Raw genomic sequence first — 57,671 nt, forward strand, 5'->3', positions numbered from 1 at the left:
CGGTCCAGGCTCTGCCGCAGCAGTTCCGCCGAGGGGGCCTCCCCCGTCGGTGACTCGACCCACCAGGAGTCGACGGCCACGCCGTCCAGGGTGCGCACGAGCGCGGAGCGCACGAGGAACCGGTGGCCGGCGAGCAGGCCGGCGAGGTCGGCGAAGACCCCGGTGCGGTCGGGCGCGACGACGGTGACGACGAAGAAGCCGTCGACCTCGCGCACGTCCACGCGGGTCTGCCCGTCCGCGGCCGTGGCGGCGGCGAGCGCCTGCTCGGCCGCGTCGAAGGGCGCCGGGCCGGGCGCCTCCTCCCCGGCGAGGGACTTGCGGGCGCGCGCGACGAGGCCGTCGACGAGCCGGGCCCGCCACGGCGACCACGCCGCCGGGCCCGCGGCGCGGGCGTCGGCCTCGGTGAGGGCGCGCAGCAGGTTCAGCGTCTCCAGCCGACCGTCGACGGCCTCGACGAGGGCGGCCACGGTCTGCGGGTCGTCGGGGTCGCGGCGGGTCGCGAGGTCGACGAGCGTGAGGTGCTCGGCGACGAGCCGGCCGACGACCTCCACGTCCGCCGGGGCGAACCCCGCGCGCTCGGCGACGGCGCGGGCCAGCGGCGCACCGGTGCGGGAGTGGTCCTGCGCCCCGGGCAGCTTGCCGAGGTCGTGCGTCAGCGCCGCCAGCAGCAGCACGTCCGGTCGCTCCACCTCGCGCAGGAACGGGCCGGCGGCGACGGCGGTCTCGATGAGGTGCCGGTCGACGGTCCAGCGGTGGACGGCGTTGCGCTGCGGGCGGTTGCGGATGCCCGTCCACTCCGGGACCCAGCGCTCGACGAGGCCGACCATGTCGAGGGACTCCCACACGGGCACCTGGGCCGGGCCGGCGGCGAGCAGTTCCAGGAGGGCCTCGCGGGCGGCGACCGGCCACGGTTCGGGCAGCGGCGGGCAGGTGGTGACGAGGTGCTCCAGGGTCACCGGGGACAACGGCAGACCGGCGCGGACGGCGGTGGCGGCGGCGCGCAGCGGCAGGACCGGGTCCTCGGCGGGGCTGACCCCGGCGCCGAGGACGACCTCGCCGTCGTGCTCGACGAGGCCGTGCCCCAGCGAGCGCAGGCGCGGGCGCTTGCCCTGGGCGCGGAAGCGCCGGGTCGGCACGGACTGGCGCGCCCGGCGGGTGGTGAGGTCGACCGCGGCGGAGATCGTGCGGGCCGCCTGGGCGACCGCGGCGAGCAGCAGGTCGGCGTCGGCGAACCCGCAGACGACGGCGGTGGCGTCCTGCTCGGCGAGCACGAGGCGGTCCCCGGGTCGGCCGGAGGAGGCCTGCAGGCCGTCGCGGACGTCGAGCAGGAGCGTGTGGGCCTCGTCGACGGCGCCGTGGGGGCGGTCGGTGAGCCAGCTCGCGGCGAGCGCGCGCAGGGTGATGGCGTCGCGCAGCCCGCCGCGGGCCTCCTTGAGGTCGGGCTCGAGCAGGTAGGCGACCTCGCCGAAGCGCATGGCGCGCTCGGCCAGGGAGTCCAGGACCTGGGGCAGCCGCCGTCGGGCTCCGGCGCGCCAGTCGTCGAGCAGGTGTCCCCGGGTGCGGGCGACGAGACCGCCGTCACCGGCCACGACCCGCAGGTCGAGCAGCCCGGTCGCGGCGGCGAGGTCGGCGGCGGCCACCTCGCGGCACTCCTTCGTCGTGCGGACCGAGTGGTCCAGGCGCAAGCCGTTGTCCCACAGGGGGTACCAGATCCGGTCGGCCAGGGCCGCGACGTCGTCGCGGCCCAGGGCCCGGCCGTCGTGCAGCAGGACGAGGTCCACGTCGCTGGCCGGGCCGGCGTCGCGGCGGGCCAGGGACCCGACGCACGCGAGCGCGACGCCGGACCCCTCCCCCAGCGGTCCGACCGTGCCGTCGAGGGGTTCGACGGCCAGGTCCCACACGTCGCGCAACCGGGACTCCACGAGCTGGACCAGCTCGGCGCGGGGGGGGGGGGGGGGGGGGGCGGGCCCGCCCCCCCCCCCCGCGGGGGCCGGGCGTGCCGGCCCGCACCGCCAGCGCGAGTCGCTCGGTGCGCAGGTCCGCGCTCAGCGCGGACCTGCCACGGGAGCGTCCATGGGGGTGACCTCCAGGAGGGTCGGTGCGGGTGGGTCAGAGCGCGTCGGGGCCGTGCTCGCCGGTCCGGACCCGGACGACGTCGTCGACCGGCTGCGTCCAGACCTTGCCGTCCCCGATCCGCCCGGTCTGGGCGCTCTTGACGACGACCTCGACGACGTCGTGGGCGTCCACGTCGTCGACGAGGACCTCCACGCGCACCTTCGGGACGAGGTCGACGGTGTACTCCGCACCCCGGTAGACCTCGGTGTGTCCGCGCTGGCGGCCGTAGCCGGAGGACTCCGAGATGGTGATCCCCTGGATGCCGTAGGCCTCGAGCGCCGACTTCACGTCGTCGAGCTTGTGCGGCTTGATGATCGCGGTGATGAGCTTCATGCGGAGACCTCCGAGGTTCCGGACGCGTGACGGGCCTGGCCGAGCGGAGAGCCTGCCGTGCGGCCCGAGCCGCCCCCGAGGGTGCCCCAGTCGTAGGCGGACTCGGCGTGCTCGACCTGGTCGATGCCGGCCACCTCGTCCTCCTCCTCGATGCGGAAGCCCATGGTCTTCTGGATCACGAAACCGATGAGCAGCGTGACGAGGAACGAGAAGACCATGACCGCCACGGCGGCGTAGAACTGGATCCACAGCTGGCCGAACCCGCCGCCGTAGAAGAGGCCGTCGACACCGGCGGGGGCGTCGGCCGTGGCGAAGAACCCGATGGACAGCGTGCCCCAGAGGCCGCCGACGAGGTGGACGCCGACGACGTCGAGGGAGTCGTCGTAGCCGAACTTGTACTTCAGGCCCACGGCCAGGGCGCAGAACACACCGGCCAGGACGCCGACGACGATCGAGGTCATCGGGTTCAGGGCCGAGCAGGCGGGGGTGATGGCCACCAGGCCGGCCACCGCGCCGGAGGCGCCGCCGAGGGAGGTGGCGTGCCCGTCCCGGACCTTCTCGGTCAGGAGCCAGCCGAGGATCGCGGCCGAGGTGGCGGCGAGGGTGTTGATCCACGCGACCGCGGCGGTGCCGTTGGCGGCCGTCGCCGAGCCGGCGTTGAAGCCGAACCAGCCGAACCACAGGATCCCGGCGCCGAGCATGACCAGCGGCAGGTTGTGCGGGCGCATGGGGTCGCGGCCGAAACCGCGGCGCTTGCCGAGGACGAGCGCCAGGGCGAGACCGGCGGCGCCGGCGTTGATGTGGATGGCGGTGCCGCCGGCGAAGTCGATGGCGCCCGCCTTCGCGATCCAGCCGCCCACCTCGGAGACGACGCCGTCGAAGGAGAACACCCAGTGCGCGACGGGGAAGTAGACGATGGTCGCCCACACGCCGGCGAAGACCATCCAGGCGCCGAACTTGGCCCGGTCGGCGATCGCGCCGGAGATCAGGGCGACGGCGATGATGGCGAAGGCGGACTGGAAGCCGACGAAGGCCATGGCCGGCAGCGTGCCGACGAGGTGGCTCTCGCCCAGCAGGCCCTTGAGGCCGAAGAACTCGCCCGGGTTGCCGAGCAGGCCGCCCCCGACGTCGTTGCCGAACGCGACCGAGAAGCCGTAGAGGACCCACAGGACCCCGATGAGGGCCATCGCGCCGAAGCTCATCATCATCATGTTCAGGACGCTCTTGGCGCGGACCATGCCGCCGTAGAAGAGCGCGAGTCCGGGGGTCATCAGCAGCACGAGCGAGGCGCTGGCGAGCACCCAGGCGGTGTCACCGGTATCCATGGGCAACGGGCCTTCCGCAGGGCCGGCGGTGCCGGCGGGGAGGAGAGGGAGTGGGTCGAACGGGGTCCACCGTGGACCGAGCGCGTTACAACCCCTCGTTCGCCGTGTTTCGCCCGTGTGACGGCACCGCTGCCCGTGTGAACTTCACGTAACGCGCGGACCGGCCCGTCAGGACAGGAGCGCGTCCACGAACGCCTCCGGCTCGAAGGGCGCGAGGTCGTCGGCCCCCTCACCGAGCCCGATGAGCTTCACGGGGACGCCGAGGGACTGCTGGACGGCCACGACGATGCCGCCCTTGGCGGTCCCGTCGAGCTTGGTCAGCACGATGCCGGTGACGTCGACGACCTCGGAGAACACGGCCGCCTGGCGCAGACCGTTCTGGCCCGTCGTCGCGTCCAGGACGAGCAGGACCTCGTCGACGGGGCCGTGCCGCTCCACGACGCGCTTGACCTTGCCGAGCTCGTCCATGAGGCCGACCTTGTTCTGCAGCCGGCCGGCGGTGTCGATGAGGACGACGTCCACCTCGGCCTCGGTGCCCTGCTTCACGGCGTCGAAGGCGACGGCCGCCGGGTCGGCACCGTCACGGTCGCTGCGGACGGTGGGCACGCCGACGCGGTCGCCCCAGGTGGCGAGCTGCTCGGCGGCCGCGGCGCGGAACGTGTCGGCCGCGCCGAGGACGACGTCCTTGTCCTGGGCGACGAGCAGGCGGGCGAGCTTGCCGACGGTCGTGGTCTTCCCCGTGCCGTTGACGCCGACGACCATGACGACGGCGGGACGCTCCCCCTGCCGCTGCGTCGCCAGCGTGCGGTCCATGCCGGGTCCGACGGCGGTGAGCAGCTCCTCGCGCAGGAGTTCGCGCAGGTGGGCGGGGTCGCGGGTGCCGAGCACCTTCACGCGCTCGCGCAGGGCGTCGACGATGCGCGTCGTGGGGTCGACGCCGAGGTCGGCGAGCAGGAGGGTGTCCTCGACCTCCTCCCACGTGGCCTCGTCGAGCGTGTCGCGCGACAGCAGGGCCAGCAGCCCCTGGCCGAGGGCGGAGTTGGAGCGGGCGAGGCGTTCGCGCAACCGGACGAGGCGCCCGAGGACGGGGGCGGGACGCTCGACGACGGGGCCGTCGGGCAGGCCGACGTCCTCGACAGTGCGGGTGGCGCTGTCGCGCGGGACCTCCGCGTCGTCACCGACCCCCGGCAGGTGCTCCTCACCGTCGCGCCGGTCCCCCGGCAGGCCGGCCTGCTGCCCGGGGCGGGGCGGGAGGTTCCGGCGCCGGCGGCGCGGCCGGACGAAGCCCACCAGCGCGCCCACGCCCGCGAGGGCGATGACCGCGATGAGGCCGATGACGTACTCGACTGTCTCCACGAGCCCCGATCTTCCCAGACGGGGAGGGGACCGCCCGCCCGCCGACACCCGTCAGCGGACGCGGACCGTCCGGTGCTCCTCGCGGGTGCCGCGGCGCTGGGCCTCGAGGCGGTCGGCCACGCGCGTGCGGGCCTGCTCGGCGAGGCGGTCGCGGTGGTGGCGCAGGACGGGCAGGAGCCGTTCGGCCGCCGCGTCGATCCGCGCCATCGTCCGGCTGCCCCGTCGGCGCAGGCTGGGCGCTGCGACGGTCAGCAGGACGACGACGGCCAGGCCCACCGTCACCACGAACGTCACCAGCAGAGTCGTCACCATCACCGGACCACCACCCACGACGTCGGCACCGGGGCCGGGTTCGGGACCGGGACCCGGTGGAAGCTCATCACGCGACCACCTTGCCCCGCAGGTCCCGGCCGCACCACCCGGCACGCGGCGTCGTCATCGCTCCGTGACCGGATGCTCATCAGGGCGTCACCGAGGCGACGGGCGTCACACCGCCGCGGGCTCGGAGGCCTGCGCTGGGACGGGTTCGGGAGCCTTCGCCGAGACCGCCCGCTCCTCCTCGCGCAGCCGCTGGCTGACGACGGTGCTGATCCCGTCCCCGCGCATCGTCACGCCGTACAGGGCGTCGGCGATCTGCATCGTGCGCTTCTGGTGGGTGATGATGATCAGCTGGCTCGTGGCGCGCAGCTCCTCGAACAGGGTGATGAGGCGCGACAGGTTGGAGTCGTCGAGCGCGGCCTCCACCTCGTCCATGACGTAGAAGGGGCTGGGGCGGGCCCGGAAGATCGAGACGAGCATCGCCACCGCGGCCAGCGACCGCTCGCCGCCGGACAGCAGCGAGAGCCGCTTGACCTTCTTGCCCGCGGGCCGGGCCTCGACCTCGATGCCCGTGGTGAGCATGTCGGACGGGTTCGTCAGGACCAGGCGCCCCTCCCCGCCAGGGAACAGGCGCGGGAAGACCTCCTCGTACTGCTGCGCCACCTCCGCGAACGCCTCGGAGAACACGCGCTCGACGCGCTCGTCGACCTCCTTGACGATGTCCAGCAGGTCCTTGCGCGAGTTCTTGAGGTCGTCCGACTGCGTCACGAGGAACTGGTGACGCTCCTCCATCGCCGCGTACTCCTCCAGCGCCAGCGGGTTCACCTGCCCCAGCTGCGCGAGGGCGCGTTCGGCCGAGCGGCGCCGCTTGTCCTGCTCGGTGCGGACGTACGGGCGCGGCTCCGGCGCCTCCTGCGGCTCGGGGTCGCCGGGCGCGGGCGGGGACGGCGGGACGAGCTGGTGCGGGCCGTACTCCTCGACGAGGACGTCGGGGTCGGTCCCGAGCTCCTCGAGGGCGCGTTGGCGCAGCTGGTCGATCTTCCACCGCTGCTGGGCACGGGCCACCTCGTCGGCGTGCCGGGTGTCGCCCAGGCGCTGCTGCTCGGTCTTGAGGGACTCCACGGCGCGCCGCGCGGCCCCGACCTGCTCGTCGAACGTCGCCCTCGCGGCCTCGGCGGCCTCCCGCAGCCGGGCGGCCTGGGCGTGCGAGGACTCCCACGCGGCCAACGCCTTCGCGGCGCCCTCACGGACGGTCGCGGCGACGCGCAGCTGCTCGGCGCGTCGGGCGCGACGGGCGGCGGCGCGTTCCCGGGCGGCGAGCTCCTCGGCGGCCTGCCGTTCCAGCGCGTCGGCGCGACCGGCGAGAGCGCGGGACCGCTCCTCGGTGGTCCGCAGGGCGAGCCGGGCCTCGGTCTCGGTGCCGCCGAACCCCCGGGCGACCTCGGCGAGGCGGTCCCGCTCGTCGGTGGAGACCTCCTCCTCCCCGTCGCCCTCGACACCGCTGGCGGCCTCGAAGCGTTCGGACAGCTCGACGAGCTCGACGCGGTCGGCCTCCAGGCGCGTGCTGACCTGCTCGCGCGTCGCGCGCAGCCGGTCGGCCTCCGCAGCCGCCGCCCGGACGGCGGAGCCGAGCTGCCCGAGCTGCTCGGCGACGGCGTTCATGCGCGCGTCGGAGTCGTGGAGCCGGTCCAGGGCCGCCTCGACGCGCTCGGTCGCCGCGGACCGCTCGGTCTGCGCCTGCTGCAGCGCGAACTGGGCCCGCTGCGCGCGGTGCTCGGCGGCCGACAGGGCGTCGGTCGCCTCGTCGACGGCGGCCTGCACCTGCAGCAGGCTCGGCGCCGACGACGACCCGCCCGCGGCGACGTGCGCGCCCACGACGTCGCCGTCGTGCGTGACCGCGACGAGGTCGGGGTCGGACTCGGCGACGCGCTGGGCGGCCGGGAGGTCCTCGACGACGACGACGTGGCCCAGGAGCCGGACCAGGGCGGGCTGCAGGTCCTCGGGCGCGGTGACGAGCGACAGGGCGGCGCGCGCGCCGGTGGGCACGACCGTCCCGGTCTCGCCGGAACCGGCCGTGGCGACGAGCATCCCGGCCCGGCCGGCGTCCTCGCCCTTGAGGTGCTCGATGGCGCGGACGGCGTCGGCGGGGCTCGCGACGGCGACGGCGTCGGCGGTGGACCCGAGCGCGGCGGCGATCGCCTGCTCGTAGCCGGACTCCACGCTCAGCAGGGCCGCGACCGAGCCCAGGACCCCGGAGACGGCCGTGCCGGCGGCGAGCAGGGCCCCCGTGCCGTCCTTGCGGGCCAGACCGATCTCGAGGGCCTCCTTGCGGGCGGCCCACGTCGCGCGGTCGCGTTCGGCGGCCTGCACCTCGGTGCGGGCCTGCTCGTGCGCGGCCTCGGCGGCCTCGAGCGCCTCGGCCGCCGCCTCGTGCTCGGCGTCCAGACCCTCCTCGCCCTCCTCGACGCCGGCGACCTGCGTCTCCAGCGCGGTGAAGGCCGTCTGCGCCTCCTCCCGCCGGCGCTCGGCGTCGGCCAGGGAGCCGGACAGTCGCTCGCGCTCGGCCTCGGCGGCCTCGACGCGGCTGGTGCGCGCGGCGACCTGGCCGCCGAGGCGGGCCAGCCCCTCGCGGCGGTCGGCGGCGGCACGCAGCGCGGCGGAGACCCGCTGGTCCTCGGCCCGCGCCGCCTGGTCGGCCTCCGCGCGGGCGGCGAGCACCTCGTCGAGCGCGGCACGGCGCGTGGCGACCTGCTCGGCCAGCGCGGCCTCCTCGGCGCGGACGCGGTCGGCCTGGGCCTGCAGCTCCTCGGGGTCGCGGCGGCCGGTCTGCTCCTCGGGCTCGTTCGCCAGCAGCCGGGAGCGCTCCGCGGCGAGGGCCTGCACGCCGCGCAGCCGCTCGGCGAGGGCGTCGAGGCGGTGGTGGGTCTCGACGGCGCGCGCGAGGTCGGGGGCCGCGGCGGCGGCGGCCTGCTCGGCGGCCTGCAGCCGGGCCGACGCCTCGGCGAGGTCGGCCTCGACCTGCGTCTGGCGGGTCTTCAGCGCCGCCTCGTCCGCCTCGTCGCGCTGCAGGGAGCTGCTGGCCTGCACCAGGTCGTCGGCCAGGAGCCGCAACCGCGCGTCGCGCAGGTCCGCCTGGACGACCTGGGCCCGGCGCGCCGCCTCGGCCTGGCGCCCCAGCGGCTTGAGCTGGCGCCGGATCTCGGTGACGAGGTCGGCCACCCGCGTGAGGTTGGCCTCCATCGCGTCGAGCTTGCGCAGCGCCTTCTCCTTGCGGCGCCGGTGCTTCAGGACCCCCGCGGCCTCCTCGATGAACGCGCGGCGCTCCTCGGGCGAGGCGTGCAGGACGGCGTCGATCTGGCCCTGGCCGACGATGACGTGCATCTCGCGGCCGATGCCGGAGTCGGACAGGAGCTCCTGGACGTCGAGCAGGCGGCACGTCTGACCGTTGATGGCGTACTCGGAACCGCCCGTGCGGAACATCGTCCGGGTGATCGTCACCTCGGCGAACTCGATGGGCAGCGCCCCGTCGGCGTTGTCGATCGTGAGGCTGACCTCGGCGCGACCGAGGGCGGAGCGTCCCTCCGGGCCGGTGGTGCCGGCGAAGATGACGTCCTCCATCTTCCCGCCGCGCAGGCTCTTCGCGCTGCTCTCCCCCATCACCCAGGTCAGGGCGTCCAGGACGTTCGACTTGCCCGAGCCGTTGGGGCCGACCACGCACGTGATCCCCGGCTGCAGCCGCAGCGTCGTCGCGGAGGCGAACGACTTGAACCCCTTGAGGGTGAGGGTCTTCAGGTGCACGGGGCGAGAGCCTAACGACGACGGGCCCGTGATCGTCCGAGGCGAGCCGTGCCGCGCCGCCGGTGGCGCCTCCCGGCACCGGGACCCGCCCACGTGCTCATCACGGTCTGGAATGACCGTTGGCACGACACGCGATGCAGTCGATGGGTGACGGTCCGAGGTTGTACAACGGTGGAACACCCCGACGAATCCCGGAAGGACCCCTGTGCCGACCCGCCCCGCCGGTCGTACCCGCCCCACCCGCTCCGAAGGCCCCACCCGCGCGCGCCGCTCGCCGTTCCGGGCGCTCCCGCGGCCCCGCACCGCCCCGGGCGGCCTCGTGGCCCAGGACGCCACCGGGCGCCCCCTCGACGAGGTCCCGCTGCGCCTGCTGGTGACGCTGGCCCTGCTCTGCGCGATCGGCCCCTTCGCCGTCGACATGTACCTGCCGACGTTCCCGGACCTCGCCTCGGACCTGTCGACGAGCGCCGCCCGCGTACAGCTGACGCTGACGACGTTCATGCTCGGGATGGCCGCCGGCCAGCTCGTCCTGGGACCCCTGTCCGACCGGCTCGGCCGCCGTCGACTGCTGCTGGCCGGCACGCTCGTCACGTTCCTCGCCGGGGTCGTCTGCGCCCTCACGCCCTCGATCGGCGTGCTCGTCGTGGCGCGCCTCGTGCAGGGCGTCGCCGGGGCCGCCGGCGTGGTCATCGGCCGCGCGGTCGTCGCCGACCTGGCCCACGGCCGGGCCGCCGCTCGCGCCTTCTCCACGCTCGGCGTCATCGGTGGGGTGGCCCCGGTGGTCGCACCCCTGCTCGGCGGTCTCGTCGCGGGGCACGGCGGCTGGCGCGGCATCTTCGGCGTCACCGCCGTCGCGGCGCTCGTCATGGTCGTGGCCGCGTGGTTCGTCGTCCCCGAGACGCTGCCGGCCGAGCGCCGGCACGCCGGCGGGGTCCGCGACGTCGCCGTCACCGCCCGGGCCGTCCTGTCGCGCCGCGGCTACGTCGGGTACGTCGGCACGCTCGTCCTCGTCTTCGGGACCGTCTTCTCCTACGTGTCGGCCTCGCCCTTCGTGCTGCAGAACGTCGTGGGCCTCTCGACCGGGACCTACTCCCTCGTCTTCGCGACCAACGCCCTCGGGATCGCCGCCGGCGGTGCCGTCTCGACGAAGGCGCTGCGCCGGTTCAGCCCGTCGCAGGTGCTGACCACCGGCGTGCTCCTGCAGCTCGCCTGCGCCGCGGGGTTGTTCACGACGGTCTTCGCCCTCGGCGCCTGGACCCCGGCCGTGCTCGTCCTGCTGTGGTTCACGGTCTTCAGCTGCGGTCTCATCTTCGGGAACGCGACGGCGCTGGCGGCCGACGAGGTGCGGTTCGCCTCGGGCACCGGCTCCGCACTGCAGGGCGCGCTGCAGTTCACGATCGGCGCGCTGGTCTCCCCGCTCGTGGGGCTCGCCGGTGAGCACTCCGCCGTCCCCATGGTGACGATGATGCTGACGTGCACGGGTCTGGCCGCGGCGATGCTGTTCCTCGTCGCCCGCCCCGCGCACCGCGCGCACCCCCGCGTCGACACCGCGGTCTGACGCTCAGCGCGCCGCGAAGCCCTCGACGCCCTCGGCGGGTCCCCAGTGGTCGGTGACCCGGGTGACCCGCCCGGGGCGTCCGTGCTGGGAGGGGTCGGAGCGCAGGCGGGACAGCAACTGCCGCAACGCGTCCCGCTCCCCCTCGGCGACCACCTCGACGTGGCCGTCGGAGGTGTTGGTGGCGCTGCCGACCAGGCCCAGCTCCTCGGCCTGCCGCTGGGTCCACCAGCGGAAGCCGACGCCCTGGACGCGTCCGGTGACGAGAGCGGTGAGGCGTTCCACGGACCGAACCCTAGGACGCTCAGGCGTACGCCGCGCCGCCGCTGATCCCGAAGAACTCCTCCAGCGTCGCGGTCCCCCGCTCGGCCACCCGCTGGACGAGGTCGGTCCCCACCCAGCGCCAGTGCCAGGGTTCGGGGTCGTAACCGGTGGTCGCGGTGGCCCCCTCGGGGTAGCGCAGCAGGAACCCGTAGCGGCCGGCGTGGGCGCGCAGCCACTCCGACTCCGGCGTCTGGCCGAAGCAGTTCTTCAGCAGGCACCCGGGTTGGGTCCGGCCGCCGAAGTCGACGGCGAGCCCCGTCTGGTGCTCGCTGTACCCCGGGCGCGCCGACACGCTCTCGGCGGACTCCAGGCCGTCGCGGGCGACGGCGCTGTCGTGGACCGACGTCTGGCGCTGGAACGACCGGTACCCGCTCGTGACGCTCAGGTCCACCCCGTCGCGACGCGCGTCCTGCAGCAGGGACCGCAGGTCGGGGGCGATGACGGCCGCGACCTCCTTGCCGTCCACGACGGCCAGGGGCGGCGCGTAGTCGCGCGGGTCGAGGGGGTGCTGCTTGTTGACCACCACCCACGGGCTGTCGGCGGCCGTGCGCGACGGTCCGTCCACGGCGACGGGAGCGGCCGACGGCGCGGGCTCGGGGGCCGGGGCCGCCGCGCCCGCCGCGGGAACCACCTCCGCGTCGTCCCCCGACAGCCGCGAGACGACAACCCCGCCGCCGACCCCGGCGGCCAGGACGCCGGCGAGCAGCACCCGGCGCGCGACGACGGCCTCGTGGCTGAACCGCCGGCGCCCGTCGGGCAGCACCTCCGGCGCGAAGCGCGAGCGTCGCGGCCGGGTGCCCAGCTGGGTCATGCGGCGATCCTCCCAGCGCGGCGCGCGGACGTCGCGCGCCGCGCCGGGAGGACTGCCGGCCCGGTCAGCCCGGTCAGGCGGTGACGCTGTGCTCGCCGGCGGCGAGTTCGCGCTCGCTGCCGTCGGGCAGCCGCAGGACGGCCGACGTCCCCGCCGGGACCGTCACGTCGACGCTGAGGGCGTCGCCGTCCTGCCGCCAGCTCACCGCCAGCCGGCCGTGCGGCGTCTCGAGGGCACCCTTCGCCCAGGTCAGGCCCCCGCCCGGCCGCGGCGCGACGAGCGAGCGCGCGTACCCCGGCTCCAGCGGCGAGAGCCCGGCGACGACGCGGTGCATCCAGTCCGCGACGGCCCCCAGGGCGTAGTGGTTGAAGCTCGTCATCTGCCCGGGGTTGATCGTCCCGTCCGGCAGCATCGAGTCCCACCGCTCCCAGATCGTGGTCGCCCCCATCGTCACGGGGTACAGCCACGACGGGCAGCCCTCCTCCAGCAGCAGCCGGTAGGCCTCCTCGAGGTGGCCGGTGGAGGTGAGGGCGTCGGTGACGTACGGCGTCCCGGCGAAACCCGTCGACACCCGGTACCCGGCCTTCGCGACCACCTCCGCGAGCCGGTCACCGGCCTTGGCCTTCAGCTCCCCGTCCAGCAGTCCGAACTCGATGGCGAGGGCGTAGACCGTGGCGCAGTCCGAGAGCACCGTGCCGTCCTGCGACACGTAGTGCTGCAGGAACGCCGTGCGCAGCCGGACGGCGAGGGCCTCGAACGCGGCGGCGTCCTCCTCGTGACCCAGGACCCGCGCCATGTCCGCCGCCGTGCGGGCCGAGCGGTGGATCGCCGCCGTCGACACGACGCCCTTGTCGGCCTTGGCCGCCGCCGGGTCGTCCGGCGGGGCGTCCGGGTCCAGCCAGTCGGCGAACTGGAACCCCTCGTCCCACAGGTCCGTCGCGGACAGCAGACCCTCCACGTGCCGGACGTGCGCGACGGCGGCCGGGTAGGCCTCCGCCAGCGCCTCGCGGTCGCCGTAGGCCTGCCACAGCGTCCACGGCAGCCAGACGGCGACGTCGGACCAGAAGCACGTGGAGTCGGCCTTGCCGCGCAGCTCCTTCGGCGGCGAGAACTTCAGGACGTCCGGGACGACGTAGGGCGTGATGCCGTCGTCGTGGGCCTGTTCGGCGTCGAGGTCGCGCAGCCAGTCGCGCAGGAACGCCGAGACGTCGAACAGGTAGGCGGCGCTGGGGCCGAAGACGGCGAGGTCACCCGTCCAGCCGAGGCGCTCGTCGCGCTGCGGGCAGTCGGTGGGCACGTCGAGGAAGTTGCCCTTCTGACCCCAGACCACGTTGCGGTGCAGCTGGTTGACGAGCTCGTGCGAACACTCGAACTCCCCCGTCCGCCGCAGCTGGGAGTGCACGACGACGGCCTCGAGGTCGTCGACGGTGAGCTCGCCGGGCCAGCCCTCGACCTCGGCGTAGCGGAACCCGTGGAACGTGAACGTCGGTTCGAACGTGTCTGCACCGCCGGACAGGACGAGGTGGTCGGTCGCCTTCGCCGTCCGCAGCGGACGCACCCCCAGCTCGCCGTGCTCGAGCACCTCGGCGTGCCGCAGGGTGATGGTGCTGCCCTCCGGTCCGGTGACCGTGAACCGCAGCCACCCGACGAGGTTCTGCCCGAAGTCGACGAGCGTCTTCCCGCTCGGCGACGTCGTCACGGCGACGGGCTTGACGACCTCCTGGCGCCGGACCGGGGGCCCGACGAACTCGGTGAGCCGGTCGGTGTCGAACTCCAGCACGCTGACCCCGCTCCAGCCGTCGGCGGGCCCGTCGAGCGCGGCCCAGCGCGGTTCGAGGCGGCGGAAGTCGACGTCCTGGCCGTCGTAGATCTCGTCGGCCGTCACGGCCGACGGGCGCGCCTGCCAGTCCGGGCCCGTCGCCACCACCTGTTCGTGGCCGTCGGCGAACCGCAGTTCGAGCTGGGCGAAGGCGCCGATCCGGTCGGAGTACAGGCCGCTCTTCCCGCTCCAGGCCAGCCGGCCCACGGCCCAGCCGTTGCCGAGCGCGAGCCCGAGGACGTGGTCGGCCGACCCTCCGGCGAACCGTTCCGTGAGGTCGTGGGTGGCGTGGCGCAGCCGCCACTCGTAGCTGCTCCAGCCGGGCGTGAGGACGTCCTGCGACACGGGTTCGCCGTCGAGGTGGGGTTCGACGACCCCGAGCGCCGTGACGTGCAGGACGGCGGAGGCCACCTCCCCGTGGCCCTCGTCGAGGGTGAACCGTGTGCGCAGCAACGGCGCCTGCGGCACGTCGTCGGCCGTGATCATCGCTGCGTGCCAGCGTGGGGACATGCGGGGGTTCCTCCGGGGAGTCGGTGCTGGGGTGGATCGGACGGACGCCGGTCGTCAGCCCTTGACGGCGCCGGACGTCATGCCGGCGACGATCTGGCGGTTGAAGAACAGGTACATGACCAGCGGCGGGATCGTGATGAGCAGGATGTCCATGAAGAGCAGGTTGTAGGACGTCAGGTTCTGGCTCTGGAAGTTGAACAACGTCAGCTGGACCGTCGCGTTGGCGTCGCCGGGGGCGAAGTACAGCGGGTTGGTGAAGTCGTTGAAGATGTTGACCGACTGCACGACGATGATCGTCACGGTGACGGGCCGCAGGAGCGGCAGGACCACCTGGAAGAACAACCGGAACGGGCCGGCCCCGTCGATGATGGCGGCCTCGTCCAGCTCACGCGGGATGGTCCCGAGGAAAGCGCGGAACAGCAGGACGGTGAAGGACAGGCCGTAGGCGATCTCGACGAGGATCAGCCCCGGCATCCCGCCGAACAACCCGAGCTTCTGCAGCACCCAGATCGTCGGCACGACCGCCGGCGGCATGATGAGCCCGGCCAGGACGAGGAAGTTCACCAGGGGCGTGATGCGGCTGCGGCGGCGCTGCAGCACGAACGCCACCATCGCCCCGAGCACCACGAGCGCGGTGACCGAGACCACCGTGAGGATCGTCGAGTTGATGAAGGCGATGACGAGGATGTAGTCGCGGGTCTGCAGGACCGTGACGAGGTTCTCGACGAACTGCAGGTTCCGCGGCCAGGCCAGGGCGAACTCCCCCGCCTGCTGGGAGTCCATGAGCGCCGTGGTGACGATGAAGGCGAACGGCACGAGGAAGACGACGACGCTGGCCAGGACCGCCAGGCCGCCCACGCCCCAGCGGTACAGGGCCGAGGCGGTGCGGATGTTGCCGCGCGGTCCGCGCGGCGCCTTGAGGGTCTCGGCCGCCGTGGTGCCGGTCAGGGTGCTCACATCTCCACCTCCTTCTTCGACAGGAACCGCGTCAGCGGGATGACGATGGCGGTGACGGCGATGAACAGGATGACGTTCCCCGCCGTCGACAGGCCGTAGAACCCCGCCTGGTACTGCTTGTAGATGACCGAGGCGATGACGTCGGAGGTGAACCCCGGCCCGCCCTTGGTCATGGCCCAGATGAGGTCGAAGGACCGCAGGCCGCCGATGAGCGAGAGCGTGACGACCGTCGAGGTCGCGGGCCACGACAACGGCAGGACGATGTTGCGGAACGTCGTCCAGGCCCCGGCACCGTCGACCTTGGCGGCCTCCCGGTACTCGTTCGGGATGGACACGATCCCCGCCATGTAGATGACGGTGGCCAGGCCCACACCCTTCCAGATGTCCACCAGGGCCACCGAGAACAGCGCGAGCGAGGGGTTGGTGAGCCAGCCGACCTGGTCGATCCCGAAGACGCCCAGGGCCTGGTTGATGACGCCCTTCTCGGGGTTCATCAGCACCTGGAACGTGATGCCGACCCCGACGGTCGACACCAGCACCGGGAAGAAGACCACGGAGCGCAGGTACCCGCGCCCCACGATCTGCGACGTCAGGAGCAGGCCGAGGGCCATGCCCAGGACGACCTTCGCCCCGGACGTGACGACGGCGTAGACGAACGTGTTGACGAAGCCCTTGGTGAGGGCGGGCTCGGAGAAGAACTGGGCGAAGTTGTCCAGGCCGATGAACTCGCTGGAGAAGATCGTCCACCGCGTCAGGCTGAAGTAGAACGACAGCAGCGTGGGGACGAGGAAGAGCACGGCGTAGACGACCGCCGCGGGCAGGAAGAACCAGTGCGGGTACGGACTGCGCCGGCGACCGTCGCGCCGGCGCGAACCCCCGGCGCCTGCGCGCACGGTCCCCGGCGGGGAGCTGGTGGTCGCCGACACGTCCGTCACCAACCTTCGAGGCCGAGCTGCTGGGCCTGCTTCTGGACGTCCTGGTCGTAGAGCTTGGCCGCGTCGGTGGCCGGGGTGATGCCCGAGCCCACCTCGACGCAGATCTGCTCCAGGTTCGGCCCCTTGACCGGGGAGAGGAACTCCAGCGCCGGGGACTGCTTGTCCGCGTCGAAGTAGGCCTGCACGTCCTTGGTCACCTGCGGCACGTCCGAGGGCAGCGTGCAGCCCTCGACGAGGTAAGGGCCGGTGGGCGGGCTGGCCTGGCTCTGCGCGTCGCAGCCGGCCGGGCTGGCGATGAAGGCCAGCAGCTTCTTGGAGGCCTCGAGCTTGGCGTCCTTGGTGGTGTTGGGGATGTAGACCCCGTTGGGGAACCACGCCGTCAGGCCGTTGGTGGCGGCGTCGGTGCCGGGCAGGGCGAAGAACCCGACGTCGTTCACCTTGTCGGGGGCGGCCTGGGCCAGCGTGGTGATGTTGCCGGACAGGATCGGGTACATGGCGCCCTTGCCGTCGGCGAGCAGGCGCATGCCGTCCGGCACCTTGGCCGAGGCGAAGTCGGCGTTCGCCCAGCCCTTGTCGTGGATCTCCTGCAGGTGCTGGAACCCCGCGAGGGCGACCGGGTCGGTGGCGTCCTTGGCCTTGTTGGCCGTGTAGTCCTCCGCCCAGTCCGGCTCGGCCGCCGCGATGTTGTGGAAGTCGCCCAGGATGGGCAGCTGGGCGGTCCACGTCTCGCCGTAGGTCTGGATGACGGGGGCGATGCCCGCTGCCTTGATCTTGTCGGCCGCGGCGGTGAACTCCGCCCACGTCTGCGGGACCTGGATCCCGAGCTGTTCGAAGACCTTCTTGTTGTACATGACGCCGCCACCGAACGCGGTGCCGTAGGGCACCCCGTACATGTCCTGACCGACGGACACCTGGGCGTCGTAGCTGTCGTCGACCTTCGCGACGGCGTCGTCGCCCGTGAGCTTGGTGAGGTTCTTCTCCGGGGCGATCTGCTGGAACAGCGACCCGGAGTTGTAGTCGAAGACGTCGGCCATGCTGCCGGTCTGCAGGCGGGTCTTGACGAGGTTGTCACCGTCGCCGCCGGCCGGCTTGCCGTCGAGCTTGACGGTGATGCCGGGGTTGGCCTTCTCGAAGGCCGCGACGATCGACTTCGCCGTGGCCTGCGCCGTCTCGTCGGCGCCGGTGAGCCAGGTGATCGTCGTCCCGTCGCCGGAGGAGTCCGAGGACGAGCCGAGGCTGCCGGCGCTGCAGGCCGTCAGCGGGGTGAGGGCCAGCGCGACCGCGAAGGCGAGGACGCGCCGCGCGGGCCGGCGTGGGGTGGAGGTGCGTGTCACGAGTTCGTCTCCTCTTCGAGACCACGGACCGGCGTCGGCGCCGGCTCTTGCTCCGCCTGACACGATTCAAAGCGGCAAGCCCGAGTGTGGGGACGACGCCGCACGGAGTCAAGGGTTCCGCGCGACCTTCGCCGGATCGTTGTCGTCCGCCGCTCCCCCACGGGGGCCGCACGACACGTTCGGACCCGCGCGACGACGTGCGGGACAACGCCTTCCCGACCACGCCCACCCCGCATCGAGCACGCCGTGGCCCCCGACGCCTCCCCTCCGGCGCCAGGGTCCCGTCACCCGGCTCTTGTGAAACGTGTCAATGGCGGTCTACCGTGACGGCGTCCCCGACGGAGTGGACCCTGGCACGTGCGAGGTCCCAGCGAGCAGGAGCGAACGAGCATGACGACTGCCGAGACGAGCCCGACCTCGAGCACCCCCGGAACCCGCCGCGAGCGCGCCCTGGCCGCGCTGCGGCAGCAGGCGATCGAGCTGCCCTCGTGGGCGTTCGGCAACTCCGGCACGCGGTTCAAGGTCTTCGGCACCCCGGGCACCCCCCGCGACCCGTTCGAGAAGGTGAGCGACGCCGCCCAGGTGCACCAGTACACCGGCGTGGCCCCCCGCGTGTCCCTCCACATCCCCTGGGACCTCGTCGACGACTACGGCAAGCTCGCCGCCCACGCCGCGGACCTGGGCGTGAGCATCGGGATGGTCAACGCCAACCTGTTCCAGCACGACGACTACAAGCTCGGTTCCCTCACCCACGCCGACCCGCGGGTGCGCGCCAAGGCCGTGGCCCACCACGCCGAGTGCGTCGAGGTCATGCGCGCCACGGGGTCGAAGGAGCTCAAGCTCTGGCTGCCGGACGGCACCAACTACCCCGGCCAGGACGACCTGCGCGAACGGCAGGACCGTCTCGCCGAGTCCCTGCAGCAGGTCTACGCGCTGCTCGACGAGGACATGCGCCTGGTGCTGGAGTACAAGTTCTTCGAGCCGGCGTTCTACTCCACCGACGTCCCGGACTGGGGCACCTCCCTGCTGCACTGCCTGGCCCTGGGCGAGCGGGCCAAGGTCGTCCTCGACACCGGCCACCACGCCCCCGGGACGAACATCGAGTTCATCGTCGTGCAGCTCCTGCGCGCCGGCCGGCTGGGGGCCTTCGACTTCAACTCCCGGTTCTACGCCGACGACGACCTCATGGCCGGGGCCGCGGACCCGTTCCAGCTGTTCCGGATCATGCACGAGATCGTCGGTGCGGGGGCCCTGGCGCCGGGGACTCCGTCCGACCCCGGCTGGGACCCGGCCGGGCCGGGCGTCAACTTCATGCTCGACCAGTGCCACAACGTCGAGGACAAGATCCCCGGCCAGATCCGCTCGGTGACCAACGTGCAGCAGGCGACCGCGAAGGCGCTGCTCGTCGACCGCGACGCCCTGCGCGCGGCGCAGCACGCCGGCGACGTCCTCGGCGCCCACGACGTCCTCATGGACGCCTACCACACCGACGTTCGCCCGCTCCTGGCCGAACTGCGCGAGAGCAGCGGACTGGACCCGGACCCGATGGCGGCGTTCAAGGCCTCGGGCTACCTGCAGCGGACCGCGGGCGAGCGGATCGGCGGGACGCAGGCGGGGTGGGGCGCGTGAGCACTCCCGACCAGACCCCCGCCCCGGTCCGCGAGCTGCTCGAGCGCTCGCACGCCCTGGGCGCGGACCCGCGGTTCACCAACTACGCCGGGGGGAACACCTCCGCTCAGGGCACCGCGACCGACCCGGTGACCGGGACCGCCGTGGACCTGCTGTGGGTCAAGGGGTCCGGGGGCGACCTCGGCACCCTGACGGCCGACGGGCTGGCGGTGCTGCGCCTGGACCGCGTCCGCGCCCTGCGCACGGTGTACCCGGGGGTGGAGCGCGAGGACGAGATGGTCGCCGCCTTCGACCACTGCCTGTTCGGCAAGGGCGGCGCCGCCCCCTCGATCGACACGGCCATGCACGCCCTCGTCGACGCCGCCCACGTCGACCACCTGCACCCCGACGCCGGCATCGCCCTGGCCTGCGCCGCCGACGGCGAGAAGCTCACCGAGCAGGCGTTCGGTGACAAGGTCGTCTGGGTCCCCTGGCGCCGACCCGGGTTCCAGCTCGGGCTCGACATCGCCGCGGTGAAGGCGCAGAACCCCCAGGCCGTCGGCACCGTCCTGGGTGGCCACGGGATCACCGCCTGGGGCGACACCTCCGCTGACGCCGAGGCGAACTCCCGGTGGATCATCGAGACCGCGGAACGCTTCCTCGCCGAGAACTCCGCGCCCGAACCGTTCGGTCCGGTCCTGCCCGGGTACGAACCCCTGCCCGTCGAGCAGCGTCGCGCCCGCGCCGCCGCCCTGGCTCCCGTGCTGCGCGGCCTCGCCAGCCGCGACGCGCCGCAGGTGGGGCACTTCACCGACTCGGGCGTCGTGCTCGACTTCCTCGCGCGCGCCGAGCACCCGCGGCTCGCGGCGCTGGGCACCTCCTGCCCCGACCACTTCCTGCGCACGAAGGTGAAACCCCTCGTCCTCGACCTGCCCCCCACCGCCTCCCTGGAGGAGGTGCACGCGCGGTTGGCCGAGCTGCACGAGGCCTACCGCGCCGACTACCGCGCGTACTACGAACGGCACGCGACCCAGGACTCCCCCGCGATGCGCGGCGCCGACCCCGCCATCGTCCTCGTCCCCGGGGTCGGGATGTTCTCCTACGGCCGCAACGCCCAGACCGCCCGCGTCGCCGGGGAGTTCTACGTCAACGCGGTCAACGTGATGCGCGGTGCCGAGGGAGTCTCCACCTACTCCCCCATCGAGGAGAGCGAGAAGTTCCGCATCGAGTACTGGGCCCTGGAGGAGGCCAAGCTGGCGCGGATGCCGAAGCCGAGGCCCCTGGCCACCCGCATCGCCCTCGTCACCGGGGCGGCGTCGGGGATCGGCAAGGCCATCGCCACCCGCCTCGCCGCGGAGGGCGCCTGCGTCGTCGTCGCCGACCTGGACCTGGAGAAGGCGCAGGCCGCCGCCCGAGAGATCGCCGGGGACCTCGGATCGAGCGACGTGGCCGTGGGCGTGGCCGCCGACGTGTCGGACCCCGACGCCGTCCGCGCCGCCGTCGACGAGGCCGTCCTGGCCTTCGGTGGGCTGGACCTCGTGGTGAACAACGCCGGCCTGTCGATCTCCAAACCCCTGATGGAGACGACCGAACGCGACTGGGACCTGCAGCACGACGTCATGGCCAAGGGGTCGTTCCTCGTCTCCCAGGCCGCCGCGCGGGTCCTGATCGCGCAGGGCCTGGGCGGGGACATCGTCTACATCGCCTCGAAGAACTCCGTGTTCGCGGGCCCGAACAACATCGCGTACTCGGCGGTCAAGGCCGACCAGGCCCACCAGGTGCGGCTGCTGGCGGCCGAGCTCGGCGAGCACGGCATCAAGGTCAACGGCGTCAACCCCGACGGCGTCGTCCGCGGGTCGGGGATCTTCGCCGGCGGCTGGGGCGCCCAGCGCGCCGCCACCTACGGGATCGCCGAGGAGGACCTGGGGAACTTCTACGCCCAGCGCACCCTGCTCAAGCGGGAGGTCCTGCCCGAGCACGTCGCGAACGCCGTCTTCGTGCTCACCGCCGGCGAACTGTCCCACACCACCGGTCTGCACGTCCCCGTCGACGCCGGCGTCGCCGCCGCGTTCCTGCGCTAGGAGGAGGCTCGATGTCCGTCCACGTCGCCGTGGACCTCGGGGCCTCCAGCGGCCGCGTCATGGTCGGCTCGGCCGGTCCCGGGGTCCTCGGTCTGGAGCAGGTCCACCGCTTCGCCAACGGCCCGGTGCCCGTGGCCGGGTCGTGGTTCACCGACGCCGTCGGCCTCTGGCAGCAGGTCCGGACGGGCCTGCGCGCCGTCGCCCGGCACACCGCGGACGCGTCCTCGGTCGCCGTCGACACCTGGGCCGTCGACTACGGGCTGCTCGCAGCCGACGGGACGCTGTTGGGCACACCCCGGCACTACCGCGACGGCCGCACGGACGGCGTGGCCGACCGGGTCCACGCCCGGGTCCCCGCGGCGGACCTGTACCGCCGCAACGGTCTGCAGCACCTGCCCTTCACGACGCTGTACCAGCTCGTGGCCGAGGGCCGGCTGCTGGAAGTGGCCGACCGGCTGCTGCTCCTGCCGGACCTCTTCGGGCACTGGCTGGCCGACGTGCAGGGGGCCGAGGCGACCAACGCGTCCACGACGGGGTTGGCGGACGTCCGCACCGGCCGCTGGGCGCCCGACCTCGTCGACCTCGCCGGCATCCGTCCCGGGTTGCTGCCCGCGGTCCACGACCCCGGCACGGTCCTGGGCGGGCTGCGACGCGAGGTCCTGGCCGACTCCGGGCTCGGTGCGGGGACGCGGCTCGTGGCGGTCGGCTCCCACGACACCGCCTCGGCCGTCGTCGCCGTCCCCGCCCAGGACGAGGCCTTCGCCTACATCGCCTGCGGCACGTGGGGCCTGGTCGGGGTCGAGCTGGAGGAACCGGTCCTGACGGCGGACTCCGCCGCCGCGAACTTCACCAACGAGCGCGGCGTCGACGACCGGATCCGCTACCTGCGCAACGTCATGGGCCTGTGGGTCCTGCAGCAGTGCGTCGCGGAGTGGGAGGCCGAACCCGGTCAGCGCGGTCCGGTCGACCTCACCGCGCTGCTCGCCGCGGCCGCCGACGTCGCCCCCGGCGGGCCGCTCGTCGACGTCGACGACCCGCGGCTGCTGCCGCCCGGCCCGATGGTCGCTCGGGTGCGCACCCTCGTCGAGGAGGCGGGCGGACGTGCCCCCGCCGCCCGCGCGGAGGTCGTGCGCTGCGTGCTGGAGAGCCTGGCCGCCGCCTTCGCCCGGTCGGTCGCCGACGCCGTCCGGCTGTCCGGCCGGGACGTCCGCGTCGTCCACCTCGTCGGTGGCGGGGCCAGGAACGGCCTGCTGTGCCGGCTCACGGCCGACGCCTGCGGGCTGCCGGTGGTCGCCGGCCCGGTGGAGGCGACGGCCCTGGGGAACGTCCTCGTCCAGGCGCGCGCCGCCGGCGACCTGCCGGGGTCGCTGGAGACCCTGCGCGCCCTGGTGCGGCAGACTGCCGACCTGGTGACGGTCCCACCCCGCACCGGTACCGCACTGCAGCACACCAACGGAGGAGTGTCGTGAAGCGCCAGGCCCCGAACCCCCGCGAACTGCTGGACCTCGTCGGGTTCAAGAAGCCGCAGCTCGACGGCCGCAAGCGCCGCCTGGACGCCGCACTGACCATCGAGGACCTGCGGCTCATCGCCAAGCGCCGGACGCCGCGGGCCGCCTTCGACTACACCGACGGCTCCGCCGAGGGCGAGATCTCGCTCGCCCGGGCCCGGCAGGCCTTCAGCGACGTGGAGTTCCACCCCTCGATCCTGCGCGACGTCTCGAAGGTCGACACGTCCACGACGATCTGGGGCGGGCCGGCCGCCCTGCCGTTCGGCATCGCGCCCACCGGGTTCACCCGCCTCATGCAGACCGAGGGCGAGGAGGCCGGCGCGGGCGCCGCCGGGGCCGCGGGCATCCCCTTCACCCTCTCGACCCTGGGCACCACGACCATCGAGGGCGTCAAGGCCGCCAACCCGACGGGCCGGAACTGGTTCCAGCTCTACGTCATGCGCAAGCGGGAGATCTCCTACGGCCTCGTCGAGCGCGCCGCGGCCGCCGGGTTCGACACCCTGATGTTCACGGTCGACACCCCGATCGCCGGGGCCCGCCTGCGCGACAAGCGCAACGGGTTCTCCATCCCCCCGCAGCTGACGGTCTCCACCGTCCTGGACACCGCCACCCGTCCGGGCTGGTGGTTCGACTTCCTCACCACCCGCAAGCTCGAGTTCGCCTCCCTCACCGAGACCGGCGGCACGGTCGGGGAACTGCTCGACTACGCGATGGACCCCTCGATCGACTACGACGACCTCGCCGAGATCCGCGGCATGTGGCCCGGCAAGCTCGTCGTCAAGGGCGTCCAGAACGTCGAGGACTCCCGCCGCCTGGCCGACCTCGGCGTCGACGGGATCGTCCTGTCCAACCACGGCGGGCGGCAGCTGGACCGCGCGCCCATCCCGTTCCACCTCCTGCCGCAGGTGGTGCGCGAGGTCGGCCGCGACACCGAGGTCGCCGTGGACACGGGGATCATGAACGGGGCCGACGTCGTCGCCTCGATCGCGATGGGCGCGCGCTTCACGCTCGTCGGCCGTGCCTACCTCTACGGTCTGATGGCCGGGGGCCGGGCCGGGGTGGACCGCGCCATCGCGATCCTGTCCGACCAGGTCGTCCGCACCATGAAGCTGCTGCAGGTGACGAGCGTGGAGGAGCTGACCCCCGCCCACGTCACTCAGCTGCAGCGGCTGGCCCCCCGCCCGCTCGGGAGCTGAACGCCGCCTCGGCGTCGCCGGCCCGCGGGTCAGGCGACGCCGAGGACCTGCTTGATCGGGTCGATCGCGAAGTAGACGACGAACAGCGCCGCCACGACCCACATGACCGGGTGCACCGCGCGGGCGCGGCCGCGGGCGACCTTCAGCAGGACGAAGGCGACGAACCCCGCCCCGATGCCCGCGCTGATCGAGTACGTGAACGGCATGAGGACGATCGTCAGGAACGCCGGGACGGCGATCTCGAAGTCGGCCCAGTCGATGCCCTTGACCTGGGTCATCATGAGGAACCCGACGACGACGAGCGCGGGGGTCGCGGCCTCGTAGGGGACGATCGAGACGATCGGCGCCAGGAACGTCGTCAGCAGGAACGCGATGCCGGTGACGACGCTGGCCAGGCCTGTGCGGGCCCCCTCGCCGACGCCGGTGGCCGACTCGATGAAGCTGGTGTTGCTCGAGACGCCGCCCGCACCGCCGGCCGCCGCGGCCAGGGAGTCGACGACGAGGATGCGCTTCATGCGCGGGGGGTTGCCGTTCTCGTCGAGCAGGTCGCCCTCGGCGCCGATGGCGACGACGGTGCCCATGGTGTCGAAGAAGTCGGCCAGCATGAGGGTGAAGACGAGCAGCACGACGGTCACCCAGCCGATGCGCTCGAAGGACCCCAGGAGCGAGAAGTGCCCCAGCGTCGCGAAGTCCGGGGTGTCGATCCAGGAGTCCGGCAGCGCGGGGACGTTGAGGCCCCAGGCGCGCGGGTTGGCGACCGAGCCGTCCGCACCCGTGCGCGGACCCAGGTGCGCGACGGCCTCGACGACGAGGGCGAGCGCGGTCGCGACCACGATCCCGCCGAGGATCGCCCCGCGGACGCCGCGGGCCATGAGCACGAGGATGAGGACGAGCCCGACGACGAAGACGAGGGTGGGCCAGCCGGCGAGGAACCCGCCGATGCCCAGCTCGAGCGGTGTGCCGCTCCCGGCACGGACGAACCCGGCGTCGACGAGGCCGACGATCGTGATGAACAGCCCGATGCCCACGCTGATGGCCGTCTTGAGCGGGGCCGGCACGGCGCGGAACACGGCCTGGCGCAGCCCGGTGAGGACCAGCACGAGGATCAGCAGGCCCTCGATGACGACGAGGCCCATCGCGTCGGGCCACGTCATGCCCGGCAGCTTGGCCACGCCGAAGGCCAGGAAGGCGTTGAGCCCCAGCCCCGTCGCGAGGGCGAGCGGGTAGTTCGCGACGGCCCCCATGAGCAGGGTGACCACGCCCGCGACGAGGGCGGTCCCGGCGGCGACGGCCGCGAGGTTCGGGGAGGTGCCCCCACCGAGGTAGTGCCCCGTGCTGTCCGGCTGGGTGCCGATGATGAGCGGGTTCAGCACGACGATGTAGGCCATCGTGAAGAACGTCGCCAGCCCCCCGCGGACCTCGCGGCCGACGGTGGAGCCGCGGGCACTGATCTCGAACCAGCGGTCGAGCGCGGACGGGGCGGCGGTGACGGCCATCGGAACCTTCGGGTCGGACTGCGCGAGCGGAGTGGACGGGGCGGACGGGCCCGCTGACGGGCGGGGTCCTCGGGCCCCGGCGCATCCTGCCAGATCCGGCACCGGTCCCCCGCTCAGTGCACGGGCGCCACCGGGGAGATGACGATCTCCCGGTCGGGGACGTGGACGCCGGTCCACGTCGAGGACAGCGCCTCGTGCAGGACGGCGCTCGCCGCGCCGAGGGCCCCGGCGAGCTCACCGGCCTCCCCGGAGCGGACCGTCACGGGGTGGACCTCGCGCGTCATCGCCACCCCGAGCCCGCGGCGCACCGCCTCCCGCACGCGCTCCCCCGTCCGCCGCAGGCCTCCGCCGCCGAGGACGACCTCGCTGACGTCGACGACGTTCACGACCCCGAGCACGGCCCGGGCGACGGCGCCCGCGGCGCGCGCCAGCTCCTCGTCGGCCACCGCGTCGCCGCCCCGGGCCAGCAGTTCCAGCCGGTCGTGGTCGTCGAGGACGGTGTGCTCGGCCAGGCGCAGTCCCGCGGCCCGGGCCGCGGCCGCCCCCACGCGCTCGCCGTACCGGCGGACGACGGCGACCGGTGCGGCCACCGCCTCCAGGCAGCCCCGGGCTCCGCAGGAGCAGGCCGGCCCGTCGGGCTCGACGACGACGTGCCCGACCTCGCCGGCGTTGCCCGACTCCCCCCGCAGCACCTCGTCGCGCACGACGACGCCGCCGCCGATGCCGGCCCCGACGTGGAGGTAGAGGAAGCTGCGGCCCACCCGCGGGGACCGCCACAGGTCCCCGACGGCGGCCGCGGTGGCGTCGTTCTCGACGAGGACCGGCAGGCCGGTCGAGGCCGCGAGCAGGTCGGCGATCGCGACCCCGCGCCAGCCGGGCAGGTTGATGGCCGAGCTGCGGACGGGGCCGGTGAAGTCGATCGGGCCGGGGGCGGCGACGCCGACCCCCAGGACGGCGTCCGCGCACCCGCTGCCGTCGACGAGCCGGCGGACGGCATGCGTGGCGTGCCCCACGGCCGGGCGCACCGAGGCGGCCGGGCCCGTCGGGTCGGGCAGCTGCTCGCGCACGCTCGCCAGCAGCTCCCCCGACAGGTCCAGCAGCACCGCGTCGACGTGCTCGCGCTCGAACTGCACCCCGACGGCCAGGGCCTGGCCGGGCCGCACGGACAGCGCGGTGCGCGGCTTGCCCCCGGCGCGGGTGCGCGCGGGAGCCAGGCTCCCCCGGGCCCCCGCGGGCACCCCCTCCTGGACCAGTCCGCGGTCCAGCAGCCGGCGCACGATGTTGGACACCGTCTGCAGCGTCAGCCCGGTGGCGGCCGCGAGCTCGGTCCGGGACGTCCCCGGGTGACGCCGGATGCCGTCCAGCACCACGGCCTGGTTGTAGTCCCCCACCCACGGCAGGTTCGTGCCTCGTCGCACCGCGCCTCCTCGCGCTCGGCGACCCCGTTGGGATCGTTCTCAGAATGATGCGCCGGATCCGTTGACACGGTCAATCCACTGGATTTAGTTTCCTCGCACGGCCCGACGAGAGGGCCGTGCAGGACTCCGGACACGGAACACCGCCACGAGGGAGTGGGTTGTGCGTCGTCGCAGCTTCTTGTCGATCGCCGGCCTGGGTGCCGGCACAGCGCTCGCCACCGCCGCCTGCGGCGGTGGCTCGGACAGCGGCGGGGGGTCCGCCGGTGGGACGACGAAGGTCGCCTACCAGCAGTGGGGCTCCGGCACCGTCATGAAGGACTACCTCGGCACGGTGAAGACCGCGTACGAGAAGGCCAACTCGGGCAAGACGATGGAGCTCGTCCCGATCGTCGCCTCCGAGAACGACTACTACACCAAGCTCCAGCTGATGATGCGCTCGCCGCGCACCTCGCCGGACGTCGTGTACGAGGACACGTTCCTCATCAACTCCGACATCACCGCCGGGTACCTGCAGCCGCTGGACACCTGGCTGGGCAAGTGGGACCAGTGGGACCAGTTCCAGGACGTCGCCAAGGGCGCCGCCAAGGCGCAGGACGGCAAGACGTACGGCATCCCCGACGGCACCGACACCCGCGCCCTGTGGTTCAACAAGGACCTGCTGAGCCAGGCCGGGCTGCCCGAGGCGTGGGCGCCGAAGAGCTGGGACGACATCCTCACCGCCTGCCGCGAGATCAAGGGCAAGCTGCCGAACGTCACCCCGATCAACGTCTACGCAGGCAAGGCGGCCGGCGAGGCCGCCTCGATGCAGGGCTTCGAGATGCTGTTCTACGGCACCGGTTCGACGCTCTACGACCCGAGCAAGGACAAGTGGAACGTCGGCAGCCCCGAGTTCGTCGACGCGCTGCAGTTCATCAAGACGATCTTCGACGAGAAGCTCGCCCCGGACCCCTCGGTCGCCCTCGACGCCCAGATCGGCAACCGCGTCTCGGAGGAGTTCCTCCCCAAGGGCCAGCTCGCCATCGCCCTCGACGGGTCGTGGCAGTCCAGCAACTGGCTCACGACCGGCGGCGCGCCCTGGGAGCAGTGGAACGACGTCATGGCCCAGGCGCCGATGCCGACGAAGGACGGCTCGGGCGACGGCAAGATCTCGATGTCCGGTGGCTGGACGTGGGCCATGACGAAGAACGCGTCCAACGCGGACAACGCGTGGAACGTCATCTCCACCCTGACCTCGTTCGACAACAACCTCCGCTACAACATCAACTCCGCCGCCGTCGCCGTCCGCAAGGACGTCGCCGCCGACGCGAGCTACACCGGCTCCAACCCGACGCTGGAGTTCTTCTCCAGCCTCGTCCCGGTCACCCAGTACCGGCCGCAGAACACCGACTACCCGCGCGTCTCCAACGAGATCCAGGTCGCGATGGAGGCCGTCGTCACCGGCCAGGCCAGCCCCGCGGACGCCGCCAAGGCCTACGACGAGGCCGTCAAGGGCATCGTCGGCGAGGACAAGACCGCGACGCTCTGAGTCGCAGGAAGGAGGACCCATGGCCACGGTGACACGACCGGGAGCTCCGGCAGGACCGGACCTGCGGCGCAGGACGCACCCGGTCAAGGTCGACATCGCCCGGGCACTCCCCCTCACACCGGCGATCGTGCTGCTGCTGGTGTTCCTGGCGGGCCCGATCCTGTGGTGCGTCTACGCGGCGTTCACGAACATCGCGTTGACCGGCGCAGGATCGGGCGAGACCAAGTTCGTCGGCCTGGACAACTTCCGGGCCGCCTTCAGCAGCGACGCGTTCGCCAACTCGGTCGTCCTGACGCTCGTCTTCACGTTCCTCTCGGCCGTCGTCGGGCAGAACCTGCTCGGCCTGGCCCTGGCGCTGCTGCAGAAGCGGTCCGTGAAGGTCGTCCGGACGCTCGTGGGCATCACCGTCATCGGTGCCTGGGTCATCCCCGAGGTCGTCGCCGGCTACGTCTGGTACGCCTTCCTCGCCCAGGACGGGACGTTCAACGAGATCCTCGGGCGGTTCGGTCTCGGGCAGAACTGGCTCTACACGCTGCCGATCATCGCGGTCTCCCTCGCCAACGTCTGGCGCGGGACGGCCTTCTCGATGCTCGTCTACAACGCGGCGCTCTCGGAGATCCCGGCCGAGATCGAGGAGGCCGCCGAGATGGACGGGGCCACCGGGTGGCGACGGCTGCGGTACGTCACGGTGCCGATGATCAAGCGCACCGTCACGACGAACCTCATGCTCATCACGCTGCAGACGCTGTCGGTCTTCGGCCTCATCTACACGATGACCAAGGGTGGCCCGGGGACGAAGAGCCAGACCCTCCCGCTCTACATGTACGAACAGGCGTTCTCGTTCAGCCAGATCGGGTACGGGACGGCCATCGCGCTCGTCCTGCTCGCGGTCGGCGCCGTGTTCTCCATCCTCTACATGCGCCTGCTGCGCGAGGACTGAGGCCCTCATGACCACACAGACCCCCGCCCCCCTGGTGGCCTCCGGCACGTCGTCCTCGGCGTCCGGTCACGGCCGCGGCCCCCGCACCTGGGTCGCCACGGTCCTCGCGAACGTCGTGACGTCGGTCATCGGGCTGATGTTCCTCGTCCCGCTGCTGTGGGTCCTCTTCGCGGCCTTCAACTCCGACGCCGGACTCAAGCTGGAACTGCCCAGCGGGTCGACCTTCGGCCTGGACAACTTCCGCGCCGTCATGACGCCGGAGACGACCTACCGGCCGATGTGGAACGGGCTCGTCCTGTGCGTCGGCTCGGCCGCCATCGCGATCGTCGTCGCGACGCTCGCGGCCTACCCGCTGTCCCGGTTCGAGACGCGGTACAAGCGGCCGTTCCTGTTGACGATCCTGTTCAGCACGGGTCTGCCGATCACGGCCATCATGGTCCCCGTGTACGGCCTGTTCGTGCAGCTCAACCTCATCGACACCCTCGGCGGCACGATCGCCTTCATGGCGACGACGGCCCTGCCGTTCTCCATCTTCCTCACGAAGAACTTCATGGACGGGGTGCCGATCACGCTGGAGGAGGCGGCCTGGACCGACGGCGCCAGTTCGATGCAGACGCTGCGGTACATCGTCCTGCCGCTCATGTGGCCGGGGTTGTCCGTCGTCCTCATCTTCACGTTCATCGGGATGTGGGGGAACTTCTTCGTCCCCTTCGTCCTGCTCCTGTCCCCCGACCGCCTGCCGGCCTCGGTGAGCATCTTCACCTTCTTCGGCCAGTACGGCTCCGTCCAGTGGGGACAGCTGGCGGCGTACTCGGTGCTCTACACGCTCCCCGTCGTCGTCCTGTACGTCGTCCTCTCCCGCCGCCTCGGCGGGGCGTTCAACTTCGGTGGCGCGCTCAAGGGGTGAGGTGCCCGGAGTGGAACGGGGGCTCCCCGGTGACGATGACCGTCACCGGGGAGCCCCCGTTCCGTCGGGGCGGGCTCGCCACGACGCCGAGGACACACCCACGCGTGGTCCCACGCCCGACCCCGTGCCCGGTCCCCGTGTGTGCAGCCGTGGGACCGGCGCGGCGGTCGTAGGAGCGACGTCCCGGCCGATTCCACGCCGGTCCGACGGCGTGGGAACACCTCCGCGGGCCGCCGACAGCTCCCGACCGAGGAGGAAGCGTGAGCCGCCACCGCACCGGTGCGCCCGTCGCGGCAGGCCGCCCCGACGACGGGCCCGGGCAGACCCCCGCCGGGTTCCGCGTGAGCGTCGTCGAGGCCGACCCCTCGTGGCCGGCGCAGTTCTCCCTCCTCCGGGGACGCCCTGCCGCCGGTCGTCGGCGACCTGGCGGTGACCGTCGAGCACGTCGGGTCGACCGCGGTGCCGGGCCTGGCCGCGAAACCCGTCCTGGACGTCGACGTGGTGGTCCCGGACGCGACCGCACGCCGCGCCGCCGGGCAGGCGTTGGCCGGCGCCGGCTGGCGACCCGAGGGCGACCTCGGGATCGAGGGCCGGGACGCCTTCGCGGCGCGGCCCGGTCTCCCGCCCCACCACCTGTACGTCGTCGTGGACGGCAGCCCGGCGCACCGCGACCACGTCGACCTGCGGGACCACCTCCGGTCCCACCCCGCCGACGCCCTGGTCTACGCGGCGGTGAAGAGGGCTGCGGCGCACCTGCTCCCCCACGACCGGGCCGGGTGCCAGGCGGCGAAGGCCCACGCCGTCGAAGCCCTGCTCGCCCGCGCCCGAGGAGCCCCGTGAACCCCCTTCCGGCCGACGACCACGTCCACAGCCGCTTCTCCTACGACGCCTTCGACGGCGACATGGAGGGCACGTGCCGCCGCGCGGTGGAGCTCGGCCTGCCCGCCGTCTCCTTCACCGAGCACGTCGACCTCGAACCCTGGTCGCTTCCGCCCGGCGGGTGGGACCGCCCCGAGGGGGTCCGCGCCACACTGGACGCGCACGGAAGGTTCCTCGCCGCCCCCCTGGAGGTGGAGGCGTACGTCGCCGAGGTCGAGCGGTGCCGCCACCTCTTCGGCGAACTGACGATCCGCCTCGGCATCGAACTGGACGCGGGTCACCGGCGCCCGGACGAGGTCGCGGACCTGCTGCGGCGCCAGGGGTTCGAGCGGATCGTCGGATCGATCCACGCCCTGCCCGACCTCGCGGCGCCCGGGGAGTTCTGCGAGGTCGACCCCGCGTACGCCCAGCGCTCGGCGCTGGACGTCGTCCTCTCCTACTGGGCCGAGGTCCGCGACATGGTCGCGGCCGACGTGCCGTTCCACGTCCTCGGCCACGTCGACCACCCGCTGCGGCACTGGCCAGCGGACCTCCCCCTTCCCTGGGACGAGTTCGAGGAACCGTTGCGGCACACGCTGTCCGCGCTGGCCGCCAGCGGGCGGGCCCTGGAGGTGAACACGTCCCTGCCGCTGGACCTGCGGGTCGTGCGGTGGTGGCGCGAGGAGGGTGGCCGGGACCTGGCGTTCGGGTCCGACGCGCACAGCCCGGGCGAGCTCGCCGCCGGTTCGGCGAGGTCGCCCCGGCCGTGGAGGCGCTGGGGTTCAGGCCGGCCGCCGACCCCACGCAGCTGTGGCGGGCGTGATCCTCACCAGTGCGCGGTGCGCGGCACCGGCTGGCACCCGGGGCAGGAGTAGGACGACCGGTTCATGAACGGGTCGCGGCGCACGAGGGACCCGCACCGCGGGCACGGCCGCCCTTCCTGCCCGTACACGGCGAGGGACCGGTCGAAGTACCCCGACGCCCCGTTGACGTTGACGTAGAGGGAGTCGAAGCTCGTGCCGCCCGCGGCGAGCGCGGCGGTCATGACCTCGCGCAGCCCGGTGAGCAGCGCGTCGGCCTGGGCACGGGTCGTCGACCGCGTCGGGCGGGCGTAGTGCAGCTTCGCCCGCCACAGCGCCTCGTCGGCGTAGATGTTGCCGACCCCGGACACGAGCGTCTGGTCCAGGAGCGCCCGCTTGACGCCGGTCGTCTTGTCCCGCAGCCGCTTCGCGAACAGCGCGTCGTCGAAGGCCGGGTCGAGGGGGTCACGGGCGATGTGCGCGACCGGGGCGGGCACGAACCGCGACCAGGGCGCGTCCACGGACTCCCCCCGGCCGCCGAGCCCTCCGTCGGCCACGCCGACGAGCGGGACGACGGCGACGCCGCCGAACGTGCGCTGGTCGACGAAGCGCAGGTCCTCGCGGTCGTCGTCGAACTCCCACACGGCCCGCAGGTGCTTCTCGGCCGGGGCGTCCGCCGCCTCGACGAGCAGCTGCCCGCTCATGCCGAGGTGGACGACCATCGCGTCCACCGCGTCACCGGAGGGGGTGGCCAGCGGCAGCCAGAGGTACTTCCCGCGGCGCACGGCGTCGGCGACGACGAGGCCCTCGGTGCGGGCGACGGCGTCCTCGGGGCCCGCGACGTGGCGGCGCGTCACCCGGGGGTGCAGGAACCGCGCCGAGCGCACCGTGCGGCCGACGACCCACCGGGCGACCCCACGGCGGACGACCTCGACCTCGGGCAGTTCGGGCACGTCAGGACCTGCGGCTCAGGAGGAGGCGCGCACGGCGGCCGCGGCGGTGGCGGCGCGCAGGGCCTCGACGGCCGCGCTGGCGGCCTTCTGCTCGGCTTCCTTCTTGCTGCGCCCCTCGCCGTTTCCGAGGGCGGTGCCCCCCACGACGGCGTCGGCCGTGAAGTTCTTGGCGTGGTCCGGTCCGGACTCGGAGATCGCGTACGAGGGGACGCCGAGCCCCTCCGCCGCGGTCAGCTCCTGCAGCGCCGTCTTCCAGTCGGTCCCGGCGCCGAGCCGCTCGGAGGAGTCCATGAGCGGGGAGGTCAGGCGCAGCACGAACTCGCGCGCGCCCTCCATGCCGACGGACAGGTAGGTCGCCCCGATGACGGCCTCCATGGTGTCGGCCAGGATCGAGTTCTTGTCCCGGCCACCGGTGCCGAGCTCACCCTTGCCGAGGCGCACGTGCGCGCCGAGGTCCAGGCCCCGGGCGATGTCCGCGAGGGCGCGGGAGTTCACGACAGCGGCCCGCAGCTTGGCGAGCCGGCCCTCGGAAACGTCCGCGAACCGCGCGTAGAGCTCGTGCGTGACGACCAGGCCGAGCACGGCGTCCCCGAGGAACTCGAGGCGTTCGTTGGTCGGCAGCCCGCCGTGCTCGTAGGCGTAGGAGCGGTGGGTCATCGCGAGCAGCAGGAGCTCGGCGTCCACCTCCACGCCCAGGGCAGCAGTCAGCCGGGCGACGTCGCGGACGTCGCCCGGCGTGACGGCGGGGGCCTGCTGAGCGGTCAGCTCAGAGGTCCTTGACCTTGCGGCCCTTGTACTCGAGGTACAGCGGGGTGCCGGCGGAGTCGGTGACCACGCGGGCGGTGTGGGGGCGCGAGTAGGCGACCTGGCCACGGACGGTGCTGCGGACCAGCGTCTCCTCCTGCGCCTTCCACTGCGAACGGCGGGCGCGGGTGTTGCTGCGGGACATCTTCCGCTTCGGGACGGCCACGATCAGCTCTTCTCTCTGGTTCCGGACGGGGAGTCGTCACTGCTGTGGAGCAGGGACTGCAAGGCGGACCACCGCGGGTCCGCCGGTTCTTCGGAGACGGGCGCCGGTTCGGACACCCCGATCTCGTAGTCCTGCTGGCAGGGGCCGTCGCACTCGGGCTGGAACGGAAGGTCCAGCACGATCGCGTCCCGCACGGCGGGTTCGAGGTCGACGAGCTCGCCGGGGGCGACCTCACGGATCTCGTCCTCGTCGTCGGCCACCTCCACCGGCGTCTTGCCGGGGTAGGCGAACAGCTCCTGCAGCGTGACCTCGACGGGTTCGGTGACCTCGGTGAGGCACCGGACGCACTCGCCGACGGCGGTGCCGCGGACGGTGCCCGAGACGAGCACACCCTCCATGACGGCTTCCATCCGCAGGTCGAGCTCGAGGTCGCTGCCCTCGGGCACACCGATGACGGCGATGCCGAGGTCGGCGGGGGCGGGAACGGTGCGCTGCAGGGTGCGCATCGTCCCCGGCCGGCGTCCGAGGTCGTGCGTGGACAGCACGAGCGGCGCGTTCGGGTCCAGGTGACCCTCCGGCAGCTGCCTCTTGCTCACGTCCACACCTCGTCGCTCGACCGTTCCGACACACCACACGGCCCCGTCGCTGAGTGGGAGCACCACACGCGCCGAGGCCGTCCCCAAGGGTAACCGAGGCTGACGCCACGACCCAATCGCACGCGGGGGCAGCGCGTCAGGAGCTGCTCCCGGGCGCCGCGGGCGCCGCGTCCGCGTCCGTCCCGGCGTCCGCGGGGGACTCGACGCCCGTGTCGCGCACCTTCAGCCGGTCGCGTCCCCGCGCCGCCTGCTGCTTGAGGCGGTCCAGCTCGTCCTCGAAGTCGGCGAGCTTGCGGTCCACCCAGGCGTCGGCGTCCAGGCGCAGGCGCTTGGCCTCGTCCCGGGCCGTCTGCACGATGTGGTCGGCGCGTTCGCGCGAGGCCTTCGTCACGGCCTGCGCGTCGACGAGCTCCTCGGCGCGGGACCGGGCCTGCTCGACCAGCTCGGAGGCGTCGAGGCGGGCGGCCTCGAGGACCTCGTCGCGCTGGGCGAGCACGTCCCCGGCCTGCTGCACCTCGGCCGGCAGCAGCCGCCGGACGTCGGCGACGAGCGCGAGCCGCTGCTCGCGGTCGACCACGACGGACGACGACAGCGGGACTCCCCGCGCACCCGACACGAGCGCGGCGAGCTCGCCGAGCTTCTCGTGCACCTCCACAGCAACTGCCTCCCCAGATCACCGCCCGGCGGTCAGTCCGGGTCGGGGGCATCCTCCCCCATCCGGGTGGCCAGAGCCGCACGCACCGCCGCGGGCACGAGACCGGAGACGTCGCCGCCGTACCGGGCGACCTCCTTGACGAGCGAAGAGGAGACGTGGCCGAAGGCGGGGTCGCCCACGAGGAACACCGTCTCGACGTCGGCGAGGTGGCGGTTCATCAGGGCCATCGGCAGCTCGTAGGCGTAGTCCGTGCCGCTGCGCAGGCCCTTGACGACCACGGGGGCCCCGAGGCGCCGGCAGTGGTCCACGAGCAGGCCGTCGCCGAACTCCGCCACGACCACGCGCCCGGCCCGCGGGTCCCCGGACTCCGCCAGGGACCGGCGGACGAGCTCGGCGCGCTCGGGGCCGGTGAACAGACCCCGCTTCCCCGGGTTCACCGCGACCCCGGCGTGCACGACGTCGAACAGGTCCGCGGCGCGCAGCAGCACGTCGAGGTGGCCGAGGGTCAGGGGGTCGAAGCTGCCGGGGCACACGCACGCCCGCACCGCTGAGGTCACGACCGCACCGTAGCGACCCAGACCGTCGTCTCCCCGTAGCGCCGTTCGCGGACGCGGTCGACGACGTCCGGCCAGCCCGGTTCGGGGGTCCGGGAGGAGCGTTCGACGACGACGGTGGCGCCGGGGGCCAGCAGCGGCGCGAGGACGCCCAGCAGCGCCGTCACGTCCTCGGTCGCGACCGCGTAGGGCGGGTCGACCAGGACGAGGTCCCAGCCGCCGTCGACGACGGCGATGGGCGAGGCGGCGAAGCGTTCGGCGCGGTCGGTGACGACGCGGACGCCGGGCAGCCCGAGCGCGGCGACGTTGGCCCGGGCCGTCGCGGCCGCGGGCTTGGCGGCCTCGACGAGCACGACCTGCTGCGCACCGCGGCTGGCCGCCTCCAGGCCCAGGGCGCCGGAGCCGGCGTAGAGGTCCAGCACCCGCGCCCCCTCGACCGCCCCGGCGGCGTCGAGCGCGCTGAACAGCGCCTCCCGGACGCGGTCGCTCGTGGGGCGCGTGGTCTCCCCCGGCGGCACCTTCAGCCGTCGCCCGCCGGCCACGCCGGCCACGATGCGCGTCACGAGACCTTCCTCGCCCGGTGCGCCGCGTAGGCCCAGCCGATGCCGACGGCCGCCGCCGAGGCCGCGAGCTGCCCGAGCAGCAGCCAGTCGAAGGCGCCGCGGGCCAGGGTGGCGAGCAGGACCGGCACGCTGACCAGGACGGCGAGGTCGGGGCCCGTGGTCACGGCCGCGGCGGCCCCCGGTGGGACCGCCCCCATGGCTGTCGAGACGGCGGGACCGGACAGGTCGGGGTCGGGACGGACGGCCCCGCGCAGGGCGGCGGCGGCGAACCCGGGCCCCGCCAGGGCCCCCAGCAGCGCCCACGACCACCACGCCGCGCCGAGCGACTCCCCGTGCAGCAGACCGGAGGCCGTGACGGCGAGCGGGTAGGCCAGGGCCCCCCACACCGCCGCTAGGGCGGCCACCGGGATCCACCGGACGGCGACGACCGTCGAGGCGGCGATGGGCAGCGCCCGGGCGGCCGCCGGGACGAGCGCGAGGCTGCGGGCCGGTTCCGACAGCGTCGTGGCCGCGGCGTAGCCGGCCAGCCACAGGAACAGCGCGGCGACGGCCCGGTGCGCCGAGGTGCCGGCGGCGAGCACGAAGGGGACGAGGACGAGGACCCCGACGGTCACCAGCCGGCGCGGCTGCCGGCGCAGGAGGAGCAGGTCCGCCGCGACGACGGCCGAGACCGGGCCGCTGACGCGCGGGAACCGCCGCCGGCGCCGGACCCTCCCACCGGAGTCGGCCGCGATCGCGCGCCCCATCTCGCGGATGTCGACCTGCAGCACCGAGGACGTGAGCCGCTCGAGGCGGGACGCCCCGCGCCGCAGGGAGGGCGACGGCACGTCCCCGGCCTGCGCCAGGGCGGGCCGACCCGCCAGGACGGCCACGACGACCGCGCCGGCCGCGACGACGGCGGCGGGCACGAGGACGGCCTCGGGCTGCACCGCGTCGACGGCGATGCCGACCGCGGCGCTCGCCGCGAGCGCGACGACGACGGCCACCCCCACGGCGTCCAGGACGCGACCGGCGCGCAGCAGCGCGGGCACGCCCGACCGGATCGCGGGCCGGACGACGAGCAGGTACCCGGCCCCCGCGAGCCCGGCCCCCACGGCGAACCCGCCGCCGAGCCCGGCCGCCGCGAGCGGCCCCGTGAGCTCGGCCGTGACGCCGAAGGCCACCGACGTGGCCCAGGCCGTGAACAGCCCGCCCGCGAGCGCCGATCCCAGGGCGCGGTGGCGCACGACGGGCCGCAGCAGCTCCCCGCGGTCGACGGGCAGCGGCGTCCACCACGTCGTCGGCGCGGTGCCGAGGGAGACCGGCCCGAGCCGGCACCACACGGCCAGCCCGAAGGCCACGAAGCTCACCGACAGGCCCACGGCGGTCAGGACGGCCGAGGTCTGCGCGGTCCAGCCCGGTCCCCCACCGGAGGCGGACAGCCCGGCCCGCAACGCGTTGCGCAGCGAACCGCTGCCGCCGAGGAGCAGCAGGAAGGCGATGCCGACCTGCAGGAGCGTCGTGTAGGTGTCGACGACGGTGGCCCGCAGACCGCGGGCGGCGCGGGAGGGCGCGGCCTCGTCGACCAGCTCGCGCCGCGTCGGGTAGGGCTGGTCGGCGAGGGGACCGACGAGGGCACCCCCGGGGTCGAGGTCGGACACGCTCACCGGACGGGGTCGCTGACGATGCGGGCGGCCTCGTCGGCGTCGACGACGCGGCAGGTCCCGCCGGCGCGCCCCTCGCCCCCGTCCCCTCCGTCGTCGATGACGACCGCGCGCGTGGCGAGCCGGCGCAGCAGGACGACGTCGTGGGTGGCCAGGACGAGGGCCGTCCCGGCGTCGCGCTCGGCGAGCAGCCGGTCGGCCAGGGCCTCCCGGCCCGTCGGGTCCAGCCGCTGCTCGGGTTCGTCGAGCAGCAGGACCGAGCGCGGGCGCACGAGCGCGGCGGCCAGCAGGAGCCGCCGCTTCTGCCCGCTGGACAGGGACGTCGGCAGCTGGTCGGCGGCGTCGGTGAGCCGCTGGGACTCCAGCTCGGCGTCGACGACGTCGACGACGTCGCGCACGCCGTGCCCACGGGCGACGAGCTCGAGGTGCTCGGCGACGGACAGCTCCGCGAACCAGGCGTCCTCGTCGAAGACGCAGGCGACCTCGCGGCGGAACCGCACCGACCGCTCGTCGACGGGTTCGCCGTGCAGGCGCACGGTGCCGTCGAGGGGTTCCAGGAGACCGGCCACGGCCCGCAGGACCGTGGACTTCCCCGCGCCGTTGGCCCCGACCAGGCACAGCGCCTCGCCACGGGCGACGTCGACGGTCACGGGGGCGCAGACGGGTTCTCCGTAGCCGACGAGGAGGCGCTCCAGGCCGAGCACGACGTCCCGGGCGGGGCCGCGGGCCCCCGTGCGCTTGCTCTTGCTCATGTGCGCGTCCTCACGTGCGGCCCAGGAAGGCCGCGGTGTCGCCGGTGACGCGGGAGGCGACGGCCGCCGCGAGCCCGGGGTGCCGGGCGAGGCCGGGGTCGACCTCGACGAGGGTGCGGGCCCGGGAACGGGCCCGCTCGATGACGTCGGCGTGCTGCAGGACGCCGAGGAGCTGCAGGGAGGACCGCTCGCCGGACTGCGCGGCGCCGAGGACGTCGCCCTCGCGCCGTTCGGCGAGGTCGAGCCGCGCGAGCTCGAACCCGTCGCGGGTGCGGGCCAGGGCCTTGAGGCGGCGGCCGGCGCGGGAGTCCGGGCTCGTGCCCGACAGCAGCAGGCACGTCCCGGGCAGGCCGCCGCGGCCGATGCGCCCGCGCAGCTGGTGCAGCTGGGAGATGCCGAACCGGTCGGCGTCGACGACGACCATGACGCTGGCGTTCGGCACGTCCACGCCGACCTCGACGACCGTGGTGGCCACGACGACGTCCAGCTCGCCGGCGGCGAACCGGCCCATGACGTCCTCCTTCTCGGCCGGCAGGAGCCGGCCGTGCAGGACCTCGGTGCGCAGGGCCGCGGTCGCGGGGTGGGCGCGGACGACCTCGACGACCTGCGAGACGGCGGCCGCCGGACGCGGTGCCGGACGCCCCCCGCCGCTCCCCTTGGCGGGCGGCGGTGGCGGCTCCTCGTCGTCGGGTTCCTCGGCCCCGTCGGCGAGGTCGTCGTCGTCGGCGTCGATGCGCGCGCAGACGACGTAGGCCTGCCGTCCCAGGGCCGCCTCCTCGGCGATGCGCTGCCAGGTGCGGTCGACCCAGGCGGGCTTGTCCTGCGGCACGACGACGGTCTGGACGTCGGCGCGGCCGGGGGGCAGTTCGTCGAGGACGGACGTCTCGAGGTCGCCGAACAACGTCATGGCGACGGTCCGCGGGATGGGGGTGGCGGTCATGGCCAGCAGGTGGGGAACTCCACGTCCGGTCTCGGTCCCCTTGCGCCGCAGCACGTCCCGCTGCTCGACACCGAACCGGTGCTGCTCGTCGACGACGACCAGGCCGAGGTCGGCGAACTGCACGCCCTCCTGCAGCAGCGCGTGCGTGCCGACGACGATGCCGGCCTCCCCGCTCGCCGCGGCCAGCAGCGACTCCCGTCGCGCCGCCGCCCCCATCGAGCCCGTCAGCAGGACGACGCGGGTGCCGCGCGGGTCCCCGCCGAGGAAACCGCCGGCGGCCAGGTCGCCGAGCGCACCCGTGATGGACCGCAGGTGCTGGGCGGCGAGGACCTCGGTCGGCGCGAGCAGCGCGGCCTGCCCCCCGCCGTCGACGACGGCGAGCATGGCGCGCAGCGCCACCAGCGTCTTGCCGGACCCGACGTCACCCTGCAGGAGGCGCTGCATGGGGTGCGGGCGCGCGAGTTCCGCCGCGACCTCCTCCCCGACGCGGCGCTGGGCCCCGGTGAGGGGGAACGGCAACCGCTCGTCGAAGGCCGCCGCGATGCCGTCGGGTGAGGGGACGCGGGGCACGGCGGTCTGGGTGGCCGTCGAGGCGCGCCGCAGGGCGAGTGCCGTCTGCAGGACGAACGCCTCCTCGAACCGCAACCGGTCCTGCCCCCGGGCGAGGTGGGCGCGGTCGCGCGGTCGGTGCACCGCCTCCAGCGCGGCCAGCGGCGGCAGGAGGCCCTCGGCCGCCGCGACGTCGGGGGGCAGGAACTCCTCGACCCCGGAGCCCTGGCCGTCGACGGCCAGCGCGTCGAGCAACGTCGCCACGCTCGCCCGGACGACGAAGTTCGGGCAGTCCCGCGTCGCGGGGTAGAGGGGGATGGGCTTCTCGGCGAGCGCCTCGGCGTCCTCGCCCTCCTCGAGGGGTTCGAAGACGGGTTTGTCCAGCTGCCAGGTCTCGCGGAACTTCCCGGCCCGGCCCGTGGCCAGGACGAGCGAACCCACCGGGTACTTGCCCAGGAGGGGACCGAACTGGTGCGGGTTCGCCATGAAGAACGTCGCCGTGATGCGGTCCCGGCCGTCCGAGAGGGTCACCACCGTCCGCCAGCCCGTCTTGCGCTGCAGCGGTTGCGCCTTCCCGACGTCCTGCACCTGCGCGAGGATCGACACGTCCTCGCCGACGACCAGCTCGCGGATCGGGGTGAGGTCACCGCGGTCCTGGTACTTGCGCGGCAGGTGCCACAGCAGGTCCCGGCCCGTCTCGAGCCCGAGGTGGCTCAACCACTTGGCGGGGTTGGCGTTCTTGCTGGTCCCGTCGCCGGCGCGGGGCACCAGGCTGGACAGCGGGGCGTCCAGGTCGAGCACGCGGGCAGGCTACCGCTGCTCACCCCCGGGCCTGGACGACCCGGTCCCGCCCGGCGCGCTTGGCCTCGTAGAGCGCGGCGTCGGCGCGGTCCACCAGCGCGGCCACGGACTCCTCCGCCACGACGCGGGCGCCGCCGACGCTCACGGAGAGCCGGTGCTCCCTGCGGCCCGGGACGGTGCAGCGCGCGACCGCGGCCCGCACGCGGTGGGCGACCTCGGCCAGGTCCCCGGCACCGGCCGCACCCCCGCGCACGTCCGGGCACACCAGCACGACGGCGAACTCGTCGCCCCCGAGGCGTCCGACGACGTCACCGGCGCGGCACGCGGCGCGCAGCTCGGCGGCGACGGTGCACAGGACGGCGTCGCCCACGGGGTGGCCGTAGCTGTCGTTGACGGACTTGAAGCGGTCGAGGTCGACGAGGAGCAGTCCCTGCGCGGTCCCGTCGGCCACCCGGGCGGCCAGTGCCGCGTCGAACGCCCGGCGCGTCAGCAGGCCGGTGAGGGCGTCTTCGGCCGCCTCGCTGCGCAGGCGCGCCAGCAGCCGCTCCTGGGACTCACCGGACCGGGTCAGCAGGAGCGTCACCAGACCGAAGGTGGCGAGGTGGGCGGGGGTGTCCCGCAGGACGCCGACTGGGCCTTCGAGCAGCCCGAGGAGGACGGCGTCGGCCAGCACGGCCTGGGCGGTCAGCAGCCACGCCGCCCGGGGCCGCAGGTGGAAGGCGGCGAACAGCGCCGGCCAGCCGAGGTAGATCTGGGCACCGAAGGACGCGTCGTCGGTCCACAGGCACAGCAGCAGCACGACGCCGCCGGCGAGCGCGGCCAGCGCCGCCGGGCCCACCGCCGGGGCCCGTCGCGGGCGCAGCGCCATCGCGACCGCCAGCAGCCCGACGAGTGCGGCGCTGATCCCGGTGACGAGCCACCCGCCGGGGCGGGTGCCCATGGTCTCGGGCGAGACGACGCCGTTGCCGAGGGCGTAGAGGCAGCCGATGGCCGTCATGGCGCCGACCGCGCGGGACGCGGCGACGTGGTCGCGGGCCACCCACCACCGGCCGCGTCGCGGCTGCTGGGGGTCGGTCGGCACACCGGACCATCGGTTCCGCGCGGCCCGGGCTGGAGGCGGCGGCGTCCCGCGGGCGCCGGTTTCACCCGGGCGGCGGTCCTCGGCTATGGTGTTCGAGGTGTCCGGACGGCCGGGCACCTGCGCCTCCCGTCCGGGGGGCCGCACTTCTCGTTCGACTTCAGGAGTTCCCCGTGGCTGCCACCTGTGACGTCTGCGCCAAGGGCCCTGGCTTCGGCAAGAGCGTCTCGCACTCGCACCGCCGGACCAACCGCATGTGGCTCCCGAACATCCAGCGGATCAAGGCCACCGTGAACGGTTCCCCCAAGCGCCTCAACGTGTGCACCTCCTGCCTGAAGGCGGGCAAGGTCACGCGCTGACCCCCTTCCAGACGACGGAGGGCCGGATCCTGCGGGATCCGGCCCTTCGTCGTTCTCCGGGCCCTGCCGCCCCTCCCCTCACCGCGCGAAGTGGTCCCACCCCGTCGAGCCGGTCCAGGGACGCCCGTCGACGAGGACGGGGTGCGGGCCCGCCACGCCCACACGCCCCACGGGCGCGAACGGTGTCGGCAGGACCGCCTCGGGCGGGAAGCAGCCCAGGAGGGCGTGGTCCTCGCCGCCGGTGAGGACGTGCTCCAGGCCCCGCTCCGGGCCGAGCGCGCGCGACCACTCCCCCAGCGCCCCGGTCGTCGTCAGCTCGACGGTGACGGCGCTGGCCGCCGCGATGCGCCCCGCGTCCCGCAGCAACCCGTCGCTGACGTCCATGAGCGCCGTGGCGCCTGCGAGCGCCGCAGCGGGGCCGGCGGCGACCGGTGGCTGCGGACGCCGGTGCACGGTCACCAGTTCCTCCTCGCGGGGCGCCGCGGACCCATTGCGCTGCAGCACCTCCAGCCCGGCCCCGGAGCGGCCGAGCACCCCGGCGACGGCGACGACGTCGCCGGGACGGGCGCCCGAGCGCAGCACGGGGGGACGGCCCTGGAGGTCGCCGAGGGCCGTGACGGAGACGACGACCTCGCTCGCGGCGGACAGGTCGCCGCCGACGACCACGGCGCCGAAGCACGCGCACGCGGCCGCGACCCCGCGGGCGAAGTCCTCCACCCACGCGACCTCGAGGTCGGTCGGCACGGACAGGCCGATGAGCAGGCCCGTGCAGCGGCCGCCCATCGCGGCGACGTCGGCGACGTTCTGCGCCACGGCCTTCCAGCCGACGTCGGCGCCGCTGGACCAGTCGCGGCGGAAGTCGCGGAACTCCACGAGGACGTCGGTCGTCGCCACGACGCGCCCGTCCGGCGCGGCCACGAGGGCCGCGTCGTCCCCGGGGCCGAGCAGCGCCTCGGTCGGCATGAGCGGGACCACGCGGGCCAGCAGCGCCGTCTCGTCGAGGTCCCCGACACGCACGTCCCCCGTCCCGTCCGCTCCCACGGGCGGGCACACTACGGGGCGATGTCCAGCACCCCCGCGAGCACCCCGTCCAGCGGCTCCGGCCACCCGTCCCGGCCCGGGCGGCTCGCCGTCGGGCTCGTCGTGGTCGTCGTGGCCGCGGTGGCCGCGTGGGTCTACCTGCGCGGTTCGGACGGGGTGGAGGCCGCCCCGCAGGCCGGGGACCCCGCGTGCGCGCCCCTGCTGCGGGCGTTGCCGCAGAGCCTCGACGGGCTCGGGCGGACGCCCCAGGGCGCCGAGGGCGTCGCCGTGTGGGGCGACGAGCAGGTCGTGCTGCGCTGCGGCGGCCTCGTGCTCGGGCCCACGACGAAGGCGTGCATCCCCGTGGGGCCGGACTCCGGGCCCACGGTGGACTGGGTCGAGGACGCGAGCAACGACCGCGCGGTGCGGTTCCTCACCTACGGCCGCACCCCCGCGGTCGAGGTGACCGTCCGCTTCGGGACGGGCCTGACACGCGACCAGGCGACGTCGCAGCTCATCGACCTCGCCGGGCCGGTCTCGCGCATCCCGCAGACGCGCACCTGCCTCTGAACGCTCAGCGCAGCCCGGTGGGCCGCTGCAGCGCGAGCGTGAGCAGGTGGTCGACGAGCTGCGGGTAGTCCACGCCGGTCGCCGCCCACATCCGCGGGTACATCGAGAACGGCGTGAACCCGGGCATCGTGTTGATCTCGTTGACGACGATCCCCTCCGCGCCGTCGGTCGCCCGGAAGCGCTCGACGTCGACGAACAGGTCCACGCGCGCCAGCCCCTCGGCCTCCATGGCCTCGAAGACGCGCACCGCCGTGCGCCGCACGGCGGCGGTGACGTCGTCGGGCAGGTCGGCCGGGCACGAGAGCCGCACGTTGCCCGCGTCGAGGTACTTGGCCTCGAAGTCGTAGAAGTCGTGGCCGCCGACGACCTCGACCTCCCCGGGCAGGCTCGTGCGGGGTTCGCCGCCGGCGAGGTCCTCCAGGACGCCGCACTCGACCTCGCGGCCGCTCAGGGCGGCCTCCACGACGACCTTGGGGTCGTGCGCGACGGCCTCGGCGACGGCGGCCTCGAGCCCGGCGCGGTCGGTGACGCGCGTGATCCCGATGCTCGACCCGGCGCGGGCGGGTTTGACGAAGACGGGGTAGCCGAGCGCCTCGACCTCGGCGACGACGGCGTCCCGGTCGCGCTCCCAGCGCTTGGCGCGGAACGACGTCCAGGGCCCGACGGGCAGCCCGTGACCGGCCAGCAGCAGCTTCATGACCTGCTTGTCCATGCCCGCGGCCGAGGCGAGCACGCCGGACCCCACGTACCGGGTGTCGGACAGCTCGAACAGGCCCTGCAGCGTGCCGTCCTCGCCGAACGGGCCGTGCAGCAACGGCAGCACCACGTCGACGGGCCCACCCAGCGCCTCGCCCGAGACCGTCTGCAGCGCACGGGACTCCACGTCCTGCGACAGGGCGACGGAGGGTCCGGCGGCCGGCACCTCGGGCAGCTTGCCGTCGGTGAGCTTGAACTGCGCCGGGTCGTCGTCGACGAGGACCCAGCGGCCGCTGGTGGTGATGCCGACGGGGACGACGTCCCACACCGACCGGTCGAGGGCGGCCAGGACCCCCGCGGCGGTCACGCAGCTGATGGCGTGCTCGGAGGAACGGCCACCGAAGACGACGGCGACGCGCGGGCGGGGGGTGGGCTGGCTGCTCATCGGCGCCGACCCTACCGGCGGTGTGGTTGGGTTCCCCCGTGCCGCAGAACGACGCCCCGTCCGTGTCCTCAGCCGTGTCCCCCACCGACCACCGGGACCTCGCCCTCGCCCCCGCCACCGTCGCCGTCGTGGCGGGCCGGCCCCGAAGGGCCCTCGACAGCGAGCTCAACACCCCAGTGTCCCTGTCGGCGACGTTCGTCGGCGGCGGGTCCCTGGGCACCGCCGCCCTCGGCTACGGCCGCTTCGCCAACCCGACGTGGGAGGCGCTCGAGAGCGCCGTCGGCGAGCTCGAGGGCGGCCGGGCGCTGGCCTTCGCCTCCGGGATGGCGGCCGTGGCCGCCGCGCTGCACCTCGTGCCGGCCGACGGCACGGTGCTGGTCCCCCACGGCGCCTACAACGGCACGCACTCCCTGACGGGGCTCCTCGCCGCGCAGGGCCGGCTCAAGGTGCTGCCGACGGACATCACCGACGTCGAGGGCGTGCGCGCGGCGCTCGCGGGCGTGCAGGGCCCGGTCGTGCTGTGGCTGGAGTCCCCGACGAACCCGCTGCTGGAGGTCGCCGACCTCGCCGCGCTGGCCGCCGCCGGGCACGAGCACGACGCGGTCGTCGTGGTGGACAACACCTTCGCGACGCCGCTGCTGCAGCGACCGCTGGACCTGGGCGCCGACGTCGTCGTGCACTCGGTGACGAAGTTCCTCTCCGGCCACTCCGACGTCGTCCTCGGCGCCGTCGTCGCGCGGGACGAGACGCTGCTGGCCGCGCTGGCCGCCCACCGCACGCTGCACGGCGCGATCCCCGGCCCGCTGGAGACGTTCCTGGCGCTGCGCGGGCTGCGGACGCTGCCGCTGCGGCTGGAGCGCTCGCAGGCCAGCGCCGCCGACCTGGCCCGCCGACTGGGCGGCCACCCGGCCGTGACGCGCGTGCGCCACCCCTCCCTGCCCGACGACCCGGGCCACGCGCTCGCGGCGACGCAGATGACGGGGTTCGGCGCGCTCGTGTCGATCGAGGTCGTCGGCGGTCCCGCCGGGGCCGACGCGGTCGTGGACGCCGTGCGCCTGTGGGTGCCCGCGACGAGCCTGGGCGGGGTGGAGTCGCTCATCGAGCGGCGGCGCCGGCACGCCTCCGAACCCGCCGTGGTGCCGCAGGACCTGCTCCGCCTGTCCGTGGGCGTCGAGGACGTCGAGGACTTGTGGCGGGACCTGTCGCGGGCGCTGGACGCCGCGCTGGCGCACGCGGGCGCCTGAGCGGGAACCTGACCGGGAACAGGCCGGGCGTGTGACACATTGACACCAGGGGACACGCCCGGCCGACGTCCTTGACAGGCTTTATCTCATCCATGAGATAGCCTCGGCGTCATGGCAGTCTCCACCGAGCAGCTCACGCCGACCGGCGACCACCTGTCGCAGATCGGCGCCCTCATCCGCGATGCGCGCAAGCACCGGGGCCTGACCCAGGTCCAGCTCGCCGAACGCCTGGGCACGTCCCAGAGCGCCGTGCACCGCATGGAGCAGGGCCAGCAGAACGTCTCCATCGACATGCTGCAGCGCGTCGGTCACGCCCTGCAGGACGACATCGTCTCGATCGGCCGCCCCGGCCCGACGCACCTGCGCGTGCACGGGGGCGTCAAGCTCTCCGGCAGCATCGCGGTGAAGTCGAGCAAGAACGCCGGCGTCGCCCTGCTGTGCGCCGCCCTGCTCAACAAGGGCCGCACGACGCTGCGCGGGGTCGCCCGGATCCTGGAGATCCACCGCATCCTGGACGTGCTCGGCAGCATCGGCGTGGAGTACGCCTGGGTCAACGAGAACGACCTCGTCCTCGACGTGCCCAACGACCTCGACCTCGAGGCCATGGACGGCGAGACCGCCCGCCGCACCCGCAGCATCATCATGATGCTCGGTCCCCTGCTGCACCGGTACGACGAGTTCGCGCTCCCCTACGCCGGCGGCTGCGACCTCGGCACCCGCACGGTCGAGCCGCACATGGTCGCCCTGCGCCCCTTCGGTCTGCAGGTCACCGCCACCACCGGGAACTACCACGCGACGGTCGACCGCACCGTCGCCCCGCAGCGCCCCATCGTGCTGACCGAACGCGGCGACACCGTGACCGAGAACGCCCTCATGGCCGCGGCCCGCGTGGACGGTGTCACGACGATCCGCAACGCCAGCCCGAACTACATGGTCCAGGACCTCTGCTTCTTCCTGGAGCTGCTCGGCGTCCGCATCGAGGGCATCGGCACGACGACGCTCGTCGTGCACGGCGTGCCGGACATCTCCGTCGACGTCGAGTACGCGCCGTCGGAGGACCCGGTGGAGGCCATGAGCCTGCTCACCGCGGCGATCATCACGCACTCCGAGCTGACGGTGACGCGCGCGCCGATCGAGTTCCTCGAGATCGAGCTGGCCATCCTCGAGGAGATGGGGCTGCGCTACGACCTGTCGCCGGAGTACCCCGCGGCCAACGGCCGCACGCGCCTCGTCGACATCACGGTGCACCCGTCCGAGCTCAAGGCCCCGATCGACAAGATCCACCCGATGCCGTTCCCGGGTCTGAACATCGACAACCTGCCGTTCTTCGCGGTCATCGCGGCGAGCGCCGAGGGCTCGACGACGGTCCACGACTGGGTCTACGACAACCGCGCCATCTACCTCACCGAGCTGAACCGCCTCGGCGCCCGCGTGAAACTCCTCGACCCGCACCGCGTGCTCGTCGAGGGCCCCACGCGCTGGTCCGGCGCGGAGGTGCTGTGCCCGCCGGCGCTGCGCCCCGCCGTCGTCGTGCTGCTGGCGATGCTGGCGGCCAAGGGCACCTCGGTGCTGCGCAACGTGGACATCATCGCCCGCGGGTACGAGCAGCTCGCCGAACGGCTGACGCCGCTGGGCGCGCAGATCGAGACGTTCCGCGACTGAGGACCCACCGCACGCGAGAAGGCCCCCGCACTCACCGGAGTGCGGGGGCCTTCTCGCGTGCGGGACGTGCGGGTCAGGCCTTCTTGGCCGTGCGCCGGGCGGTCGTCGCGGTCTTGGCCGGAGCGGCCTTCTTCGCCGCGGCGGTCGTGCGGGTGGCCGGAGCGGCCTTCTTGGCGGCCGGGGCCGCGGTGCGGGTGGCCGGCGCCGCCTTCTTCGCCGTCGTCGTCGACGCGGCCGCCTTCTTGGCCGTGCCCGTGGCGGGGGTCGTCAGGACGGCCCCGGTCGAGGCGGCACGCTCCTTGGCCGCGGCCTGGAACGCGCGCAGTGCCTTGGTGTCGGAGACGACCTCCTTGAACGCGGTGCCCGGACGGAAGCGCGGCACCGAGGTCTTCTTGATCTTCACGGCCTCGCCCGTGCGCGGGTTGCGGCCCGTGCGGGCGTTGCGCGCCTGCTTCTCGAAGGTGCCGAAGCCGCTGATGGCGACCTTGTCACCCTTGGCGACGGTGAGCGTGATGAGCTCGACGACCGCCTCGACGGCGGTCACGGCCTGCTTGCGACCGCCGAGCTTGGCCTCGAGGGCGTCGACCATCTCTGCCTTGTTCACGGGGCTCCTCCTGGGTACCGGGCGTTGTCCGAACCGATCATCTCCTCGCGCAACGGATCGCGCAGGGCCGAGCAGGAGCCCGACGGGGGAAACGGTACGACCGACGATCACCGGAGTCCACCACCGGTGTGGCGGCGAGTCGTTGCGCCGCAGTACACCTGGGCGTCACCGGCGGGCGTCGCACTGCGCCGCAGGGGCTTCCCGGCGGCGATCGCCCGCGCGAGGCCGGACTCGGAGAGGGTGCGCGATGCGTTGCGGCACAACGGGTCGAGACGCAGAACGGCCCCGGTCCCGCTGCGCCGCAGCGGGGTCCGGGGCCGGTCGGGCGCGGGTCAGGCCGACGGCGCCAGCGGGGTCGTCGTCGGCTTGAACGACGGCCGCCGCGTCTCGAAGTCGGTGATGGCGTCGGCGTGGCGCAGGGTGAGGCTGATGTCGTCCAGCCCCTCCATGAGCCGCCAGCGCACGTACTCGTCGACCTCGAAGGGGGCCGTGAAGTCGTCGACGCGCACGACGCGCTCGACGAGGTCGACGGTCACCTCGGTGCCCGGGTGCGCCTCCAGCGCCTTCCAGATCAGGTCGATGTCGCTCTGGGACACCACGGCCGCCAGCAACCCCTGCTTGCCGGAGTTGCCGCGGAAGATGTCACCGAAGCGGGGGGCCAGGACGGCCTTGAAGCCGTAGTCCCGCAGGGCCCACACCGCGTGCTCGCGGCTCGAGCCGGTCCCGAAGTCCTGCCCGGCCACCAGGACCGAACCCGGCCGGTAGGGCTCCTGGTTCAGCACGAAGTGCGGGTCCGAACGCCAGCCGGCGAACAGGGCGTCCTCGAACCCCGTCTTGGTGACGCGCTTGAGGTAGACCGCCGGGATGATCTGGTCGGTGTCGACGTCGGTGCGGCGCAGCGGCACCCCGACGCCCGTGTGGACGGTGAACTTCTCCATGACGGGTCCTCTCAGGCTGCGGGTTCGGGTGCGGGGGCGGGCTCGAGGTCGGCCGGCGAGCTCAGCGTCCCCCGCACGGCCGTGGCCGCGGCCACGAGCGGGGAGACGAGGTGGGTGCGGCCGCCCTTGCCCTGGCGGCCCTCGAAGTTGCGGTTGGAGGTGGACGCGCAGCGCTCCCCCGGTGCGAGCTGGTCGGGGTTCATCCCCAGGCACATGCTGCAGCCGGCGAAGCGCCAGTCCGCGCCGAACTCCTTGAACACGGTGTCCAGGCCCTCGGCCTCGGCCTGCAGGCGCACCCGCGCCGACCCGGGGACGACCATCATGCGGACGTTCTCGGCCTTCGTGCGGCCGCGCACGACGTCCGCGGCCGCCCGGAGGTCCTCGATGCGGCTGTTGGTGCACGAGCCCAGGAAGACCGTGTCGACGGCGATGTCGCGCATGCGCTCACCGCCCTCCAGGCCCATGTACTGCAGCGCGCGCTCGACACCCTGCCGGACGCCGTCGTCGCCGATCTCGTCGGCCACCGGGACCGAACCGGACAGCGGGACGCCCTGGCCGGGGTTCGTGCCCCAGGTGACGAACGGCTCGAGGGCGGCGCCGTCCAGGACGACCTCCGCGTCGAACTCGGCGTCGTCGTCGGTGCGCAGCGTCCGCCAGTACTCCACGGCGGCGTCCCAGTCCGCGCCCTGCGGGGCGTGCGGACGGTCCTTCAGGTACGCGAACGTGGTCTCGTCGGGGGCGACCATGCCGGCGCGGGCCCCGGCCTCGATCGACATGTTGCAGATCGTCATCCGGCCCTCCATCGACAGGGACCGGATCGCCTCCCCGCGGTACTCCAGGACGTAGCCCTGCCCGCCGCCGGTGCCGATCTCGGCGATGACCGCCAGGATGATGTCCTTGGCCGTCGTGCCGGGCTTCAGCCGGCCGTCGACGGTGATGGCCATCGTCTTGAAGGGTTTGAGCGGCAGCGTCTGGGTGGCCAGGACGTGCTCGACCTCGGACGTGCCGATCCCCATGCCCAGGGAACCGAACGCGCCGTGGGTCGAGGTGTGCGAGTCGCCGCACACGACCGTCATCCCCGGCTGGGTGAGTCCCAGCTGCGGGCCGACGACGTGGACGATGCCCTGCTCGGCGTCGCCGAGGGGGTGCAGCCGCACGCCGAACTCGGCGCAGTTCTCGCGCAGCGTCTGCAGCTGCTTGGCGGACGTCTTGTCCTCCAGCATCGACAGCGGCCGCTGGATGTCCGCGGTGGGGGTGTTGTGGTCCTCGGTGGCGATCGTCAGGTCGAGCCGCCGCACGGGACGTCCGGCCATCCGCAGCCCGTCGAACGCCTGCGGGCTCGTCACCTCGTGGACGAGGTGGAGGTCGATGAAGAGCAGGTCGGGTTCGCCGTCCTGCCCCTTGCGGACGACGTGGTCGTCCCACACCTTCTGCGCCAGCGTGCGTCCCATGACCGGCTCTCCTCCTGCGTCTCACACCGTGCGTCTCGACCTTGCGTCTCATGGAATGAGACGCCAGTATCGCTTCGTGGACAAGAGTAGCGGAGTCGGCGTCCTCGACAAGGCCGTGCTGGTGCTGGACGCCCTCGAGGCCGGGCCCGCCAGCCTGGCCCAGCTGGTCACGACGACGGGTCTCGCCCGCCCCACCGCGCACCGCCTGGCGGTCGCCCTCGAGCACCACCGGCTCGTCCGGCGCGACCTGCAGGGCCGCTTCGTCCTGGGCGCCCGGCACGCCGAACTGGCGGCCGCCGCGGGCGAGGACCGCCTCGTCGCGGTCGCCGGTCCCCTGCTGACCGCCCTGCGGGACTCCACGGGCGAGAGCGCCCAGCTCTACCGCCGGCACGGGGAGCACCGCATCTGCATCGCAGCCGCCGAACGCCTGCACGGCCTGCGCGACACGGTCCCCGTCGGCTCGTCGATGACGATGCACGCCGGGTCCGCCGCCCAGGTGCTGCTCGCCTGGGACGACCCCGAACGGCTGTCCGTGGAGCTCATGGGCTCCCGCTTCGACGCCGCCACCCTGTCCGGGGTGCGGCGGCGCGGCTGGGCGCACTCCAGCGGCGAGCGGGAGGCCGGTGTGGCGTCGGTGAGCGCCCCGGTCCGCGCCCCCTCGGGGCGGGTCCTGGCGGCGGTGTCGGTCTCGGGCCCGGCCGAGCGCTTCGGGCGGCACCCGGGCCGCCGGCACGCCGACGCGGTCCTCGCGACGGCGGCCGCGTTCACCGCGGCCCTGACCCCCACCTCGTGAGGGGCCCCGGACAAGGGAAGAGGCCCCCGGTCGGTGACCGGGGGCCTCAACTGTAGCCCCGACGGGATTCGAACCCGCGCTACCGCCGTGAGAGGGCGGCGTGCTAGGCCGCTACACAACGGGGCCCTAGCTTGCAGTACAAGCGCTGGGGTACCAGGACTCGAACCTAGACTAACTGAACCAGAATCAGTCGTGCTGCCAATTACACCATACCCCATGGTGTTCCGCCCGGCCGGGAACCGGCCGAACGAGATGAACTCTAGCGGGCGCTCACCCTGCTTCCCAAATCGGCTCCCCGGCGGCGGACCTGAGCCGCCGGGGAGGATCCGGTCAGAGGGTGGCGCGCAGCCTCCGGAGCCGCGCGAGCGAGGCGTCGCGTCCCAGGATCTCCATCGACTCGAACAGCGGCGGGGAGACCCGTCGGCCCGTGACAGCCGTCCGCAACGGCGCGAACGCGAACTTGGGCTTCACCCCGAGGCCGTCGACGACGGCCGCCCGCAGCGCCGCCTCGAGGGCCGGTGTCGTCCACTCCGACAGCGCCTCCAGCGCCGTCAGCGACGCGTCGAGGACGTCCGCGGCCTCGGGCCGCAGGGCCTTGGTGGCGTCCTCCTCCAGGACGACGTCCTCGTCGGCGACGAACAGGAAGCCGAGCATCCCGGGCGCCTGTCCGAGCAGCGTCATCCGCTCCTGCACCAGCGGCGCGGCGGCCGCGAGGCGCGCCTGCTGCTCGGCGGTCGGGTGCTCGGGCAGCACCCCGCCGGCCTGCAGGTACGGGACGAGGCGGTCGCGGAAGTCGTCGGCCGCCAGCATGCGCAGGTGCGCCGCGTTGACGGCCTCCGCCTTGGCGACGTCGAAGCGCGCGGGCGAGGCGTTGACGTCGGCGACGTCGAAGGCCGCCACCATCTCCTCGACGGAGAACAGGTCGCGGTCGTCGGCGATGCCCCAGCCGAGCAGGGCCAGGTAGTTCAGCAGCCCCTCGGGGACGAACCCGCGGTCGCGGTGGTGGAAGAGGTTGGACTCCGGGTCGCGCTTGGACAGCTTCTTGTTGCCCTCCCCCATGACGTACGGCAGGTGCCCGAAGCGCGGGACGGCCTTGGCCACCCCGATGTCGACGAGCGCCTCGTAGAGCGCGATCTGCCGCGGCGTGGAGGACAGCAGGTCCTCCCCGCGCAGGACGTGGGTGATCTCCATGAGCGCGTCGTCGACCGGGTTGACGAGCGTGTAGAGCGGGTCGCCGTTGGCGCGCACCAGGACCGGGTCGGGGAAGGAGCCGGCCTTGAACTCGATCGGCCCGCGGACGAGGTCGTCGAAGGACCAGTCCCGGCCCTCGGGCAGCCGCAGCCGCAGCGTGGGCTCGCGGCCCTCCTCGCGGAACGCCGCGACCTGCTCGGGCGTCAGGTCGCGGTCGAACCCGTCGTAGCCCAGCACCTTCGGCCGGCCCGCCGCCTCGTGCCGCGCCTCGATCTCCTCGGCCGTTGAGTAGGACTCGTAGAGGTGACCGGCGTCCTTCAGGCGCTGCACCACGTCGTCGTAGACCGCGCGCCGCTGGGACTGCCGGTACGGGCCGTGCGGGCCGCCGACGTCGATGCCCTCGTCCCAGTCGAGGCCGAGCCAGGCCAGCGCGTCGAGGATCTGCGCGTAGCTCTCCTCGGAGTCGCGCGCCGCGTCGGTGTCCTCGATGCGGAACACCAGCTTCCCGCCCGTGTGCCGGGCGTAGGCCCAGTTGAACAGCGCCGTCCGGATGAGCCCGACGTGCGGGGTCCCGGTCGGCGACGGACAGAAGCGGACGCGCACCCCGGACGGGGCGGGCGTGGTCTCGGCTGTGGTCGCAGGCGTGGTCTCAGGCGTGGTCTCAGTCATGGCAGCACCCAGCCTATTGCGCCCGGCACGCCTGAACGGGTGAGCACGGAGGGGGCGCCTGCGGCCACCAGGGTGGTTGCTGTCCGTCACGGGTGCGCCGTCCGGGTGGTGGGCCCGCTCACGCAGCGTCACGCGTGTCAGCGTCATCAGGACGAACCCGCTCCCGCCGCCCCCAGGAGACCTCCGTGACCCGCCGCTCGCTCAAGCCCCTCGTCGCCGCCGCCGGCCTGCTGCTCCCGCTGACCGCCCTCACCGCCTGCGGTTCCGTGTCGGCCGTCGCCGGCCTGCCCGCCGCGACGACGAGCCCCTCCGCCACGGCAACGCCCACCGCGACGCCCGTCGCCGTCACGCCCGTGCAGAACGACCTCGCCCTCGGGTCGGCCCACCACGAGCTGCAGGCCGGCGGGATGACCCTGGCCGTCAACTACTGGTCGACCCTGGACATGGGGAAGTGGACGGCCGAGGCCGCCAAGCCGATCCAGCTCGCCGCGACCATCACCGGCCCGAACCTCGGGACGGCGAAGAAGCAGCAGAAGGCCTACGTCAGCAACTTCACCGTGACGAGCTCGCTCGTCGCCGCCGACGGCACCACCACGACCGGCCCGACCGTCCAGGACACCTCGCGGCAGACCCCCGGCTACCTCGCGATGGCGCCGTACGCGTACTCCACGTCCTTCGTCCTGCCCTCCGTCCCGGCCGGCACCCGCAGCGTCGAGATGCTCATCAGCTACGACGTGCTCGAGCAGAGCGCGCCGGGCGCGGCCGACTACTCCAAGCAGACCGCGACCGACACGATCACCGTCGCGATCGCGCAGCCCACCGACGCGGGGTGACCACCCGGGGTCTCACTCGGGGGCGGTGAAGGTCGTCGAGAGGACGCCGATCCCCTCGACCTCGACCTCGACGCGCTGCCCGGCCCGCACCGGACCGACCCCCGCCGGGGTGCCGGTCAGGATGACGTCGCCGGGCAGCAGCGTCATGGCCGAGGACACGTGGGCGATGATCGACGGGATGTCGTGGACCATGAGCGACGTCCGGCCGTCCTGGACGACCTCGAGGTCCTCCCCCGTCCCCACCCGCGTCTCGATGCGGACGTCCGCGGGGTCGAGGTCGGTCTCGATCCACGGCCCGATGGGCGTGAACCCGTCGGCCCCCTTCGCCCGCCACCACTGCTTGTCCGGCCCCTGCAGCGCCCGCGCCGTGATGTCGTTGGCGACGGTGTACCCGTAGACGACCTCCGCGACGCGCTCCTTCGGCACGTCCTTGCACAGGCGGCGGATGACGACGGCCAGTTCGCCCTCGTAGTGCAGTTCCTCCCCCGCCCACGCCGGGACCACCAGCGGGTCCCCCGGCCCGGCGACGGACGTGTTCGGCACCGTGAACACCAGCGGTTCGTCCGGCACCTCGTTGCCGAGTTCCTCGGCGTGCGCGACGTAGTTCCGCCCGATCCCCAGGACCTTCGAGCGCGGGATGACCGGCGCCAGCAACCGCGCGTCCACCAGCGGCACCCGCTCCCCCGTCGGGTTCAGCGGGCTGAACAGCGGATCCCCCGAGACGACGAGGATCTCCTCCTCCCCCGGCGCGCCCTCGACGACCCCGTACCGCGGGTCCGAACCACTGGAGGAGAACCTGGCGATGCGCATCCCCTCACCCTAGACAGCCCGCTGCGCCCGCCCGGGGTCGGGATCGTTGACGCATCGGGCTCGACCTAGGAGCTCGTCGGGTCAGCGCTACCTCCACGGCCGCGGGTGCCGGGACGGGCTCGTCGACGCAACCGGCTCACCCTAGGAGCCTGCAGCGTCAACGAGCCCGCCTCAGGACCGTGACGCACCGGGATCCACAGGGTCCCCCGCGGGAGCACTGTCCACAGGACGACCGTCGTCGCACGAGCGCGAGGGCCTCGAGCGGGCAACCTGCCCGGGTGCCGCGACGACGAGAGTACGACCGTGCCTCCATCGACGACCTGTTCCGCGCGAACCACGGGGTGGTCAAGCGTTCCGACCTGCTGGTCGCCGGGATGCCCAACCCGACGATCACCCGCTGGTGTGGAGTGCGGGGACGCTGGCAGCGCGTGCTGCCCGGTGTCGTGCTCGGCCACCGGGGAACACCGACGACCACCGAACGTCGACGGGCCGCGCTGGTCTACGCCGGCCGAGGAGCTCGCATCAGCGGTGTCCACGCCCTCGACCTGCACGCCGCGCTCACCGCGCCCCTCACCCCCGGCGAGAAGGTCTTCGTGGTGGTGCCGCAGGACCGGCACCGGACGTCGGCGGACTTCTGCGTCGTCGAACGCAGCGAGCGCGACCCCGGTCGGACTGAGCGTCAGGGGTTCCCCGTCACCTCGGCGGCTCGAGCGTGCGCCGACGCCGTCCGGGGCCACGACCTCAGCGCGGACGACGTGCGGGAACTCATGAGCTCGGTGCTGCGCCACGAGCGTTGTTCGTTGCGTCAACTGGAGCGTGAGGTGCTCGGCGGGCCGACGCAACGCAGTGGTCCCGCCAGAGCGGCGCTGCAGGAACTGGGGGCCGGCGTGCGCAGTGCGGCCGAAGCGAAGGCGTTCCACCTCGTCTCGTCGTCGGACCTGCCGCAGCCGTTGTGGAACCGGCCCGTCGTCGTCGGTGGCCGGTGGCTGGGCGAGGCGGACGCGTTCTGGCCCGACCTCGGCGTCGTGCTGGAGATCGACTCGATGCTGTGGCACCTGGGGGCACGGGCGCTCCGCAGGACCCAGGCCAAGGCCCGCCGCTACGCCGCGGCCGGGTTGACGCTGATCACCATCGCTCCTTCGGACCTCCTGGCCGACCCTCGGGGGTTCCTCGAGACCCTCCGGTCGGCGCTCGCGATCGCCACGGCCCGCCGGATCGGGTGAGGCAGCCGGCGGGGGTATCGCCGACTCAATCGGCTCGTAGGTTGAGCCGGATGCGTCAACGATCCCACCCCGGCGGCGGGCGAGGGCACGAGCCCCACCGGGGGGCGGGCGGTCAGACGAGGCGGCGGAGCCAGCCGTGGGTGTCCTGCGCCCGGCCGTACTGGATGTCCAGCAGCGTGTTCCGGATCGTCATCGTCACCTCACCGGCCGCGCCGGTGCCGTGGGACAGCTCGCCGTCGGGCGAGACGAGCTTGCCGACGGGGGTGACGGCGGCGGCGGTGCCGCAAGCGAAGACCTCGGTGATCCGGCCCGACGCGACGCCTTCGCGCCACTCGTCGATGCTCACGCGGCGTTCGGTCACCTCGTGGCCGAGGTCCTTGGCGAGGTCGATGATCGAGTCGCGGGTGATGCCCTCGAGGATCGTCCCGGTGAGTTCGGGCGTGACGATCGAACCGTCGTCGTGGACGAAGTAGAGGTTCATCCCGCCGAGTTCCTCGACGTACTTGTGCTCGGTGGCGTCGAGGAAGCAGACCTGGTCGCAACCGTTGGCCGAGGCCTCGTCCTGCGCGGCCAGGCTGGCGGCGTAGTTCCCGCCGCACTTGGCCGAGCCCGTCCCGCCGAGGGCGGCGCGGGTGTAGTTCTGCGACAGCCAGATCGAGACGGGTTTCACGCCGCCGGGGAAGTAGGCGCCGGCCGGGGAGGCGATGACCAGGAACTTCACCTCGTGCGCGGCGCGGACGCCGAGGAACGCCTCGGTCGCGACCATGAACGGACGCAGGTAGAGCGAGGACTCCCCACCCGTCGGCACCCACGCCTCGTCGGCGCGCACCAGCTGCGTGATCGCCTCGAGGAACATCGCCTCGCCCACCTCGGGCAGCGCGAGACGGCGCGCGGAGCGGGCCATGCGGGCGGCGTTCGCCTCGGGGCGGAACGTCCAGACGCTGCCGTCGGCGTGCCGGTAGGCCTTGAGCCCCTCGAAGATCTCCTGCGCGTAGTGCAGGACGGCGGCCGCCGGGTCGAGCTGCAACGGCCCGTAGGGGACGACGGCCGCGTCGTGCCAGCCGGCGTCCCGCGTCCACATCGCCACCGCCATGTGGTCGGTGAAGAACTTCCCGAACCCCGGGGCGGCGAGGATCTCGGCGCGGCGCTGCTCGGAGACCGGCACCGCCGACGGCGTCACGGGGAACGTCAACCCAGCGGTCGGCCCGGTCGTCGGGGTGGCGGTCATGCGGGCTCCTCGGGGTGCGTGGCGGGTGGTTCGACGGTACCCCGCCGCAGGACG

General features: G+C 73.7%; 50 protein-coding genes and 2 tRNA genes (1 of these 52 cut by a window edge). 17 read left to right on the plus strand and 35 right to left on the minus strand.

Annotated elements, in window-relative coordinates; all coding sequences use genetic code 11:
* The 6 genes from AB1207_RS08895 to smc all read right to left on the minus strand — a co-directional run.
* On the minus strand, window positions 1-1,922 hold the 5' portion of the coding sequence (locus tag AB1207_RS08895) for a [protein-PII] uridylyltransferase (protein ID WP_367637691.1). The gene continues 364 nt to the left of window position 1, outside the view; 1,922 of the gene's 2,286 nt are visible here — the first part of the coding sequence; its start codon is at window positions 1,920-1,922; the stop codon falls past the left edge of the window.
* 187 nt (window positions 1,923-2,109) lie between these two features.
* The gene (locus AB1207_RS08900; protein WP_367637693.1) at window positions 2,110-2,448 is read right to left on the minus strand and encodes a P-II family nitrogen regulator; all 339 of its coding nucleotides are present in this window, start codon (window positions 2,446-2,448) and stop codon (window positions 2,110-2,112) included.
* The gene (locus AB1207_RS08905) at window positions 2,445-3,773 is read right to left on the minus strand and encodes an ammonium transporter (RefSeq protein WP_367637694.1); all 1,329 of its coding nucleotides are present in this window, start codon (window positions 3,771-3,773) and stop codon (window positions 2,445-2,447) included. The genes AB1207_RS08900 and AB1207_RS08905 overlap by 4 nt, the downstream gene beginning before the upstream one ends.
* A gap of 168 nt (window positions 3,774-3,941) precedes the next feature.
* On the minus strand, window positions 3,942-5,129 hold the full coding sequence (gene ftsY / locus AB1207_RS08910; RefSeq protein WP_367637696.1) for a signal recognition particle-docking protein FtsY: 1,188 nt from the start codon (window positions 5,127-5,129) through the stop codon (window positions 3,942-3,944).
* 51 nt (window positions 5,130-5,180) lie between these two features.
* The gene (locus AB1207_RS08915) at window positions 5,181-5,423 is read right to left on the minus strand and encodes a hypothetical protein (RefSeq protein WP_367637698.1); all 243 of its coding nucleotides are present in this window, start codon (window positions 5,421-5,423) and stop codon (window positions 5,181-5,183) included.
* 192 nt (window positions 5,424-5,615) lie between these two features.
* A complete protein-coding gene (gene smc / locus AB1207_RS08920) occupies window positions 5,616-9,245 on the minus strand; it encodes a chromosome segregation protein SMC (protein WP_367637699.1) in 3,630 nt (1,209 codons plus the stop codon).
* Window positions 9,246-9,450: 205 nt separating this feature from the next.
* Here smc and AB1207_RS08925 point away from each other — a divergent pair, with 205 nt between their 5' ends.
* The gene (locus AB1207_RS08925; protein ID WP_367637700.1) at window positions 9,451-10,803 is read left to right on the plus strand and encodes a multidrug effflux MFS transporter; all 1,353 of its coding nucleotides are present in this window, start codon (window positions 9,451-9,453) and stop codon (window positions 10,801-10,803) included.
* Between the two features lie 3 nt (window positions 10,804-10,806).
* On the opposite strand, the gene AB1207_RS08930 is transcribed toward AB1207_RS08925, so the two are convergent.
* The 6 genes from AB1207_RS08930 to AB1207_RS08955 all read right to left on the minus strand — a co-directional run bounded on the left by AB1207_RS08930 (window position 10,807) and on the right by AB1207_RS08955 (window position 17,490).
* The gene (locus AB1207_RS08930) at window positions 10,807-11,085 is read right to left on the minus strand and encodes an acylphosphatase (protein ID WP_367637702.1); all 279 of its coding nucleotides are present in this window, start codon (window positions 11,083-11,085) and stop codon (window positions 10,807-10,809) included.
* A 19-nt stretch (window positions 11,086-11,104) separates the two neighbouring features.
* Window positions 11,105-11,935 (minus strand): M15 family metallopeptidase, encoded by an 831-nt coding sequence (locus AB1207_RS08935; RefSeq protein ID WP_367637704.1) that lies wholly within the window; start codon window positions 11,933-11,935, stop codon window positions 11,105-11,107.
* 73 nt (window positions 11,936-12,008) lie between these two features.
* Entirely contained in the window at window positions 12,009-14,264 is a 2,256-nt protein-coding gene (locus AB1207_RS08940; protein ID WP_367637705.1) for a family 78 glycoside hydrolase catalytic domain, read from the minus strand.
* A 54-nt stretch (window positions 14,265-14,318) separates the two neighbouring features.
* The gene (locus tag AB1207_RS08945; RefSeq protein WP_437178901.1) at window positions 14,319-15,137 is read right to left on the minus strand and encodes a carbohydrate ABC transporter permease; all 819 of its coding nucleotides are present in this window, start codon (window positions 15,135-15,137) and stop codon (window positions 14,319-14,321) included.
* An 80-nt stretch (window positions 15,138-15,217) separates the two neighbouring features.
* Window positions 15,218-16,147: a carbohydrate ABC transporter permease gene (locus AB1207_RS08950; RefSeq protein ID WP_437178895.1), complete on the minus strand. Its 930-nt coding sequence runs from the start codon at window positions 16,145-16,147 to the stop codon at window positions 15,218-15,220.
* 5 nt (window positions 16,148-16,152) lie between these two features.
* A complete protein-coding gene (locus AB1207_RS08955; RefSeq protein WP_367637707.1) occupies window positions 16,153-17,490 on the minus strand; it encodes an ABC transporter substrate-binding protein in 1,338 nt (445 codons plus the stop codon).
* 390 nt (window positions 17,491-17,880) lie between these two features.
* On the opposite strand from AB1207_RS08955, the gene rhaI reads away from it, so the two are divergent.
* From rhaI to AB1207_RS08975, 4 genes are read left to right on the plus strand one after another with little or no spacing between them, the layout of a single operon-like run.
* Window positions 17,881-19,119: an L-rhamnose isomerase gene (gene rhaI / locus AB1207_RS08960; RefSeq protein WP_367637708.1), complete on the plus strand. Its 1,239-nt coding sequence runs from the start codon at window positions 17,881-17,883 to the stop codon at window positions 19,117-19,119.
* The gene (locus AB1207_RS08965; RefSeq protein ID WP_437178896.1) at window positions 19,107-21,179 is read left to right on the plus strand and encodes a bifunctional aldolase/short-chain dehydrogenase; all 2,073 of its coding nucleotides are present in this window, start codon (window positions 19,107-19,109) and stop codon (window positions 21,177-21,179) included. The genes rhaI and AB1207_RS08965 overlap by 13 nt, the downstream gene beginning before the upstream one ends.
* Before the next feature lie 11 nt (window positions 21,180-21,190).
* Window positions 21,191-22,648, plus strand: a complete 1,458-nt coding sequence (locus AB1207_RS08970) for a rhamnulokinase (RefSeq protein WP_367637710.1) — start codon at window positions 21,191-21,193, stop codon at window positions 22,646-22,648.
* Window positions 22,645-23,883: an alpha-hydroxy acid oxidase gene (locus AB1207_RS08975; protein WP_367637712.1), complete on the plus strand. Its 1,239-nt coding sequence runs from the start codon at window positions 22,645-22,647 to the stop codon at window positions 23,881-23,883. The genes AB1207_RS08970 and AB1207_RS08975 overlap by 4 nt, the downstream gene beginning before the upstream one ends.
* A 29-nt stretch (window positions 23,884-23,912) precedes the next feature.
* On the opposite strand, the gene AB1207_RS08980 is transcribed toward AB1207_RS08975, so the two are convergent.
* Window positions 23,913-25,379, minus strand: a complete 1,467-nt coding sequence (locus AB1207_RS08980; protein ID WP_367637713.1) for an NCS2 family permease — start codon at window positions 25,377-25,379, stop codon at window positions 23,913-23,915.
* Window positions 25,380-25,492: 113 nt separating this feature from the next.
* Window positions 25,493-26,797 (minus strand): ROK family transcriptional regulator, encoded by a 1,305-nt coding sequence (locus AB1207_RS08985; protein ID WP_367637714.1) that lies wholly within the window; start codon window positions 26,795-26,797, stop codon window positions 25,493-25,495.
* A gap of 160 nt (window positions 26,798-26,957) precedes the next feature.
* On the opposite strand from AB1207_RS08985, the gene AB1207_RS08990 reads away from it, so the two are divergent.
* The 5 genes from AB1207_RS08990 to AB1207_RS09010 all read left to right on the plus strand — a co-directional run bounded on the left by AB1207_RS08990 (window position 26,958) and on the right by AB1207_RS09010 (window position 31,902).
* Complete coding sequence (locus tag AB1207_RS08990) at window positions 26,958-28,322, plus strand: extracellular solute-binding protein (RefSeq protein WP_367637715.1); 1,365 nt, start codon at window positions 26,958-26,960, stop codon at window positions 28,320-28,322.
* Between the two features lie 19 nt (window positions 28,323-28,341).
* Window positions 28,342-29,262 carry a carbohydrate ABC transporter permease gene (locus AB1207_RS08995; RefSeq protein WP_367637716.1) on the plus strand — a complete coding sequence of 307 codons (921 nt, stop codon included), beginning with the start codon at window positions 28,342-28,344 and terminating at the stop codon, window positions 29,260-29,262.
* Between the two features lie 7 nt (window positions 29,263-29,269).
* Window positions 29,270-30,169 carry a carbohydrate ABC transporter permease gene (locus tag AB1207_RS09000; RefSeq protein WP_367637718.1) on the plus strand — a complete coding sequence of 300 codons (900 nt, stop codon included), beginning with the start codon at window positions 29,270-29,272 and terminating at the stop codon, window positions 30,167-30,169.
* 429 nt (window positions 30,170-30,598) lie between these two features.
* Window positions 30,599-31,009, plus strand: coding sequence for a GrpB family protein (locus AB1207_RS09005; protein WP_367637720.1), 411 nt, complete (start codon window positions 30,599-30,601; stop codon window positions 31,007-31,009).
* Entirely contained in the window at window positions 31,006-31,902 is an 897-nt protein-coding gene (locus tag AB1207_RS09010; protein ID WP_367637721.1) for a PHP domain-containing protein, read from the plus strand. Before AB1207_RS09005 ends, AB1207_RS09010 begins: the two co-directional genes overlap by 4 nt.
* On the opposite strand, the gene mutM is transcribed toward AB1207_RS09010, so the two are convergent.
* From mutM to AB1207_RS09065, 11 genes are all read right to left on the minus strand, one after another.
* Window positions 31,854-32,780 (minus strand): bifunctional DNA-formamidopyrimidine glycosylase/DNA-(apurinic or apyrimidinic site) lyase, encoded by a 927-nt coding sequence (gene mutM, locus AB1207_RS09015; protein ID WP_367637722.1) that lies wholly within the window; start codon window positions 32,778-32,780, stop codon window positions 31,854-31,856. The two genes, AB1207_RS09010 and mutM, sit on opposite strands and share 49 nt — an antisense overlap.
* Window positions 32,781-32,795: 15 nt before the next feature.
* On the minus strand, window positions 32,796-33,545 hold the full coding sequence (gene rnc, locus AB1207_RS09020) for a ribonuclease III (protein ID WP_437178902.1): 750 nt from the start codon (window positions 33,543-33,545) through the stop codon (window positions 32,796-32,798).
* Between the two features lies 1 nt (window position 33,546).
* On the minus strand, window positions 33,547-33,750 hold the full coding sequence (rpmF, locus tag AB1207_RS09025) for a 50S ribosomal protein L32 (protein ID WP_366169218.1): 204 nt from the start codon (window positions 33,748-33,750) through the stop codon (window positions 33,547-33,549).
* Between the two features lie 2 nt (window positions 33,751-33,752).
* Window positions 33,753-34,346 carry a YceD family protein gene (locus AB1207_RS09030; RefSeq protein ID WP_367637723.1) on the minus strand — a complete coding sequence of 198 codons (594 nt, stop codon included), beginning with the start codon at window positions 34,344-34,346 and terminating at the stop codon, window positions 33,753-33,755.
* 136 nt (window positions 34,347-34,482) lie between these two features.
* Window positions 34,483-35,001 carry a F0F1 ATP synthase subunit B family protein gene (locus AB1207_RS09035; RefSeq protein ID WP_367637724.1) on the minus strand — a complete coding sequence of 173 codons (519 nt, stop codon included), beginning with the start codon at window positions 34,999-35,001 and terminating at the stop codon, window positions 34,483-34,485.
* A gap of 32 nt (window positions 35,002-35,033) precedes the next feature.
* Window positions 35,034-35,558 carry a pantetheine-phosphate adenylyltransferase gene (coaD, locus tag AB1207_RS09040; protein ID WP_367637725.1) on the minus strand — a complete coding sequence of 175 codons (525 nt, stop codon included), beginning with the start codon at window positions 35,556-35,558 and terminating at the stop codon, window positions 35,034-35,036.
* Window positions 35,555-36,118: a 16S rRNA (guanine(966)-N(2))-methyltransferase RsmD gene (rsmD, locus tag AB1207_RS09045; protein ID WP_367637727.1), complete on the minus strand. Its 564-nt coding sequence runs from the start codon at window positions 36,116-36,118 to the stop codon at window positions 35,555-35,557. Before rsmD ends, coaD begins: the two co-directional genes overlap by 4 nt.
* Window positions 36,115-37,764 carry a DUF6297 family protein gene (locus AB1207_RS09050; protein WP_367637728.1) on the minus strand — a complete coding sequence of 550 codons (1,650 nt, stop codon included), beginning with the start codon at window positions 37,762-37,764 and terminating at the stop codon, window positions 36,115-36,117. The genes rsmD and AB1207_RS09050 overlap by 4 nt, the downstream gene beginning before the upstream one ends.
* Window positions 37,761-38,513 carry an ABC transporter ATP-binding protein gene (locus AB1207_RS09055; protein WP_367637729.1) on the minus strand — a complete coding sequence of 251 codons (753 nt, stop codon included), beginning with the start codon at window positions 38,511-38,513 and terminating at the stop codon, window positions 37,761-37,763. Before AB1207_RS09055 ends, AB1207_RS09050 begins: the two co-directional genes overlap by 4 nt.
* Before the next feature lie 10 nt (window positions 38,514-38,523).
* Complete coding sequence (locus AB1207_RS09060; protein ID WP_367637730.1) at window positions 38,524-40,803, minus strand: ATP-dependent DNA helicase RecG; 2,280 nt, start codon at window positions 40,801-40,803, stop codon at window positions 38,524-38,526.
* 19 nt (window positions 40,804-40,822) lie between these two features.
* Window positions 40,823-41,884 (minus strand): diguanylate cyclase, encoded by a 1,062-nt coding sequence (locus AB1207_RS09065; RefSeq protein ID WP_367637731.1) that lies wholly within the window; start codon window positions 41,882-41,884, stop codon window positions 40,823-40,825.
* Between the two features lie 170 nt (window positions 41,885-42,054).
* Here AB1207_RS09065 and rpmB point away from each other — a divergent pair, with 170 nt between their 5' ends.
* A complete protein-coding gene (gene rpmB, locus AB1207_RS09070) occupies window positions 42,055-42,240 on the plus strand; it encodes a 50S ribosomal protein L28 (protein ID WP_367637732.1) in 186 nt (61 codons plus the stop codon).
* A gap of 78 nt (window positions 42,241-42,318) precedes the next feature.
* Here the strand turns inward: rpmB and AB1207_RS09075 are convergent, their stop codons facing one another.
* Window positions 42,319-43,281: a thiamine-phosphate kinase gene (locus tag AB1207_RS09075; protein ID WP_367637733.1), complete on the minus strand. Its 963-nt coding sequence runs from the start codon at window positions 43,279-43,281 to the stop codon at window positions 42,319-42,321.
* Window positions 43,282-43,302: 21 nt separating this feature from the next.
* Between AB1207_RS09075 and AB1207_RS09080 the strand changes: the two genes are divergently transcribed.
* Entirely contained in the window at window positions 43,303-43,830 is a 528-nt protein-coding gene (locus AB1207_RS09080) for a DUF3515 family protein (protein ID WP_367637734.1), read from the plus strand.
* A 4-nt stretch (window positions 43,831-43,834) separates the two neighbouring features.
* Here AB1207_RS09080 and AB1207_RS09085 read toward each other — a convergent pair whose 3' ends face one another.
* Entirely contained in the window at window positions 43,835-44,971 is a 1,137-nt protein-coding gene (locus AB1207_RS09085; protein ID WP_367637735.1) for a D-alanine--D-alanine ligase family protein, read from the minus strand.
* Between the two features lie 62 nt (window positions 44,972-45,033).
* Between AB1207_RS09085 and AB1207_RS09090 the strand changes: the two genes are divergently transcribed.
* Both AB1207_RS09090 and AB1207_RS09095 read left to right on the plus strand, forming a co-directional pair.
* Window positions 45,034-46,215: a trans-sulfuration enzyme family protein gene (locus AB1207_RS09090; protein WP_367637736.1), complete on the plus strand. Its 1,182-nt coding sequence runs from the start codon at window positions 45,034-45,036 to the stop codon at window positions 46,213-46,215.
* A gap of 111 nt (window positions 46,216-46,326) precedes the next feature.
* Window positions 46,327-47,877: a helix-turn-helix domain-containing protein gene (locus tag AB1207_RS09095; RefSeq protein WP_367637738.1), complete on the plus strand. Its 1,551-nt coding sequence runs from the start codon at window positions 46,327-46,329 to the stop codon at window positions 47,875-47,877.
* A 73-nt stretch (window positions 47,878-47,950) separates the two neighbouring features.
* On the opposite strand, the gene AB1207_RS09100 is transcribed toward AB1207_RS09095, so the two are convergent.
* The 3 genes from AB1207_RS09100 to leuC form a co-directional block, all read right to left on the minus strand.
* Window positions 47,951-48,481 (minus strand): HU family DNA-binding protein, encoded by a 531-nt coding sequence (locus tag AB1207_RS09100; RefSeq protein ID WP_367637739.1) that lies wholly within the window; start codon window positions 48,479-48,481, stop codon window positions 47,951-47,953.
* A gap of 332 nt (window positions 48,482-48,813) precedes the next feature.
* Window positions 48,814-49,419: a 3-isopropylmalate dehydratase small subunit gene (gene leuD, locus AB1207_RS09105; RefSeq protein ID WP_367637740.1), complete on the minus strand. Its 606-nt coding sequence runs from the start codon at window positions 49,417-49,419 to the stop codon at window positions 48,814-48,816.
* 11 nt (window positions 49,420-49,430) lie between these two features.
* The gene (gene leuC / locus AB1207_RS09110; RefSeq protein WP_367637741.1) at window positions 49,431-50,870 is read right to left on the minus strand and encodes a 3-isopropylmalate dehydratase large subunit; all 1,440 of its coding nucleotides are present in this window, start codon (window positions 50,868-50,870) and stop codon (window positions 49,431-49,433) included.
* A 76-nt stretch (window positions 50,871-50,946) separates the two neighbouring features.
* Here leuC and AB1207_RS09115 point away from each other — a divergent pair, with 76 nt between their 5' ends.
* Window positions 50,947-51,663 carry an IclR family transcriptional regulator gene (locus tag AB1207_RS09115; RefSeq protein WP_367637742.1) on the plus strand — a complete coding sequence of 239 codons (717 nt, stop codon included), beginning with the start codon at window positions 50,947-50,949 and terminating at the stop codon, window positions 51,661-51,663.
* A gap of 53 nt (window positions 51,664-51,716) precedes the next feature.
* On the opposite strand, the gene AB1207_RS09120 is transcribed toward AB1207_RS09115, so the two are convergent.
* The 3 genes from AB1207_RS09120 to gltX all read right to left on the minus strand — a co-directional run bounded on the left by AB1207_RS09120 (window position 51,717) and on the right by gltX (window position 53,523).
* Window positions 51,717-51,789, minus strand: a tRNA-Glu gene (locus AB1207_RS09120).
* Window positions 51,790-51,808: 19 nt separating this feature from the next.
* A tRNA-Gln gene (locus AB1207_RS09125) sits at window positions 51,809-51,880 on the minus strand.
* Between the two features lie 113 nt (window positions 51,881-51,993).
* Window positions 51,994-53,523: a glutamate--tRNA ligase gene (gene gltX, locus AB1207_RS09130; RefSeq protein ID WP_367637743.1), complete on the minus strand. Its 1,530-nt coding sequence runs from the start codon at window positions 53,521-53,523 to the stop codon at window positions 51,994-51,996.
* Between the two features lie 185 nt (window positions 53,524-53,708).
* Here gltX and AB1207_RS09135 point away from each other — a divergent pair, with 185 nt between their 5' ends.
* A complete protein-coding gene (locus tag AB1207_RS09135) occupies window positions 53,709-54,356 on the plus strand; it encodes a hypothetical protein (RefSeq protein WP_367637744.1) in 648 nt (215 codons plus the stop codon).
* Between the two features lie 12 nt (window positions 54,357-54,368).
* Here the strand turns inward: AB1207_RS09135 and AB1207_RS09140 are convergent, their stop codons facing one another.
* Window positions 54,369-55,166, minus strand: a complete 798-nt coding sequence (locus AB1207_RS09140; RefSeq protein ID WP_367637746.1) for a fumarylacetoacetate hydrolase family protein — start codon at window positions 55,164-55,166, stop codon at window positions 54,369-54,371.
* A 278-nt stretch (window positions 55,167-55,444) separates the two neighbouring features.
* On the opposite strand from AB1207_RS09140, the gene AB1207_RS09145 reads away from it, so the two are divergent.
* On the plus strand, window positions 55,445-56,389 hold the full coding sequence (locus AB1207_RS09145) for a hypothetical protein (RefSeq protein WP_367637747.1): 945 nt from the start codon (window positions 55,445-55,447) through the stop codon (window positions 56,387-56,389).
* A gap of 112 nt (window positions 56,390-56,501) precedes the next feature.
* Here the strand turns inward: AB1207_RS09145 and AB1207_RS09150 are convergent, their stop codons facing one another.
* Window positions 56,502-57,617: a branched-chain amino acid aminotransferase gene (locus AB1207_RS09150; RefSeq protein WP_367637748.1), complete on the minus strand. Its 1,116-nt coding sequence runs from the start codon at window positions 57,615-57,617 to the stop codon at window positions 56,502-56,504.
* Window positions 57,618-57,671 lie beyond the last annotated feature (54 nt).

Source organism: Kineococcus endophyticus, from assembly GCF_040796495.1.
GTDB lineage: Bacteria > Actinomycetota > Actinomycetes > Actinomycetales > Kineococcaceae > Kineococcus > Kineococcus endophyticus.

Bases quoted from the DNA above. Each gene is read 5' to 3' on its own strand.
- AB1207_RS08900 (WP_367637693.1), bottom strand. From the start codon at position 2,448: ATGAAGCTCATCACCGCGATCATCAAGCCGCACAAGCTCGACGACGTG.
- AB1207_RS08905 (WP_367637694.1), bottom strand. From the start codon at position 3,773: ATGGATACCGGTGACACCGCCTGGGTGCTCGCCAGCGCCTCGCTCGTG.
- AB1207_RS08935 (WP_367637704.1), bottom strand. From the start codon at position 11,935: ATGACCCAGCTGGGCACCCGGCCGCGACGCTCGCGCTTCGCGCCGGAG.
- AB1207_RS08940 (WP_367637705.1), bottom strand. From the start codon at position 14,264: ATGTCCCCACGCTGGCACGCAGCGATGATCACGGCCGACGACGTGCCG.
- rhaI (WP_367637708.1), top strand. From the start codon at position 17,881: ATGACGACTGCCGAGACGAGCCCGACCTCGAGCACCCCCGGAACCCGC.
- AB1207_RS08970 (WP_367637710.1), top strand. From the start codon at position 21,191: ATGTCCGTCCACGTCGCCGTGGACCTCGGGGCCTCCAGCGGCCGCGTC.
- AB1207_RS08980 (WP_367637713.1), bottom strand. From the start codon at position 25,379: ATGGCCGTCACCGCCGCCCCGTCCGCGCTCGACCGCTGGTTCGAGATC.
- AB1207_RS08995 (WP_367637716.1), top strand. From the start codon at position 28,342: ATGGCCACGGTGACACGACCGGGAGCTCCGGCAGGACCGGACCTGCGG.
- AB1207_RS09000 (WP_367637718.1), top strand. From the start codon at position 29,270: ATGACCACACAGACCCCCGCCCCCCTGGTGGCCTCCGGCACGTCGTCC.
- AB1207_RS09055 (WP_367637729.1), bottom strand. From the start codon at position 38,513: ATGAGCAAGAGCAAGCGCACGGGGGCCCGCGGCCCCGCCCGGGACGTC.
- AB1207_RS09080 (WP_367637734.1), top strand. From the start codon at position 43,303: ATGTCCAGCACCCCCGCGAGCACCCCGTCCAGCGGCTCCGGCCACCCG.
- AB1207_RS09085 (WP_367637735.1), bottom strand. From the start codon at position 44,971: ATGAGCAGCCAGCCCACCCCCCGCCCGCGCGTCGCCGTCGTCTTCGGT.
- AB1207_RS09095 (WP_367637738.1), top strand. From the start codon at position 46,327: ATGGCAGTCTCCACCGAGCAGCTCACGCCGACCGGCGACCACCTGTCG.
- leuD (WP_367637740.1), bottom strand. From the start codon at position 49,419: ATGGAGAAGTTCACCGTCCACACGGGCGTCGGGGTGCCGCTGCGCCGC.
- leuC (WP_367637741.1), bottom strand. From the start codon at position 50,870: ATGGGACGCACGCTGGCGCAGAAGGTGTGGGACGACCACGTCGTCCGC.
- gltX (WP_367637743.1), bottom strand. From the start codon at position 53,523: ATGACTGAGACCACGCCTGAGACCACGCCTGCGACCACAGCCGAGACC.
- AB1207_RS09140 (WP_367637746.1), bottom strand. From the start codon at position 55,166: ATGCGCATCGCCAGGTTCTCCTCCAGTGGTTCGGACCCGCGGTACGGG.
- AB1207_RS09150 (WP_367637748.1), bottom strand. From the start codon at position 57,617: ATGACCGCCACCCCGACGACCGGGCCGACCGCTGGGTTGACGTTCCCC.